At 60.3% G+C, this 48,808-nt stretch carries 43 protein-coding genes, 1 tRNA gene and 1 pseudogene; 20 read left to right on the top strand and 25 right to left on the bottom strand.

Features of this window, described 5'->3' with window-relative positions:
- The 5 genes and pseudogenes from BM131_RS16320 to BM131_RS20685 all read left to right on the top strand — a co-directional run.
- The coding region (locus BM131_RS16320) for a transposase (protein WP_139222572.1) at positions 1-289 on the top strand (289 nt) is incomplete at its 5' end.
- Positions 290-316: 27 nt separating this feature from the next.
- Positions 317-679 (top strand): annotated as a pseudogene (locus tag BM131_RS16315) (winged helix-turn-helix domain-containing protein); the annotation flags it as partial.
- A 176-nt stretch (positions 680-855) separates the two neighbouring features.
- Positions 856-3,102: an NAD-dependent DNA ligase LigA gene (gene ligA / locus BM131_RS16310; protein WP_090191182.1), complete on the top strand. Its 2,247-nt coding sequence runs from the start codon at positions 856-858 to the stop codon at positions 3,100-3,102.
- The gene (gene recG, locus BM131_RS16305; protein ID WP_090191173.1) at positions 3,099-5,189 is read left to right on the top strand and encodes an ATP-dependent DNA helicase RecG; all 2,091 of its coding nucleotides are present in this window, start codon (positions 3,099-3,101) and stop codon (positions 5,187-5,189) included. Before ligA ends, recG begins: the two co-directional genes overlap by 4 nt.
- Before the next feature lie 106 nt (positions 5,190-5,295).
- The gene (locus tag BM131_RS20685) at positions 5,296-5,418 is read left to right on the top strand and encodes a hypothetical protein (RefSeq protein WP_281245352.1); all 123 of its coding nucleotides are present in this window, start codon (positions 5,296-5,298) and stop codon (positions 5,416-5,418) included.
- A 180-nt stretch (positions 5,419-5,598) separates the two neighbouring features.
- Here the strand turns inward: BM131_RS20685 and BM131_RS16300 are convergent, their stop codons facing one another.
- A complete protein-coding gene (locus BM131_RS16300) occupies positions 5,599-6,045 on the bottom strand; it encodes an iron-sulfur cluster assembly scaffold protein (RefSeq protein ID WP_090191171.1) in 447 nt (148 codons plus the stop codon).
- A 66-nt stretch (positions 6,046-6,111) separates the two neighbouring features.
- On the opposite strand from BM131_RS16300, the gene hisI reads away from it, so the two are divergent.
- Positions 6,112-6,474 (top strand): phosphoribosyl-AMP cyclohydrolase, encoded by a 363-nt coding sequence (gene hisI / locus BM131_RS16295; protein ID WP_090191170.1) that lies wholly within the window; start codon positions 6,112-6,114, stop codon positions 6,472-6,474.
- 87 nt (positions 6,475-6,561) lie between these two features.
- Here the strand turns inward: hisI and gluQRS are convergent, their stop codons facing one another.
- From gluQRS to BM131_RS16255, 8 genes are all read right to left on the bottom strand, one after another.
- Positions 6,562-7,389 carry a tRNA glutamyl-Q(34) synthetase GluQRS gene (gluQRS, locus tag BM131_RS16290; RefSeq protein ID WP_090191168.1) on the bottom strand — a complete coding sequence of 276 codons (828 nt, stop codon included), beginning with the start codon at positions 7,387-7,389 and terminating at the stop codon, positions 6,562-6,564.
- The gene (gene trmFO / locus BM131_RS16285; RefSeq protein ID WP_090191181.1) at positions 7,386-8,747 is read right to left on the bottom strand and encodes a methylenetetrahydrofolate--tRNA-(uracil(54)-C(5))-methyltransferase (FADH(2)-oxidizing) TrmFO; all 1,362 of its coding nucleotides are present in this window, start codon (positions 8,745-8,747) and stop codon (positions 7,386-7,388) included. The genes gluQRS and trmFO overlap by 4 nt, the downstream gene beginning before the upstream one ends.
- A 39-nt stretch (positions 8,748-8,786) precedes the next feature.
- On the bottom strand, positions 8,787-9,485 hold the full coding sequence (locus BM131_RS16280) for a hypothetical protein (RefSeq protein ID WP_090191167.1): 699 nt from the start codon (positions 9,483-9,485) through the stop codon (positions 8,787-8,789).
- A gap of 129 nt (positions 9,486-9,614) precedes the next feature.
- Positions 9,615-10,391 carry a hypothetical protein gene (locus tag BM131_RS16275; RefSeq protein ID WP_139222668.1) on the bottom strand — a complete coding sequence of 259 codons (777 nt, stop codon included), beginning with the start codon at positions 10,389-10,391 and terminating at the stop codon, positions 9,615-9,617.
- Between the two features lie 125 nt (positions 10,392-10,516).
- The gene (gene gyrA, locus BM131_RS16270; RefSeq protein ID WP_090191164.1) at positions 10,517-13,270 is read right to left on the bottom strand and encodes a DNA gyrase subunit A; all 2,754 of its coding nucleotides are present in this window, start codon (positions 13,268-13,270) and stop codon (positions 10,517-10,519) included.
- A gap of 196 nt (positions 13,271-13,466) precedes the next feature.
- Positions 13,467-14,396, bottom strand: coding sequence for an arginase (gene rocF, locus BM131_RS16265; RefSeq protein ID WP_090191162.1), 930 nt, complete (start codon positions 14,394-14,396; stop codon positions 13,467-13,469).
- A gap of 27 nt (positions 14,397-14,423) precedes the next feature.
- The gene (locus BM131_RS16260; protein WP_090191161.1) at positions 14,424-14,873 is read right to left on the bottom strand and encodes a disulfide bond formation protein B; all 450 of its coding nucleotides are present in this window, start codon (positions 14,871-14,873) and stop codon (positions 14,424-14,426) included.
- Complete coding sequence (locus BM131_RS16255; protein ID WP_090191159.1) at positions 14,873-15,451, bottom strand: YqaA family protein; 579 nt, start codon at positions 15,449-15,451, stop codon at positions 14,873-14,875. Before BM131_RS16255 ends, BM131_RS16260 begins: the two co-directional genes overlap by 1 nt.
- Positions 15,452-15,609: 158 nt before the next feature.
- On the opposite strand from BM131_RS16255, the gene ypfJ reads away from it, so the two are divergent.
- The 5 genes from ypfJ (at position 15,610) to BM131_RS16230 (ending at position 24,531) form a co-directional block, all read left to right on the top strand.
- Complete coding sequence (gene ypfJ / locus BM131_RS16250) at positions 15,610-16,464, top strand: KPN_02809 family neutral zinc metallopeptidase (RefSeq protein ID WP_090191158.1); 855 nt, start codon at positions 15,610-15,612, stop codon at positions 16,462-16,464.
- A gap of 62 nt (positions 16,465-16,526) precedes the next feature.
- Positions 16,527-16,612, top strand: a tRNA-Leu gene (locus BM131_RS16245).
- A gap of 684 nt (positions 16,613-17,296) precedes the next feature.
- A complete protein-coding gene (locus tag BM131_RS16240; RefSeq protein WP_090191156.1) occupies positions 17,297-21,418 on the top strand; it encodes a Hint domain-containing protein in 4,122 nt (1,373 codons plus the stop codon).
- Between the two features lie 214 nt (positions 21,419-21,632).
- Positions 21,633-23,423 carry a Hint domain-containing protein gene (locus BM131_RS16235; protein WP_090191154.1) on the top strand — a complete coding sequence of 597 codons (1,791 nt, stop codon included), beginning with the start codon at positions 21,633-21,635 and terminating at the stop codon, positions 23,421-23,423.
- A 214-nt stretch (positions 23,424-23,637) separates the two neighbouring features.
- The gene (locus BM131_RS16230; RefSeq protein ID WP_139222667.1) at positions 23,638-24,531 is read left to right on the top strand and encodes a Hint domain-containing protein; all 894 of its coding nucleotides are present in this window, start codon (positions 23,638-23,640) and stop codon (positions 24,529-24,531) included.
- Here the strand turns inward: BM131_RS16230 and BM131_RS16225 are convergent.
- The 3 genes from BM131_RS16225 to hemB form a co-directional block, all read right to left on the bottom strand.
- Complete coding sequence (locus BM131_RS16225; RefSeq protein WP_090191180.1) at positions 24,521-25,099, bottom strand: nucleotidyltransferase family protein; 579 nt, start codon at positions 25,097-25,099, stop codon at positions 24,521-24,523. The genes BM131_RS16230 and BM131_RS16225 overlap by 11 nt on opposite strands.
- 22 nt (positions 25,100-25,121) lie before the next feature.
- Positions 25,122-25,676, bottom strand: a complete 555-nt coding sequence (locus BM131_RS16220) for a lipid-binding SYLF domain-containing protein (protein WP_090191151.1) — start codon at positions 25,674-25,676, stop codon at positions 25,122-25,124.
- Between the two features lie 106 nt (positions 25,677-25,782).
- Positions 25,783-26,784 (bottom strand): porphobilinogen synthase, encoded by a 1,002-nt coding sequence (hemB, locus tag BM131_RS16215; protein WP_090191149.1) that lies wholly within the window; start codon positions 26,782-26,784, stop codon positions 25,783-25,785.
- 138 nt (positions 26,785-26,922) lie between these two features.
- Between hemB and BM131_RS16210 the strand changes: the two genes are divergently transcribed.
- The 3 genes from BM131_RS16210 to BM131_RS20550 all read left to right on the top strand — a co-directional run bounded on the left by BM131_RS16210 (position 26,923) and on the right by BM131_RS20550 (position 31,269).
- On the top strand, positions 26,923-27,447 hold the full coding sequence (locus tag BM131_RS16210; RefSeq protein WP_090191148.1) for a component of SufBCD complex: 525 nt from the start codon (positions 26,923-26,925) through the stop codon (positions 27,445-27,447).
- A 61-nt stretch (positions 27,448-27,508) separates the two neighbouring features.
- Entirely contained in the window at positions 27,509-30,946 is a 3,438-nt protein-coding gene (gene mfd, locus BM131_RS16205) for a transcription-repair coupling factor (protein WP_090191146.1), read from the top strand.
- Between the two features lie 59 nt (positions 30,947-31,005).
- A complete protein-coding gene (locus tag BM131_RS20550) occupies positions 31,006-31,269 on the top strand; it encodes an excalibur calcium-binding domain-containing protein (RefSeq protein WP_090191144.1) in 264 nt (87 codons plus the stop codon).
- 3 nt (positions 31,270-31,272) lie between these two features.
- Here the strand turns inward: BM131_RS20550 and BM131_RS16195 are convergent, their stop codons facing one another.
- The 6 genes from BM131_RS16195 to BM131_RS16175 all read right to left on the bottom strand — a co-directional run bounded on the left by BM131_RS16195 (position 31,273) and on the right by BM131_RS16175 (position 36,534).
- Entirely contained in the window at positions 31,273-31,668 is a 396-nt protein-coding gene (locus BM131_RS16195; RefSeq protein ID WP_090191142.1) for a cupredoxin domain-containing protein, read from the bottom strand.
- A gap of 61 nt (positions 31,669-31,729) precedes the next feature.
- On the bottom strand, positions 31,730-32,374 hold the full coding sequence (locus BM131_RS16190) for a DsbA family oxidoreductase (protein WP_090191141.1): 645 nt from the start codon (positions 32,372-32,374) through the stop codon (positions 31,730-31,732).
- Positions 32,361-33,839 carry a class I adenylate-forming enzyme family protein gene (locus BM131_RS16185; RefSeq protein ID WP_090191139.1) on the bottom strand — a complete coding sequence of 493 codons (1,479 nt, stop codon included), beginning with the start codon at positions 33,837-33,839 and terminating at the stop codon, positions 32,361-32,363. Before BM131_RS16185 ends, BM131_RS16190 begins: the two co-directional genes overlap by 14 nt.
- A gap of 123 nt (positions 33,840-33,962) precedes the next feature.
- A complete protein-coding gene (locus BM131_RS16180) occupies positions 33,963-34,307 on the bottom strand; it encodes a hypothetical protein (RefSeq protein ID WP_090191137.1) in 345 nt (114 codons plus the stop codon).
- 284 nt (positions 34,308-34,591) lie between these two features.
- Complete coding sequence (locus BM131_RS20680; protein WP_281245351.1) at positions 34,592-34,720, bottom strand: hypothetical protein; 129 nt, start codon at positions 34,718-34,720, stop codon at positions 34,592-34,594.
- The gene (locus tag BM131_RS16175) at positions 34,717-36,534 is read right to left on the bottom strand and encodes an extracellular solute-binding protein (protein ID WP_425434311.1); all 1,818 of its coding nucleotides are present in this window, start codon (positions 36,532-36,534) and stop codon (positions 34,717-34,719) included. Before BM131_RS16175 ends, BM131_RS20680 begins: the two co-directional genes overlap by 4 nt.
- 565 nt (positions 36,535-37,099) lie before the next feature.
- Here BM131_RS16175 and BM131_RS16170 point away from each other — a divergent pair.
- Complete coding sequence (locus tag BM131_RS16170) at positions 37,100-38,131, top strand: patatin-like phospholipase family protein (protein ID WP_090191135.1); 1,032 nt, start codon at positions 37,100-37,102, stop codon at positions 38,129-38,131.
- Here BM131_RS16170 and BM131_RS16165 read toward each other — a convergent pair.
- From BM131_RS16165 to BM131_RS16145, 5 genes are all read right to left on the bottom strand, one after another.
- Entirely contained in the window at positions 38,124-38,726 is a 603-nt protein-coding gene (locus BM131_RS16165) for a LysE/ArgO family amino acid transporter (RefSeq protein ID WP_175499396.1), read from the bottom strand. The genes BM131_RS16170 and BM131_RS16165 overlap by 8 nt on opposite strands.
- A complete protein-coding gene (locus BM131_RS16160) occupies positions 38,723-39,451 on the bottom strand; it encodes a DUF502 domain-containing protein (RefSeq protein ID WP_090191132.1) in 729 nt (242 codons plus the stop codon). The genes BM131_RS16165 and BM131_RS16160 overlap by 4 nt, the downstream gene beginning before the upstream one ends.
- 78 nt (positions 39,452-39,529) lie before the next feature.
- A complete protein-coding gene (locus BM131_RS16155) occupies positions 39,530-40,444 on the bottom strand; it encodes a pseudouridine-5'-phosphate glycosidase (RefSeq protein WP_090191130.1) in 915 nt (304 codons plus the stop codon).
- Complete coding sequence (locus BM131_RS16150) at positions 40,441-41,334, bottom strand: PfkB family carbohydrate kinase (RefSeq protein WP_090191129.1); 894 nt, start codon at positions 41,332-41,334, stop codon at positions 40,441-40,443. The genes BM131_RS16155 and BM131_RS16150 overlap by 4 nt, the downstream gene beginning before the upstream one ends.
- Before the next feature lie 63 nt (positions 41,335-41,397).
- On the bottom strand, positions 41,398-42,198 hold the full coding sequence (locus BM131_RS16145; RefSeq protein WP_090191127.1) for a DUF4198 domain-containing protein: 801 nt from the start codon (positions 42,196-42,198) through the stop codon (positions 41,398-41,400).
- A 46-nt stretch (positions 42,199-42,244) separates the two neighbouring features.
- Between BM131_RS16145 and BM131_RS16140 the strand changes: the two genes are divergently transcribed.
- The 4 genes from BM131_RS16140 (at position 42,245) to tsf (ending at position 46,090) form a co-directional block, all read left to right on the top strand.
- Positions 42,245-43,531, top strand: coding sequence for a HupE/UreJ family protein (locus BM131_RS16140; RefSeq protein ID WP_245754276.1), 1,287 nt, complete (start codon positions 42,245-42,247; stop codon positions 43,529-43,531).
- Between the two features lie 81 nt (positions 43,532-43,612).
- Positions 43,613-44,170 carry a hypothetical protein gene (locus BM131_RS16135; RefSeq protein WP_139222666.1) on the top strand — a complete coding sequence of 186 codons (558 nt, stop codon included), beginning with the start codon at positions 43,613-43,615 and terminating at the stop codon, positions 44,168-44,170.
- A 188-nt stretch (positions 44,171-44,358) separates the two neighbouring features.
- Positions 44,359-45,126, top strand: a complete 768-nt coding sequence (rpsB, locus tag BM131_RS16130; protein ID WP_090191122.1) for a 30S ribosomal protein S2 — start codon at positions 44,359-44,361, stop codon at positions 45,124-45,126.
- Positions 45,127-45,217: 91 nt separating this feature from the next.
- Positions 45,218-46,090 (top strand): translation elongation factor Ts, encoded by an 873-nt coding sequence (tsf, locus tag BM131_RS16125; RefSeq protein WP_090191121.1) that lies wholly within the window; start codon positions 45,218-45,220, stop codon positions 46,088-46,090.
- Positions 46,091-46,319: 229 nt separating this feature from the next.
- Here the strand turns inward: tsf and BM131_RS16120 are convergent, their stop codons facing one another.
- Both BM131_RS16120 and BM131_RS16115 read right to left on the bottom strand, forming a co-directional pair.
- Complete coding sequence (locus tag BM131_RS16120) at positions 46,320-47,669, bottom strand: TrkH family potassium uptake protein (protein ID WP_245754275.1); 1,350 nt, start codon at positions 47,667-47,669, stop codon at positions 46,320-46,322.
- A 2-nt stretch (positions 47,670-47,671) separates the two neighbouring features.
- A complete protein-coding gene (locus BM131_RS16115; RefSeq protein ID WP_090191119.1) occupies positions 47,672-48,334 on the bottom strand; it encodes a potassium channel family protein in 663 nt (220 codons plus the stop codon).
- Positions 48,335-48,561: 227 nt separating this feature from the next.
- Between BM131_RS16115 and BM131_RS16110 the strand changes: the two genes are divergently transcribed.
- On the top strand, positions 48,562-48,808 hold a 247-nt coding region (locus BM131_RS16110), incomplete at its 3' end, for a helix-turn-helix domain-containing protein (RefSeq protein WP_139222610.1).

Genomic DNA, 48,808 nt, shown 5'->3' with positions numbered 1-48,808 from the left:
GCGCTATCCATCATTGCGACATGTATTTGCGGATGGCGGGTATGCAGGGCCCAAACTGCGGGACGCGCTAAAGGCCCTCGGCCGATGGACCGTCCAGATCGTCAAACGCTCTGACACCGCGGAGGGCTTTGAAGTGCTGCCGCGACGGTGGGTCGTCGAGCGCACCTTCGCCTGGCTGAACCGATGTCGCCGCCTATCGAAAGATTGGGAAAAATCCATCGCAAGCGCAGAGGCTTGGATCCTCATCGCACACATCAGACGCGTCACACGGCATCTCGCAAGGGATTGAGAAGGTGCAGTTAGTTTTGAATCAGACTCTAAGGGGCATGCGCAGTCGATCATTAAGACTGGCAGTATCTGTGTGAACCTTGACGCGAAAACGGTCGAAGTCGAAGGCACTGCCGTGCATTTGACCGGCAAGGAATATCAGATGCTGGAACTGCTTAGCCTGCGCAAAGGCACGACGCTGACGAAAGAAATGTTCCTGAACCATCTTTATGGCGGCATGGACGAGCCTGAATTGAAGATCATCGATGTATTCATCTGCAAGCTGCGCAAAAAACTATCCGAAGCCACTGGGGGCGAGAATTTTATCGAAACTGTCTGGGGCCGTGGATATGTGTTGCGCGATCCAGACGCGCAATCGGGCAGGGCACCGCCTCTTGCCGTCGGGGCCTAAGGGTTAGCAATTCGCAGGTTTGGCAGCCCAGGCGGGCGTGGCGTCTGGACGTCTGAACGGTGCCGCTTTAGATTTCGGTCGAACCGCACTCGCGGACGAACCCGACCGGAGGCTGCGACATGGCAAGTTCGAAAAGCGCAGGCAAAGCTGCGGCGCATATGGGCGGCGCCGAAGATATGCGCAGCGCGGATCCTGCGACGCTAACCCCGTCGCAGGCGTCCGAGGAACTGTCACGACTGGCAGCTTTGCTAGAGCAGGCGAATGTGGCCTATCATACCGACGACGCGCCGGTCATCAGCGACGCTGACTACGACGCGCTGCGCCGGCGGAATGCGGCAATCGAAGAGGCATTTCCTGCGTTGAAACGCGCAGATTCGCCAAGCGAGCAGGTCGGTGCACCGCTTGCCGACGGCTTTGGCAAAATTGCGCATGCGCAGCGCATGATGTCTTTGGCGAATGCGTTTACGGACGCGGATGTCGACGACTTTGATGCGGGGATTCGGCGGTATCTGGGTCTGCCGAGCGATGCGCCGTTGGCCTATACGGCAGAACCCAAAATCGATGGGCTGTCGCTGTCGCTGCGGTATGAGGGTGGCATCCTGCAACAGGCCGCCACCCGCGGCGATGGCGCAGTCGGCGAAAATGTGACGGCGAACGCAAAAACGATCGCCTCCATTCCGCACCGGCTCACCGGCGCGCCTGACCTCCTCGAGGTGCGCGGCGAGGTTTACATGCGCCACGATGATTTCGCGGCTTTGAATGCGCGGCAGGAACAGGCTGGGGCAAAGGCCTTTGCCAATCCGCGCAACGCCGCTGCGGGATCGCTGCGGCAACTCGACCCCGGCATCACCGCCGCCCGCACATTGCATTTCTTCGCCTATGCTTGGGGCGAACTTTCCGCCCCTTTGGCTGAAACGCAAAGCGGCGCAATTGAACGGCTCGGCGCTTTGGGCTTTGACGTGAACCCGCTCACGCAGCTGTGCGAGAACCCGGCGCAGATGATGGCGCATTACAACCAGATCGCGGCTGATCGCGCATCGCTGGGCTATGACATCGACGGCGTTGTTTATAAATTGGACGATTTGGCGCTGCAGCGGCGGCTTGGTTTCCGCTCTACCACGCCGCGGTGGGCCATCGCGCATAAATTTCCGGCGGAACTGGCTTGGACGCAGCTTGATGGGATCGACATTCAGGTTGGCCGCACGGGGGCATTATCGCCTGTCGCGCGGCTTGTCCCGGTGACGGTTGGCGGTGTGGTCGTGTCCAACGCGACCCTGCATAACGAAGACTACATCGCAGGCCGCGCTGGTGACGGCACGGCGATCCGGGGTGGGCGCGATATCCGCGTGGGCGACTGGGTCGAAGTCTACCGCGCGGGCGACGTCATCCCCAAGATCCGCGATATTGACCTTGCGCGCCGGCCTACGGACGCCGTGCCGTTTGCCTTTCCGACGGTTTGTCCGGAGTGTGGATCGGACGCCGTGCGCGAAGATGGCGATTCCGTGCGCCGCTGCACCGGCGGCTTGATTTGTCCCGCGCAAGCCGTTGAAAAATTGCGCCATTTTGTGGGTCGGGCTGCTTTCGATATTGAAGGTCTTGGCGCGAAACAGGTCGAGTATTTCTTTGCCGATCCTAGCCTGCCGATCCGCGAGCCTGCGGATATCTTTACGCTGCAGGCGCGGGATAAGGCGCAGCTTACCAAACTCTCCAACCGCGATGGCTTTGGCGACACCAGCGCCCGTAATCTGTTCCAAGCGATCGACGACAAACGCGATATCCCCTTGAATCGCCTCATCTTTGCGCTTGGCATTCGCCACGTCGGCGAAGTCGCCGCTGCCGACCTCGCCCAGCATTTCAGCACGTGGGAGGCATTGGTGGCGAGCATTGATGCCGCCCGTCCAGCGGCGCGCGCGCATCTGGACGCCGACGCGGCCGAGGTCGCAGAGCGGGCCGCCGCTGCGGATGCGGGCCGCCGCGCGCGGATTAAGCCAGTGCGCGATTTGGCATGGCAAGGCATTGATCCGGAAGCAAAATCCGCTTGGGATGCGCTGATCGGGATCGAAGGAATAGGTGCCTCTGTCGCGGTGTCGCTTGTGACGACGTTTCAGCAAGAGGCCGAGCGCGCATCGATCGACCGCCTTGTCGCCGAGTTGCGCGTGCAGCCAGTCGCCCCGCGTGCGGTGTCGGACAGCCCTGTCGCGGGCAAAACTGTCGTCTTTACCGGCACGCTCGAGAAAATGACCCGCGCCGAGGCCAAAGCCCGCGCCGAGGCGCTGGGTGCCAAGGTTGCAGGCTCTGTCAGCGCCAAAACGGACCTGCTGATCGCGGGGCCGGGGGCGGGGTCAAAGGCGACGAAGGCGGCGGATCTGGGGGTCGAGGTGATCAATGAGGACGAGTGGCTCGCCCTGATCGGTGACGCATGACCGGCCGGCCAGAGGTTCTGTTTCCCCTGTTCGGCGCGCTGACCGCGCTAAAAGGGCTGGGCGATAAAACCGCGCAATTACTGGAACATATGGCCATCACCCGGCCCCGCGACATGTTGTTTACCTTGCCGCAGGGCGGCATTGACCGGCAGGTTCGCGCCAGCATCCGCGACGTCGTGCCGCCCTGCACGGTGACCGTCGCCGTGACCATCGGTGCGCATCATGTCCCGGCCAGCAAGAACCGGCCATACCGCGTGACCGTGACCGATAGTGAAACGAGTTTTCAGCTCGTGTTTTTTCACGCCCGCGGTGATTTCCTGCAAAGGCTGCTGCCAGAGGGCGAGCGGCGCATCATCTCTGGCCGGATCGAATTGTTTGACGGTATCGGCCAGATGGCGCACCCCGACCATGTCGTGACCGAGGATGCGGCGGCGGATATTCCCGCGTTCGAGCCGGTTTATCCGCTGACCGCTGGGGTGACGCAAAAGTTAATGTACCGGGCTACGCGCGGCGCGCTGGACATGGCACCGCCGCTGGCGGAGTGGATCGACGGCCCTTTGCTGACGCGCGAAGGGTGGCCTGATTGGAAGGCTGCCTTGCAAGCCGCCCATGCGCCGCAAAGCACAAGCGATCTGTCAGCGCTTGCCGTGGCGCGGGTGCGTCTGGCCTATGACGAGCTTTTCGCGCATCAACTGACCCTTGCACTGGCGCGCCAGCAGATGCGGCGCAAACCGGGACGGGCAACGGTCGGGACCGGCGTGTTGCAGGACCGTGTCCTGGGGGCGCTGCCCTATAAACCGACTGCGGCGCAGAGCCGGTCTGTTGCCGAAATCTCTGCCGATTTGGCGGCCCCGCACCGGATGAACCGTTTGCTGCAAGGCGATGTCGGGTCCGGTAAAACGCTTGTTGCCTTGATGGCGCTGCTGATCGCGGTTGAGGGCGGCGGGCAGGGCGTGATGATGGCCCCGACCGAGATTTTGGCGCGGCAACACCTCGAAGGCTTGCAGCCTTTGGCCGCCTTGGCTGGCGTCCGGCTTGAGATTTTGACAGGCCGCGACAAGGGCAAAGAGCGCGCGGCAAAGCTGGCGGCGCTGGCCTCTGGCGAGATACAAATCCTTGTTGGCACCCATGCGGTGTTTCAAAAAGACGTGCATTTCCATGATCTTCGCTTGGCTGTTGTGGACGAACAGCACCGCTTTGGCGTGGCGCAGCGGATGGAGCTTGGGGCCAAGGGGCAGGCCGTCGATGTGCTGGTGATGACCGCGACGCCGATCCCGCGCTCGCTCAGCCTTGCGCAGTTCGGAGAGATGGACCTGTCGGTCTTGGACGAAAAGCCGCCCGGCCGCACCCCCGTCACCACAGCGCTGGTCAGCACTGACCGCGTGGACGAGGTGATTGCAAAACTGCGCGGTGCGATTGCCGAAGGGCGGCAGGCCTATTGGGTTTGCCCCCTGGTCGAGGAATCCGAAACCATCGACATGACCGCTGCCGATCAGCGGTTCAAATCCCTGCGTGCCGCCTTTGGTGAAGGCGTCGTCGGGCTGGTGCACGGCCAGATGCCGCCTGCGGAAAAAGACAGCGCTATGGCGCTTTTCGCAGCGGGTGAAACCAAGGTTCTGGTCGCCACCACGGTGATCGAAGTCGGGGTGAACGTGCCCAATGCCTCGATCATGGTGATCGAGCGGGCCGAGAGTTTTGGCCTTGCGCAATTGCACCAGCTGCGCGGACGGGTCGGGCGCGGATCGGCGGCCTCTACCTGTTTGCTTCTGTATCAAGCGCCCATGAGCGAGACAGCGCAGCGGCGGCTTGCGATCCTGCGCGAGACTGAGGACGGATTTCGCATCGCAGAAGAGGATCTGGCAATTCGCGGGGCCGGCGACATGATTGGCACAGCGCAATCAGGCCTGCCGCGGTTTCGAATCGCCGATCTGGAACGGCAGGCCGCACTGATGGAAGTCGCGCAATCCGACGCCCGCGCCTTGCTTGCGATGGATCCTGCACTGGAAAGCCCGCGCGGCAAGGCGGCGCGCGTTCTGCTTTGGCTGATGGAACAGGATCGTGCGATCCGTTTGATTTCAGTCGGTTAGAACAGGTCGGAACATTTTGTTCACAAATGTTCTCAAAAAGTTCTTTACAGGCGGTTAATGAAATGGAACAAAGAGGCAACACCACAGCAACCAAAGGAGAGACCCCATGGCCAAGGACATCAAGACCGCGATCCACCGCAGCCGCGATACCATCCTGGCCGACGCAATCGGGGTCGCCGCACTGGTTGTTATGCTGTTTGCCGGATTGTCACTGCCTGCGATGATCTGATCTGTTTGCGCCCCGGCGGCGTTGCGTTTTGCCTGTCCCACACGTCAGACGCTGACTGCCTGTCCTAAGAATGATCAAGGGTTGCCTGCCCCGATCATCGCCGCTGGGATGCATCACTTACCGCCGCCACCTTCCCGGGTGAGCGGCGGTTTTTTTATGCAGGATCGATTTGAGGCCGGATCAGGCGGTTGCGGTCGCATCGTCCAGTGCGGCAAGGGTGGCGTCAAAGGCCAGCATGATCGACGCATGGCGGTTCTTATAATCGCGCGCAGGCTCTAACACAGCAAGCCCGTCAAAGGGGGCAGTCGGGGCAGGGCCATGGGCGGTCAGCATCGCATGCAACTGATCGCGGCCTGTTTGCACAGCGGTGCGGTCAAGGCCCACAATCGCATCGCCCACGACAGAGGCCGCAGCCTGACCCAGCGCGCAGGCCTTCACGTCTTGGCCGAACGCAGCGATGCGGCCATCCGCAAGCGTCACATCGACGGTCACCGTTGACCCGCACAGCGGCGAGCGTTTGCGCGCGGTGCCATCCGGCGCATCAAGGCGGGCGGTGTGGGGGATCTGCGAGGCCAGCGCCAAAATGCGCGTGGAATACAGTTTAATCATGTCGGTCTCGGCGCTCACCGGTTTGCCCTTTCACTGGTTGGTCCATAGATAGGGCGCAACAGATGTTTTGGAAAGGTGACACCCATGTCCTTCGACCCCGCCAGCCTGCGGTTTAACGACGCCGGCTTGATTCCCGTGATCGCGCAGGACGCGCAGTCGGGCGAAGTCTTGATGCTGGCCTGGATGAACGCCGAGGCGATCACGCGCACGCTGGAGACAGGCGATGTGACCTATTGGTCCCGTTCCCGGGCTGAATTCTGGGTCAAGGGCGCGACATCCGGCAATGTGCAAAAGCTGGTGGAGTTCCGTTTGGACTGCGACCGCGACTGTTTGTTGGTCGAAGTCGATCAAACTGGGCCTGCCTGTCACACCGGGCGGCGGTCTTGTTTCTATACCAAGGTCGAGGGCGGCGAAGAGGTTGTGACCGACGCACCGATGGAGAGCTAAGATCGCCTAAAGCGGGCGCGTCTTTAGCAAAAACCGAGGATCAGGCGGATCGTGGGCGGTTTGCCATGCGACGGGCGGGGTATGAGTTTATTTCGCCAGATGAAGGGGGAGCCCGACCAACTGGCGAATGTCAGCGGGCGTCGCGCCGCCCTCCCGATAAGTGGCGATGGCGCGGGCGTCGTCGCGTTTGGCAAGGCGTTTGCCGGCATCGTCGCGGATCAGGCGGTGGTGGTGGTAGGTGGGCGTTGGCAGCTGCAGCAGATGTTGCAGCAGAACGTGGATTGGTGTCGCCTCGCGCAGGTCAGCGCCGCGCACGACGTCGGTTATCTGCTGGGCCGCGTCGTCGATCACGACAGACAGATGATAGGATGTGCCCATATCGCGGCGAGACAGGACGACGTCGCCGATGTTGTCCGTCATGTGCTGGTTGCCTGCGCCATAGAATGTTTCAGTATCAACGGCTTGCAGGGCTTTGTTCATGTCGAGGCGGAGTGCGGTATCCAGTGGGCGCGGGCCGGTGCGGGACTGAACGCGGCAGGTGCCGGGATAGATGATGCCGTCGGGGCCCATGGCCGCGCCTTCCTGCGGGGCGCTGGCGGCGGCGAGGATATCGCGGCGGTTGCAGGTGCAGGGATAGAGCAAGCCGCGGGCCCAAAGCGTATCGAGGGCGGCGGCGTAGGCGGGCAATCGGTCCGACTGGCGCATCACCGGCGTGGGCCATGTAAGGCCAAGCCAAGCGAGGTCATCGTATATCTGCGATTCCCATTCCGGGCGGGCGCGGGACTGGTCAATGTCTTCGATCCGCAGCAGGAACGTGCCGCCCGCCGCCCGTGCCATGTCATGCGCAAAAAGCGCGGAATAGGCGTGGCCCAAGTGCAGCGGGCCAGTAGGCGACGGGGCGAAGCGCGTGATCAAGCGGGAACGGTTTCCGTTTGGGCCAGCCAGGCGGTCCAGTCTTCTTTCGCGCGGTCGGTATAGGCTTTGTAGCGTTCTTTGCGGCCGCGGCGCCCGCCTTTGATGCCGGTGCCTTCGAGCGGGGGAAACAGACCGAAGTTCACGTTCATCGGTTGGAAGGTTTTCGCATCCGCGCCGCCGGTGATATGCGTGACAAGCGCGCCCATTGCCGTGGTGTTCGGCACGGGCGGCAGATCGATGCCATGCGCCTGCGCAATCGCAAGCCGGGCGGCGAGCAGCCCCATGGCGGCGCTTTCGACGTAGCCTTCAACGCCAGTGATCTGGCCGGCAAAGCGGATGTTGGGTTGGGATTTCAGCCGCATCTGCCCGTCCAGAAGCGTCGGAGAGTTGATAAATGTGTTCCGGTGAATACCACCAAGGCGTGCAAATTCCGCGTCCTGCAGGGCAGGAATCGTTTTGAAAACAGCCTTTTGCGCGCCGTACTTCATCTTGGTCTGGAAACCGACGATGTTGTAGAGCGTCCCAAGCGCGTTGTCGCGGCGCAGCTGCACCACGGCATAGGCCTTGGTTTCCGGATCGTGCGCGTTTGTCAGGCCAACGGGCTTCATTGGGCCAAAGCGCAGCGTCTCGCGGCCGCGTTCCGCCATGACTTCGATCGGCAGACAGCCGTCAAAATAACCTGCGGTCTCGCCCTCTTTGAACTCTGTCTTTTCGGCAGCCAGCAGCGCGTCGATAAAGGCCTCGTACTGGTCCTTAGTCATCGGGCAGTTCAGGTAAGCGGTGCGCTCGTCTTCGGTCTCTCCCTTATCATAACGGGACTGCATCCAAGCGACGTCCATGTCGACGGTCTCGGCGTAGACGATGGGCGCGATGGCGTCGAAAAACGCAAGCTGGTCGGCGCCGGTTTTGGCGCGGATCGCCTCTGCCAAGGTGCCAGAGGTTAGAGGGCCGGTCGCGATGATCCACTGGCCCTCATCGGGCAGCTCTGTGATTTCTTCGTAGGATACTGTGATGTTCGGATGCGCCTTGAGCGCGGCGGTGACGCTGACGGCAAAGGGATCACGGTCCACGGCCAATGCGCCGCCTGCGGGCAGGCGGTGCTGCGCTGCGGTCTGCATGATCAGACCGTTCGCCTGACGCATTTCCCAATGCAGCAGGCCAACCGCATTTTGTTCGTGATCGTCAGAGCGGAAGGAATTGGAGCAAACCATTTCCCCCAAATCGCCCGTGCGATGGGCAAAGGTCGCAACCTTGGGCCGCATTTCGTGAATGGTAACCGTAAGGCCCGCGTTCGCGGCCTGCCAGGCTGCCTCTGATCCGGCCATGCCGCCGCCGACGATGTGCAAATGATGTGTCATGCCCGCGATGTAGGACACCGCGGGCTGATTTGCAAAGGGTCAGAAGCCGGGGATGACTTCGAAAATGCTGCGGTTGTCGAAGGTGGTGCCGCGTGCCGCGCCAAATGCGACCTTGGCGCCGATGGTAAAGAAGCCAACGGAGTCTGAATCGTCACCCACATCGCCAGTAATACGGCCGATTTGCGTGTAGAACTGCGGGCCGGCTGCCATCTGGTATTCCGCGCCGATCGACGCTTGGGTCAGACGCACATCATCGACGTCGATCAAGTCGACGTTACCGATGACGGAAAAGCCCGAGCGTAGGTCATAGCTGCCGTCGATGCCGAAAATCGTGCCGTCATCCTCGGCGCGGCCGATGTAAGCGCCCACATCGCCGCCCATGAATTCGGTGCCGCCTTCGATACCGAACAGGTTCAGGCCTTCGCCATCATTGGAGTCGTACCCATAGAAGCCGCCGACAGATGCGGCAGAGGACAGCTGGTATGTGCCGTGCAGGGTGACGTTCGTGGCGGTGGTGCTGATGTTGTCAGGTTTGTAGGCGGCGGCGTTCACCGACATGCTGAACGTGCGCATAAAGCCATATTCGACGCCACCCGAGTAGGTCGTGCCGCCAAAGTCGCTGCCATCAAGTGGCGCGTTGTATTCGATGCCAAGATCACCGCCGGTGATGCCTTGGGCGAATGCGGAAAGGGGAAGAGTCGCCAAAAGAATGGCGACGGGAACTGCGCGGTTAATCATGTCTCTGCCTCGTTGTTTTTTGGATGAGGCTTTTTGCCTCTTAGGCGCAAAAATACGAGGAATGTCTGATTTGTGCAAGTTCGGTCATGCCGGGCGGATGTGCCCGGCATGATCTGTGGCGCAAAGGCGTCAGAAGCCAGTGAGCGTGTGGGCGGAATCCCGCGCGCCGAAGGTCGCGCCGCGTTCTGCACCAAAGGTGTAGGTCGCGCCGATATTGGCATAGGTCACGTCGTCGGACAGGCCGGCGATATCGGTGCTGAGGCGGCCAAGTTCTGCGGACAGGCCGATGTTATTGCCCAGATCGGCGGAAACACCTGCACCGATACGGTCAAAGGACAAAGCGTCGGTGAAGTGAATTTGGTCATAACGACCCATCACGGTGAACATCTCGTTCACGTCATAGCCAACCTGAACGCCAGCTTGGTTCAGCTCGAAATCACCAATGATTGCGCCGTCTGCGGCAAAGTCGGTCCCAGCAAAGGCGTCGCCCAGATCGATTGCGGAAATACCGAAGTAACCTTCGACTTTCAGCTGTGCAGCCTCGTATCCGCCTTCAACACCGTAGTATTTCAGATCGTCCCCGTCAGAGGATTCCTGACCGTAGTACATGCCAAAAGAGGCAAATTCATTCGCGTGATAAATGGCGTGGCCAGTGAACGCGATGGTGTCGCTGCTGAGCAGGCCCAGATCGGTGTCGGTGTAGCTTAGGTCGCCCTGAAGCGCGAAAACCCGGTCAAAACCGATTTCACCGCTGGCGGACAGATTGTAGCCCGAGGCATCGTAATCGCTGTCGGTCAATCCGCCGTAGGTGGCTGTCACGTCGCCGCCAGTCAGGGATTGGGAGGCCGCCGCAGTCGCCGCAACACAAAAGCCAGCAGATAGCATAGCCTTGAAAATATTAGTCATTCTAACCCTCAATAAAAGGGCGACTCGTGGTTGGTCGCCCTCTACCTTGGGTAGAGCGGGCCATCCGGAAGGTGAATTGTGTGCGTTAACTTTTTGTTAACAATTCACCTTCCGTGGCACCTAGGTCACGCTTCGGGCTCACCTGCTTCTGGATCGGTCTCTGGCTGTTCGGCGATCCAAGCGACGCTGACGACTTCTTCGCCCTTGGCGGTGTCAAACACCTTCACGCCGCCCGCCCCGCGAGAGCGGAAGCTGATGCCGTCGATGGGCACGCGGATCGATTGACCGGTCGAGGTGACCAGCATGATCTGGTCGGACAGATCGACAGGGAAGGACGACACCAGTGGGCCGCCGCGCATCGCCTTGTCCATCGCCGTGACGCCCATGCCGCCGCGTCCGCGCACAGGATAATCGTGGCTAGAGCTGAGCTTACCAGAGCCTTTTGATGTGATCGTCAGGATCAGGTTTTCAGCCGCAGACATTTCCGCGTAGCGTTCCTGGCTGATCGCGCCGGGTGTCACGTCGTCCTCGTCGTCGGACACTTCAGCGTCGTCGGCAAGGCCCGCCATTGCGCGGCGCATTTTCAAATATGCAGCGCGTTCAGAGGCTTCCGCCTCGAAGTGGCGGATAATCGACATGGAGACGACCTTGTCGTCGCCGTTCAAACGAATGCCGCGCACACCGACAGAGCCGCGCGAGTTGAATACCCGCACGTCGGTCGCAGGGAAGCGGATGGCACGGCCAGAGTTCGTGACCAGCATGACGTCGTCATCGTTGGACGCGATGCGGGCATTGATCAGCGTGTTGTCGGCCTGATCGTCCTCGAACTTCATTGCGATCTTGCCGGCGCGGTTCACATTGGTGAAGTCGGACAGCTTGTTGCGGCGCACAGTGCCCTTGGACGTGGCAAAGACCACCTGCAGATCGTCCCACTCTGCCTCGTCCCGGTCGACAGGCATGATCGCCGCGATAGAGATGCCGGGCACGATGGGCAGAATGTTTACGATAGCCTTGCCTTTGGCGGTGCGGCTGCCGAGCGGCAACTGCCAGCACTTTAGCTTGTAAGCCATGCCGTCTGTTGTAAAAAACAGCAGCTGGGTATGGGTGTTGGCGACGAAAAGGGTTGTGACGACGTCCTCTTCCTTCGTGGCCATCGATGACAGACCTTTGCCGCCGCGGCGCTGCTGGCGGAAGTCGGTCAGCGCGGTGCGCTTGATGTAGCCGCCAGAGGTGACGGTGACGACCATCTCTTCACGCTCGATCAAGTCCTCGTCGTCCATGTCGGCGGCCCAGTCGACGATTTCGGACCGGCGCGGCACGGCGAACTGGGTTTTCACCTCGTTCAGCTCGTCGCGGATGATCTGCATGATGCGGTCGCGAGAGCCGAGGATTTCAAGATAGTCGCGGATTTTCGTGGCCAGCTCTTTCAGCTCGTCGGTGACTTCTTTCACACCGATCTGCGTCAGGCGCTGCAGACGCAGTTCAAGGATCGCGCGGGCTTGCGCCTCTGACAGGTTGTAGGTGCCATCGTCGTTCGCCGTATGGGTCGGATCGTCGATCAGGGCGATGTATTCCAGAATGTCCTGCGCCGGCCATTTACGCGTCATCAAAGCCTCGCGCGCTTCGCTCGCGTCAGAGGATTTCCGAATAGTGGCAACGATTTCGTCGATGTTCGTCACAGCCACGGCCAGACCGCACAAGATGTGGGACCGTTCCCGCGCCTTGCGCAATTCGAACGCGGTGCGACGGGCGACAACGTCTTCGCGGAAGTCGATAAAGCAGGACAGGAACCGCACCAGCGTCAGCGTTTCTGGGCGACCGCCGTTCAGCGCCAGCATGTTGCAGGCAAAGTTTGTCTGCATTGGGGTAAAGCGGAACAACTGGTTCAGCACGACCTCTGCGGTGGCGTCGCGCTTTAGCTCGACCACGACGCGCACGCCGTTCCGGTCGGATTCGTCCTGCACGTGGGCGATGCCTTCGATCCGCTTTTCACGGGCGGCCTCGGCAATGCGGTCGATCATTGACGATTTATTAACTTGATAGGGGACATCGTCGATGACGATGGCCCAGCGGTCCTTGCGGATTTCCTCGGTATGGGTGCGGGCGCGCATGATGACGCTGCCACGACCCTCTAGGTACGCTTTGCGCGCGCCAGACCGGCCAAGGATGACGCCGCCGGTCGGAAAGTCCGGGGCGGGGATGTATTCGATCAGCTCTTCGCTGGTCATGTCGGGGTTGTCGATCAGCGCGAGGGTCGCATCGATGACTTCGCCAAGGTTATGCGGCGGGATGTTGGTCGCCATGCCGACAGCGATACCGCCAGCGCCGTTGACCAGCATGTTGGGATATTTCGCAGGCAGAACCGTTGGTTCGCGGTCTTTGCCATCATAGTTGAACTGGAAATCGACCGTATCTTTGTCGATATCGTCCAGCAGATAGTTCGCAACCTTCTGCATCCGCACTTCGGTATAACGATAGGCCGCGGCCTTGTCGCCATCCATGGAGCCAAAGTTGCCCTGACCGTCGAGCAGTACCAGCGACATCGAGAAATTCTGCGCCATCCGCACCAGTGCGTCATAGATCGCGCTGTCGCCGTGTGGGTGGTATTTACCCATCGTCTCGGCCACGGGGCGCGAGGATTTGCGGTAGGGTTTGTCGTAGGTGTTATTGGTGTCGTGCATTGCGTAAAGAATGCGGCGGTGCACCGGTTTCAGACCGTCACGCAGGTCTGGAATGGCGCGGCTGACGATGACCGACATGGCATAGTCAAGATATGCTGTCTTCAGCTCATGCTCGATCGTGACCTGCGGCCCGTCATACGTCCACTTTGGAGTGGCGTTTTCATCATCGTTTTCAGGAGTTTCCGGGGTATCGTTCACGTGAATGCCTTATCCGATGGGACGTCTATATTTTGATCAGTTGATCTTAGCAGATACCTGATCTGGTGCGCAACGCCTAGCAGGGCGAAACGCAGGATCTGAGCGCTGCTGGGGGCGATTTTTTGCGTGAAAACCAGATTTGGGGGGCCAGCCCCCCAAGCCCCCCGCGGTATTTTTGACCAGAAGAAAAGGACCGTCAGGCGTGGCTGCGCGTTGGCCGATCAAAGACGCGGCGGCCAAGCAGGGAAGCGGTCAGATCCACCATCAGCGAGGCGGTTTTGCCCCGATCATCGAGGAAGGGGTTGAGTTCGACCAGATCGAGCGAGGTCACAAGGCCGCTGTCGCAGAGCATTTCCATGACCAGATGGCCTTCGCGCACGGTGGCACCGCCGGGGACAGTGGTGCCGACGGCGGGCGCGACAGAAGGGTCGAGGAAGTCCACATCAAGGCTGACGTGCAGCATCCCGTCCACGGCGGCCACGCGGTCAAGGAAGGCGGCCAGCGGTGTGCGGATACCGCTTTCGTCGATCACGCGCATATCGACGACGTCGACGTTGATATCCAGCAGGGCGGCGTGTTCGGCGCTGTCGACAGAGCGCAGGCCGATCATGCAGATGTTGGCCGGATCGACACGGGCGGGCAGGGCGGGGAAGGCCTCGAACCCGTCGCGGCCGATGACGTAGCCCACGGGTGTGCCGTGCAGGTTGCCGCTGTCGGTGGTGTTGGGTGTGTGGATGTCGCTATGCGCGTCAAGCCAGAGGGCAAAGAACGGGCGGCCTGTTGTTTGGGCGTGGGCGGCCATGCCGGCTACAGTGCCTAAGGCCAGCGCGTGATCGCCGCCAAGAAAGATCGGCAAGCCGCGCGGTGCGGCCTGCTGTGCGGCGGCCATCAGGGTTTGCGTCCAGCCGACGTTTTCGGCCAGTGCATAGACCTTGTCATTTGCGTGGGGCGCGACCTCAACGGCGGCGGGGGCGAGGTTGCCGAGGTCTTCGACCGTGTGGCCAAGGGCGGTGATCGCCTCTGCCAAGCCAGCGGTGCGGTAGGCGTCCGGGCCCATCAGGCAGCCGCGGCGACGTTTGCCGCAATCGACGGGGGCCCCAATCAGGATGCAATGAGTCTGTGTCATGGTGATACCTTTCAGGTGCGGGCCGGTTTAGGTGCGGGCGCGTGCGGCGGCGATCCAGATCAGGACCAGCGCGGCAGACAGCAGGGCGTTCCAGCCCGCCATGGAAATTGTCAGCAGCTCCCAGCTGACCTGATCGCACATGATCAGGCGCGGGCCTTCGGTGGACAGCAAATCGCCAGCCAAGCCGCCGCCACCGCCGCCGGTGCAGGACGTGGGTCCGGGCCACCAGCCTTTTTCGACGCCTGCGTGAAAGAAGCCAATGCCGCTGGTGATGGCTGCGGCCACTGCGCCAAGCCATGGCCAGATGCGGTGCGGCACGGTGAGTGCGAGAACGCCGACTAGGGCCGCGGCGGCATGGGGCCAACGCTGCCAGAGGCACATCTCGCACGGCAGGTAGCCGAAGAATTGAAAGACGAAAGCGCCGGCCAACAATAAGACAGAGCCGCCAGCGGCGATCAGGATCAGCGTGTTACGCATTAAAGCACCTTTAAGACAGCGAAGCCGCCAACGAGCAGCACCATGAACACGGTAAAGACGAGGCCCAAGCGGCGCTCGATGAAGTCTTGGATCGGCTGGCCGAATTTCCACAGCAAGGCGGCAACAAGAAAGAACCGAAAGGCGCGGGCGATGATAGACGCCACGATGAACACCGGCAGCGACAGGCCTGTGACGCCAGAGGCGATGGTGATGACCTTGAACGGGAAGGGCGTGATGCCTGCGATCAGCACGGCCCATGCGCCCCAGTCATTATACTTGACCGCGAAAGCGTCGAAATATTCGCCCTTGCCGTAGAAATCGAGCACGGGCTGGCCAATCGTGTCGAACAGCGCCGCGCCAATATAATAGCCCAGCAATGCGCCCAGCACCGAAGCGACCGTCGCGATCCCCGCGATCAGGAATGCGCGGGACGGGCGGGCGATGATCATCGGGATCATCAGCACGTCCGGCGGGATCGGAAAGACGCTGCTTTCAATAAAGCTGACGATAGCCAATGCCCGCAGGGCGTGGCGCGAGCGAGACAGGGACATCGTCCAGTCGTAAAGGCGGCGGATCATGATGGCATCCTGTTGGTTTCAGGCGCGGTTAGGCCATGGAACCGGCGCGAAGGTCAAGTCATCGGCGCGCAAAGCAGGCCTTGCGCATTGCAGCGACGCGATGTCGCACTATTGTTACCGCCAAGTGGCGAAAGGCCAAGGTTTAGAAGGGGTTTGTGATGAAGTGGCAAGGACGGCGGGTCAGCCGCAATATTGAACGGCGCAGCGGCGGTGGCGGCGGGCGCGCGATTGGTGGCATCGGCGGGATCGGCGGCGTGTTGATCTTGTTGCTGGGGTGGTATTTCGGCGTCGACGTGTCGGGCATCGTCGGCAGCACGGGGGGCAGTAGCACGCAGCAGGTCGATACCGGCCAGATCACCGAAGCCGATCCCGAGGTCGAGCAGTTCGTCGGTGTTGTGCTGGCGGATACCGAAGACGTCTGGGCCGCCATTTTTAACGCGCAGGTTGATGGCGCCTATGTGCCGCCAAAGCTGGTGCTGTTCGACGGGATCACCCGTTCTGCCTGCGGCAATGCCAGCGCGCAGACCGGTCCGTTCTATTGCCCGTCCGATCAGGACGTTTATCTGGACACCGCGTTTTTCCGCACGATGCAGCAGCAACTGGGCGCGGGCGGTGACTTTGCCGCGGCCTATGTGATTGCCCACGAGGTCGGCCACCACGTGCAGGACGAGCTGGGCATCTTGGGCCAGACCAACAGCATGCGCGCCCGCATGAGCGAGGCGGATTCAAACGCATTGTCGGTGCGGATTGAATTGCAGGCGGATTGCTATGCCGGGATTTGGGCGCAGGGCACGCAGGCGATGAACGGCACGCTGGAACCTGGCGATATTGACGAGGCGATGAATGCGGCTGCCCGGATTGGCGACGATGCCTTGCAGCGCAACGCCGGCCAGGCTGTCAGCCCCGACAACTTTACCCACGGCACCAGCGCGCAGCGCCAGCGGTGGTTTATGCGCGGATATCAGAGCGGTAACATGACCGACTGTGATACGTTTTCAGCGACGCAACTTTAATCAAAAATTACGCGCGGGCCCGATTGACGCGGGCCCGCGCCTTGGATACGTCAGCGTCACTGGCCGGTGTGGCGGAATGGTAGACGCAGGGGATTCAAAATCCCCCGATTGCAAGATCTTGTCGGTTCGAGTCCGACCACCGGTACCAAAAATCTCTGACATATTCGCCCCTTGGGGGCCAAGCGTGCCCTTTACGGGGCACTGTTCGATTCTGGGTGCGGGATGGCTATTGTGTTTTGTTGTAAGACAATCAGGTGAATGGCGCGCGCTTGTTGCTGGGATCGCAACAAAGGTGGCGGTAACCATCTTAGATCTGCCACAATTTCCAGCATCAACCTTAAGTGGTTATTGCGTTTCCAAAAATTTCGCCTCGCATGCAGCAATGCAGGGCCCGGAAACCGAACTATACGAAAGAATAGTCAAGTTTTATTAAGAATTAAGCGTATCGCACAGATCGCCACTTGGCCGCACTGTTTTCGTAGGTGAAACAATGTCGCGCCTTTCGAGGTATAATTCGTTTCGTATACGACCGTTTGAGGTGCATTTACGCGCGTTTTGTTGCTGGATGACACATTTTCTCCTTTTTTGGCGTTGTAAGGCAGAGTAATGCTTTAGGTGCCCAACTGGGGGGCAAAACCGGTCGATTGGGGCGGCCGGGCCGACATTTATAAGTGTCAGCGAATTTTGGTGTCTGCGGCAAAGGGTTCTTCCCATGCTAAAGATTTTAGTTGCCGCGCATAAGTGCGGTGAGGATTTTGGCACGTGATCCGTCCGGGGTTGCGGCCGTCGAGCATGTGAAGACGCGCTGAGCGTCGTTAAGTGGAGATTTAAGATGACGAGTGTCACAACCGTAAATCTGATTTATTTAGGCAATTACGCCGACGTCGATCTGAACGAATGCGACTACAATGCCGAGATGGCGAGCAAGCTTATTGGCGTGTCCAAAGGTGCGGATGATTTGTCGCTGGTGAAGGCCACGCTGACGGACCCGCAGCATGACGGCGTCATTTCTGACAACGAATGCGGTTACGACACGGTTGCGTACAACACGGGCAGCGGCTCTGTCACGAACAAGACCGACAGCACGATGACGGCCAAGCTGAATGTCACGCTGACTGATGGATCTGTGGTTCAGATCGAAGCTGTGATGATCCAGCAGACCAACGGCGACCTTTTTGTCACCGACCTGCTGAACCAAGGCACGCTGGATAACCTGTCGATCGCCAACATCGAAGTTGCCCAGATCACTGGTGCGAATTATTCCGGTTGGTATTCCAACCAGTCCGTCGACAACACGACCTTTGCAAACGTTGTGTCGCTTGATGGCACCGTCGAAGGTACCGCTGGCAATGACGTGATCGGTTCCAACTACACGGGCGACCCCGAGGGCGACCGCATCGACAACAACGATGCCATCGCGTCCGGCGCGCAGCCCAATGACGATCTGGTCTACGGCTACGGCGGCAACGACACCATCTATTCTGGCGCGGGCAATGATGTTGCCTTTGGCGGCACCGGTAACGACCGGATTGATGGCGGTACTGGCGATGACACGCTGCACGGCGATGCTGGCTGCGACGTGATCACAGGCGCAGACGGCAACGACACCATTTATGGCGGCGCTGATGCGGATGCTGTTTACGGCAACGCAGGTAACGACGCGGTTTATGGCGGCTCTGGCGATGACTATGTCTACGGCGGCTCCGGCGATGACAAGGTTTATGGCGGTACCGGCGACGATAAGGTCTATGGCGGCTCCGGCGACGATAAAATCTATGGCGACGACGGCAACGACAAGATCGAAGGCGGCGTCGGCAACGACTACATCGAAGGCGGCGCAGGCAACGATTCCATCGACGGCGGCGCTGGCAACGATGTGATCTATGGCGACAGCGCTGACGGCTCTAACGGGCCGACCTATGTGCGTGAAAGCTTTGAGTGGTCCAAGGCGGCCGATCCAAGCGGCGACGGCACGGCCATCGACGACGGCGACAACCTGAAGGGCGGCTTTAGCCAAGACACAGGCAACGTCACCGTGACGTTCAGCCAGTCCGCTGCGAACGAATACCCCGCGACGACGTTTGAGACCGAGGCAGAAAACGTCTCCGGCATCAACTCCGGCACCGAGACTGTGAACACCCACAGCTCGCTCGACTCTGTCTTGGACAAAGACGGCGAGAAGGTGACGTACAACCTCGGCTTCTCTGATGACGTTCAGAACATCAGCTTCCGTATCAACGACATCGACTACGCCTCCAAAGTGCAGGTCTATGCCTATGACATGGACGGCAACCGCGTTGCGGTCGATATCTCGGCTGGCAGCAACGTCACCGTGCAGGATCTGGACGGCGTCGGCGGCACGGAAACGCTGCTGGCCAGCGGCGGCGGCGGCAGCACTGAGACGGACGGCAACTATTCCGCGCTGGTCAACATCGCTGGCCCGATTTCCCGGATCGAGATCGTGCACACCAAGGTGCAATCGCTGAGCCCGGGCAACAACGCTGGTATCAACGTCACGGACGTCTTCTTTGACGCACCGGTTGAAGGCTCTGGCGTGACGGGTGGCAACGACATCCTGAACGGCGGCCTTGGCGACGACATCATCTATGGCGAAGGCGGCACCGACTCTCTGTATGGCGGCGCGGGCAACGACGCGCTGTATGGCGGCGCGGGCGCTGACAAAGTCTATGGCGGCGATGATCGCGACACCATCTATGGCGGCGCAGGCGACAGCGTCGACGGCGGCGCAGGCGGCGATGATTACGACGTCCTCGTGCTGAACGATGGCGAGATCTACATCACCACTGGCCCAGATGGCACCGGCTCTCCTGTGCTGGACGCGGATGGCAACAGCTTCTCTGGTCGCGTGGTGTTCACCGACGCGAATGGCGTGCCGACTGGCGAATACATCGACTACACCGAGATCGAAGAAATCCGTGGCGGCACCCCGCTGCGTGACGGCACCGTGTTCGGCACCGAAGGCAACGACACCATGGGCGTCGGCTATGCCGATCCGTCCGATGGCGACTTGATCGACGGCAATGACGCGATCCTGGCTGGCGATACCGGCAATGACGACCTGATCTACGGTCTGGGCGGCAACGACACCATCAATGCCGGCGAAGGCAACGATGAAGTCTATGGCGGCATCGGCAACGACTCCATCACTGGCGGCAACGGCGCTGACACGGTTTACGGCGATGCTGGCAACGACATCGTCCGCGGCGGTAACGGCAACGACACCGTTTACGGCGGCGATGGCGACGATACCGGCTTTGGCGGTGACGGCGATGATCTGGTCTATGGCGGCGCTGGCAACGATCAGCTGAACGGCAACGCTGGCAACGACACCATTTATGGTGGCGAAGGCAACGATACCGTGTCCGGTCAAACTGGCGACGACGTGCTGTATGGCGATGCCGGAAACGACATCATCAACGGCGACGCCGGCAATGATGTAGCCTACGGCGGCGACGGTGATGACTATATCGACACTGCAAACCACGTTGATCCGGGCTTTGACAATCCGTATCCCGGCCTGCCCGGCGATGCGAACACCCAGAACGATCTGGACACCGTCTTTGGCGGCGCTGGCAACGACACGATCATCACCGGCGACGATGCTGATGTGATCTATGGCGGCACCGGAAATGACCGGATCGATGCGGGCATCGACAACGACTACGTCGAAGGCGGCGAGGGCGATGATACGATCATCGGCGGCGAAGGCGTGGACACCATCTATGGCGACGCGGGCGACGACCTGATCTATGGCGGTCTGGCCAACGACACGCTGGACATCGTTGACCACGATGCAAACGGCAACCCGGTTGATCTGCTGCCAGACAACAACAAAGACACCATCTATGGTGGCGACGGCAACGACACGATCTTTGGCCGTGACGATGACGACACCATCTATGGCGACGCTGGCAACGACACGATCTTTGGCGGCATCGACGACGACGTCATCTTTGGCGGCGACGGCAATGATGTCCTTAGCGGCGATCAGGGCAACGACGTGATCAGCGGCGACGCTGGCAACGACGTGATCTCTGGCGGCATCGGTCTGGACACCATTTACGGCGGCGACGGCGACGACACGATTGCGTCGGGTGCGGATGCTGACGCTGTGTTCGGCGGCCTTGGCAGCGACCGGTTCACCGATGTGTCCTCTGGCGATGTGATCACCGGCGGTGAAGACCCCGATGGCACTGACGTCGATACGTTTAACTTTGACCAGGAAACTCTGGACAAGATCGACCGTATCGAGCGCAACGGCGGCGCTGGCGACAGCGAAGAGCTGCGGGAATCCGGCACCATCTACTTTAAAGATGGCACCACGGCGTCCTTTAGCCAGATCGAGGCACCGTGCTTTACGCCCGGCACCACGATCGCCACGCCAAAAGGCGAGCGTCTGGTCGAAGACCTGCGCGCTGGTGACAAGATCATCACCCGCGACAACGGCATTCAGGAAATTGCTTGGGTCGGCTCAAAAGAGATGACCGGCAAGGAACTGGCCGCCAAGCCGCACATGAAGCCGATCTTGGTGAAAGCCGGATCGCTGGGTCATGGTCTGCCAGAGCGTGACATGCTGCTGTCGCCCAACCACCGCGTTCTGGTGGCAAGCGAGAAGACGCAGCTGTACTTTGAAGAGCGTGAAGTGCTGGCAGCCGCCAAGCACATGACCGGCGCACAGGGCATCCATACCCTGGACGTGATGCGGACGACCTACATCCACTTCATGTTCGAGCGCCACGAAGTCGTGTTGTCGAACGGCGCTTGGACCGAAAGCTTCCACCCCGGCGATTATTCGCTGAACGGTCTGGGCAATAGCCAGCGGAACGAGATTTTCGAACTGTTCCCGGATCTGGCGACAACAGCAGGCGTAGAAGGCTATCAGGCGGCGCGTAAGTCCCTGAAGAAGCACGAAGCGCGTCTGTTGATGAAGTAACTTCGCAGCCGCCCGTCGGCGGTGTGCTTGAAAGCGAAATGAATGCAGGCTGCCTCTGGTAGCCTGCATTTTTTACAATTTGTTCACGCTTTTATGTTCCTAGAGTACGCATACTATCTACTTGGTTAGCTTTAGGTCGTATAAGAATAGGTGATATATTTTACGTGCGTAAATAGTTCAAATCAGACTAGGCGCTTGACCAAGGACCACATGAATGGCGAATATTTCTGGTACGTCTAATCGCGATACGATTAACGGGACCTCTGGCGATGACACCATTGATGGCGGTGCGGGGTCCGACCTGATTTATGCCGGCGGCGGCAATGACACTATCTATGATAACGACAATTCCCCCGATACCGTCTATGGCGGCGCGGGCAACGATGTCTGGATCCCCTCGACCAACTCTCAGAATGGTGGCAGCGATCAGGTCTTCCTAGAGGATGGCGACGATACCGCCTACCTTGGCTACCTGACCGTCGGCCAGAACGAGACGATTGACGGCGGCGCTGGCAATGACACGTTCAACTTTTCCAATTTCCAAAACGCAGCGCTGAACGTCACGATTGAAAATAGCGGTACGTTGAATTTCAACGGGCAGCTGGCGTCGGAAAACGTTTATCTGAACTTTGAAAATATTACGGGTAACGCGTCCCAGAATACCCTGACGGGTAATGATAAAACCAATATTCTGGATGGCGGCGGCAATGACGACAAGCTGTATGGGATGGGCGGCGATGACACGCTGATTGGCGGCGCTGGTAAGGATTCGCTTTACGGCGGCACCGGAACCGACACCCTTTATGGCGGCGACGCCGAAGACCTGCTTTTCGGTGGCGACGGCAATGATGCGCTGTTTGGGGGCACCAGCCAAGATACGCTTTATGGCGGCGCTGGCGACGATACTATTAATGGCGGCGACGGTGACGACAAGCTATATGGCGACGCGGGCAACGACACGCTGCTGGGCGGTCAGGGGCAGGATTCGCTGTATGGCGGTGATGGCGACGATGTGCTGGACGGGGCCGATGGCACCGGTCAGGACAACGATGACCGGCTATATGGCGGCGCTGGCAACGACACGCTGATCGCGCGCGACGTACAGGACAGCCTGTATGGCGGAACGGGCGACGATTATCTGACGATCCTGAAGGACGGCAATATAGGCACGATCACCGCTGACGGTGGCACCGATCCGGACAATGGCGACTTTGACCAACTGGATTTGAAGTCAGGGTTGGATAACGGCGACTGGACCAGCGTTCGCATTTACAACACAAATGGGACGCTGATTTACGACAGCCTGAACCCCGTTCAGGGGCAGAACTACGATACGCTACCAGAAAATGGCCGGGCAGAGCTGTTGAATGGCAACAACATCATTGGCCGCGTCAACTTTACCGAAATCGAAAAGCTGGTGATTTGCTTCACCCCCGGCGCGCGCATCATGACGCCAAAAGGGCAGATTGCTGTGCAGGACCTGCGCGTGGGTGATCTGGTGATGACCCGCGACCACGGCATGCAGCCGATTGCGTGGATCGGCGAGCGCAGCCTGTCCGCCGCTGATCTGCGCCGCGCACCCAAGCTGCAACCCGTCCGCATCGCAGCCGGATCGCTGGGCGATGGCCTGCCGGAACGCGATCTGGTGCTGTCGCCGAACCACCGCATGCTGATCCAATCCCATCGTGCGGCCTTGCTGTTTGCCGAAAACGAAGTGCTCGCGCCGGCCAAACACATGGTTGGCACCGCTGGAATCACCCAGGCTGACGTGTCCGGCGTCACCTATGTGCACATCATGTTCGAGCGGCACGAGGTCGTGCTGTCCGACGGCGTATGGTCAGAAAGCTTTCAGCCCGGCGATCACAGCCTTGGCGGTTTGGCGCAGAACCAACGGGACGAGATCTTTATGCTGTTCCCGGAATTGAAAACCACCGCTGGCGTCGAAGGCTACCAAGCTGCGCGTAAGTCATTGAAAAAGCATGAAACACGCCTGTTACTGCGGTAAGTTCGCGGCCTCCTAAACGGGGTTTGCCACCAAAATAGAAATGCGGGCCGCAGATACCTCGGCCCGTATTTTACGTCTGAATGCTGTGAATTTCTGTCGCTTCACAGCCTCCTATCCCCTTGGATAGCTAAGTGTAGCAACCGACTAGGCCCGGTTGTTTGAGTTTTCAACTGTGCAATATCTCGCTGTGACACCTATTTGGGGGAATAGCGGTATGGTAAATTTTAACACTTCGAACACTTCGAACACTTCACTTAACGAAACGGTGGACGGCGATTTTGCCGATGATCATGCCGATGATCACATTGACGGGCGCGGCGGATCGGACCCGAACTGTGGCGCTGCTCGCAACGACAATCTGACCCATCGTAGCGACGTGTCCCTGGACGCAGTCACTGCAGACGGCGGCTGTAAAATCAGCGACATTGACGTGCTGGCCCTGCAGGCCGGGATCGACCGGGGTGATTGGACGGACGTGCGTTTCTACTGCAGCGACGGTGAACTTATCTATGACAGCACGAACCCGGTCGCGGGTCAGGACGATAGCACCTTGCCGGAAAATGGCCGGGTCACGTTGATGGATGGCAATAACGTCGCATGCCACGTCAGCCTGTCCGAGATTGAAAAGCTGGTTAGCGGTTTTGACTTGGGCGACCGCATCGCCGCGTCGGACCAAGAGGTGACAGACCTGTCCGTCGACGACATATTCCTGACGCAAGATACGGACACGGGCCCGATCATGCAGAACGGTCAGCGCAAGTTGTCCCCAAGCGACCTGCACCGCGCGACCCGATCACAGACCGATCACGCGGCCGCCGGATCGCTGGGTGATAGCGTGCCAATGCATGATCGGGTGCTGTCACCGAAGCACCAGCTGCTGATAGAGGCTCAGCGCGGCGCGTTGCTTTTCGCAGAGCTGGACCGAAAGCTTTCCGTCCAGAAAGAACATGGGTGGCGGCGTGGCACCGGCGCCGGGGGCCGGAAATTTTGGACGGTTCGCAAAGTCGGGTACAAGATTTTGGGGCGGTGGATCTCAACCAGTTCGCACGTCGTTGAAAAATCGCGAAGCGTGCAAGGTGCGCGCGTTATTAAACATTTCAGCCGTTGAACGCGGCCCATGCTTCTGGCGTATCAAGGTCAAAGACCGCGCGGTCATCCGTAAACGGCACCAAGATTGTACGGGCGCGCAAGGGCCTCACCACACTTGCCCCGCCGTCGTCGCCGCTCAGATCCGCGAATGCAGGCCGCAGGCTGGCGTCGAACAAGACCGGGTGACCCGGCGTGCCATCTGGTGCCGCGCCGCGCCAGATCAAAGCGTCCGGGTTCGCATCGCGGGCTGCGAGCACCGCGGCCAGATCATCCGATGTGATCAGCGGCAGATCCGCCAAAACCATCATGAAAGCCGGGCAGGGCGGCAATTGCGCAACGGCCCCGCGCAGGGTGCCTGATTGGCCTTCTGCGGCCTCGGGCACCAAAAGCGGCGTGATGGGCAGACCGTCCAGCAAGGCCAGACGCTCTGCCGCGCGGTGCTTTAGCGCGACAAAGGTGTCGCCGACCGCCGCCGCCTGCATCGCAATGCGCCGCAGCAGCGGCTGGCCGCCCACCATCATCGACAGCTTATCCGCGCCGCGCATGCGCGACGATGTCCCCGCGGCAAGGATCAGGATTGGGATCATGTCACCTGACCCAGCGTGCATCTTAAGGAATGATACGCGTGTATTTCGTGCCTTCCAGCGTCGCGCCGATGCGCAGACCGGTTTGCGCAAAGACCACGGCGATCACGGGGGACAGGGACGTAATCGTCTCGGCCCGCAGCACGTCGCCTTGGTCGGCGGCAACATATTCAAGGTCAGCGCCCGCAGCCCAACCCATCGAGGCCCGGAAATCCGCCAGCGCGTTTTGCGTCATGAAAAACAGCACATGGCTGTATTGCTGCGCGCCAATCTGCAGACCCGCAGAGCCGGAAGCGGCAGAGTAATAGTCAACAGTGGACCCGTTAATCTGCAACGCACCGCGCCCATATGACCCGCCAAGGCCAAGGCCCAGTTCGGTCACCAGCGGCATCACCAATACGCCAGCGGCCTTTTGCCCCAGATCGCGCGTACCGGGATAGGTGTCGTACATGAACGACAAGGTGCTTGCGACCCGCGCGTCGATGGTCGATCCGCCGTTCTGGTTCACGCCATTGCCGCAAGCCGCCAGCATCGTCGCCGCGCCAGCCGCCACAAAGTGCCGCCGTGTTAAGTTTGTCATAATTGTCTGCCTCTATACTGCCACCAGCGCGTTTTCCGCACCTGTTGTGGCGCAAACTATAGGTGGATCAATCTTTGCTGTCACACGCTAATTACAGCGCAGGCGGTTACATGCGGTTTAGCAGCTTTGCGGCTTCTGGGGCAAAGTAGGTTAGAATGCCGTCGCAGCCCGCGCGTTTGAACGCCAAAAGGCTTTCCATCATCACTTTGGGACCGTCCAGCCAGCCGTTCTGGATCGCGGCCTGCATCATCGCGTATTCACCGCTGACTTGGTAAGCATAGGTCGGCACGCCGTACATGTCTTTGACCCGGCGGCAGATGTCCAAGTACGGCATGCCCGGTTTTACCATGACCATATCCGCGCCTTCCATCAGGTCGCGTTCCACCAGCCGCAGCGCCTCGTCGGCGTTGCCGGGGTCCATCTGATAGGTGTTCTTGTCGCCTGTCAGCGCAGCCGATGCACCGACCGCATCGCGGAACGGGCCATAAAACGCGCTGGCGTATTTGGCGGTATAGCTCAGGATCGCGACGTCGATATGACCCTCGGCCTCTAACGCTTTGCGCATCGCGCCGATGCGGCCATCCATCATGTCCGACGGGCCAAGGATATCGGCACCCGCCTCGGCCTGCGCCAGCGCCATCTTGACCAGCGCATCGACAGTGCGATCATTCACAATGCGGCCATTTTCGACAAAGCCGTCGTGGCCGTTGATGTTGTAAGGATCGAGCGCGATATCCGTCATGATCGCAATCTCTGGCACCGCGTCTTTGATCGCGCGGATCGCCTGATTGCTGATATTGTCCGGCGACCACGCCAGCGCGCAATCCTCTGTCCGCTCTTCCATGCCGGTGTAGGGGAAGATGCACAGCGCCGGGATGCCCAGCTTATGCGCCTCTTGCGCGGCCTTCACGGCGCGGTCGACGGTTTTGCGCGTCACGCCGGGCATAGACGAAATAGCATGTTCGTCGTCTTTGCCGGCCATCACAAAGATCGGCCAGATCAGGTCATCGACGCTTAGCCGGTGTTGGCGCGACAAGCGGCGGATCGCGGGCTTCGCCCGCAGGCGGCGCAGACGTGTGGCGGGAAAGGGGGCAAGGGTCGGTTTCATGGCATCACTCTCATCTGGCTGGGCCTTTCTGTCACACATCTTGACCTTGCACGGAAAATTCCGCGCGGCAAGTCTGGGCATCCCCGCGCGGCGACACTAGGGTCTGAAAAACGTGTAGCAAGCCAGAGAGTCCGCGTAGTGAACTGGAGCAATATCCTCTTTCAGGTAATCGACCTGCGCTCGTTTTCGTCGGTGTGGTATTGGATCATGCTGGCGGTCCTGTGGTCGTCGGTCAGTTATTACGTGCTGGGTGTTCCGTTTGACCTGATTACCAAGGCGCGGCGTCATGGCGGCCAGCAGCAGGACGATATGATCGATTTGGTGCGCATCAACGTGAACCGCCTGCTGGGCATCGCCCATACCGCGGGCTTGATCATGACAGGTTTCGCATTCTTCGCCCTGACAACGCTGGCGCTGCTGGGCTTTTACTATGACGTCGAAATGGCGCAGGCGCTGTTTCTTGTCGCGCTGCCGCTGTCCATTGTCGGTGCCGTCAGCCTGTCCAGCGCGCGGAAAATCCGCACCGCTGATCCAGAGCCAGACCAGCTTTACGCCATGCTGATGCGCCACCGGTTGTGGACGCAGATCATTGGCATGTGCGCGATCTTTGTGACCGCTATGTTTGGCATGATCCAAATGATGGCGGTTGTGCGGGGACTTTAGGCCGCAGCCAGACCCCGTGCCGCGCCTTGACACCGGGGCGGATGCGGATACTTCACCTGTCATGGTCAAACACATCACGCTCGCCGGTGCGCCCGAAGGGTTCGACGCCAAACTGATCCTCAAGGAAATGGAGAGTTCCGGCCAGCCGGTCCTTCATGTCGCCCGCGACGACAAACGTCTTGCCGCGATGCAGGCGGCGCTGGGGTTCTTTGCGCCGGGAATGCCGGTGTTTACCTTTCCCGCGTGGGATTGTTTGCCTTACGATCGGGTGTCGCCCAACGCCGATGTGTCTGCCGCACGGATGGCGACGCTGGCGGCGCTGGTCCACGGGATGCCGCCAAAGTTTGTGCTGCTGACATCGCTGAACGCCGCGACCCAGCGCGTGCCTGCACGCGCCACGCTGCGCGAGGCGGCCTTTACCGCCCGCGTCGGGTCCCGCGTGGATGAAGCTGCACTGCGCAACTTCCTGACGCGCATGGGTTTTTCCCAAACCGCCAACGTGATGGAGCCGGGCGATTACGCCGTGCGCGGCGGCATTATCGATATCTTTCCGCCGGGCCAAAGCGGGCCGATCCGCCTTGATCTGTTCGGCGACACGCTGGACGGCGCGCGCCGCTTTGATCCCGCCACCCAGCGTACGACCGAAAAACTGACCGAGATCGAGTTGGCCCCCGTCAGCGAAGTCATTCTGGACGAGGCCGCGATCACGCGCTTTCGCCAAAGCTATCGCATCGAATTTGGTGCCGCTGGCACCGACGATCCGCTGTACGAGGCCGTCAGCGCAGGCCGCAAACATGCGGGCGTTGAACATTGGCTGGGCTTTTTTCAGGACGATCTGGAAACGCTGTTCGACTATCTGCCGCGCGGCACGATCACCCTGGACGACCAGACCAGCCCGCAGCGCCTTGCGCGTTGGGAATCGATTGCGGACCAATATTCCACCCGGATGCACGCCCTGACGCAAAAGGGGCGGATGGATTCCGTCTATAAACCTGCGCCGCCGCAGCAACTGTATCTGGACGATGCAGCCTGGGACAAGGCCGTCGCAGACCGCCGCGTGGTGCAATTCGCGCCGCTGCCGCAGGCGACGGGCCACGGCGTGCTGGATGCGGGCGGGCGGCCCGGGCGCAATTTCGCGCCGGAACGCCAGCAGGAAAACCTAAGCCTTTTCGGGGCTTTGGCAGGTCATGTTAAGGCGAAAGTCGCCAAGGGTCCGGTGATCATCGCGTCCTATTCCGAAGGTGCGCGCGAACGTCTGACCGGCCTGATTGAAGACGAGGGCATCGGAGAGGTCATTCCGGTCAGCGACTGGTCCCGCGTTGGCAAATCCGGCGTGCATCTGGCGGTCTGGGCGCTGGAAGCAGGATTCGAGGCACCGGGCGTCACCGTTATTTCCGAGCAAGACGTGCTCGGCGACCGTCTGATCCGTCAGAACAAGCGCAAGCGCCGGGCCGATAATTTCCTGACAGAGGCAAACGCGCTGTCCCCCGGTGATCTGGTCGTGCACGTCGATCACGGCGTCGGCCGCTTTATCGGACTAGAGGTCGTCACCGCCCTTGGCGCGGCGCATGAATGTCTGACGCTGGAATATGCCGAAAGCAGTAAACTTTACCTACCTGTTGAGAACATTGAGCTTCTCAGCAAGTTTGGCCACGAGGAAGGCTTGCTCGACAAGCTGGGCGGCGGTGCATGGCAGGCGAAAAAGGCCCGCCTGAAAGAGCGCATCCGCCAGATTGCCGAACGGCTGATCCGCGTCGCTGCCGAACGCGCCCTGCGCAAGGCGCCTGTGCTAGAGCCGATGGACGGCATCTGGGATCAATTCCTAGCGCGCTTTCCTTATGCGGAAACCGACGACCAGCTGGCGGCGATTGACGATGTGCTGACCGATCTGGAAAGCGGCCAGCCGATGGATCGCCTGATCTGCGGCGACGTCGGGTTTGGTAAGACAGAGGTCGCGATCCGCGCCGCCTTTGTTGCCGCGCTGGCCGGCGTGCAGGTGGCCATCGTGGCCCCGACAACCTTGCTGGCCCGCCAGCATTATCAAAGCTTTGCAGAGCGTTTCCGCGGCTTTCCCGTCGTCGTGCGGCCCCTGTCGCGCTTTGTGTCGGCCAAAGACGCCGCCGCCACCCGCGAGGGGCTGACGAATGGCACCGTCGATATCGTGATCGGCACCCACGCGCTGCTGGCAAAGTCGGTCAAATTCCGCAACCTTGGCCTGCTTGTCATTGATGAGGAACAGAAATTCGGCGTCCAGCACAAGGAGCGCCTGAAATCGCTGCGCACGGATGTGCATGTGCTGACCCTGACCGCCACGCCAATCCCGCGCACGCTGCAACTGTCGCTATCGGGCGTGCGCGATCTGTCGATCATCGGCACGCCGCCCATCGACCGCCTTGCGATCCGCACCTACGTCAGTGAATTCGACACGATCACGATCCGCGAAGCCTTGCTGCGCGAGCATTATCGCGGTGGTCAGTCGTTCTTTGTCGTGCCGCGCATTTCAGACATGGACGAGATGGTCGAATGGCTGAAAACCGAGGTGCCAGAGGTCAGCTTTATCACCGCCACCGGCCAGATGGCGGCAGGCGAGCTGGATGACCGCATGAACGCGTTTTACGATGGGAAATACGACGTGCTGATGGCCACGACGATCGTGGAATCCGGCCTTGATATCCCGACGGCCAACACGATGATCGTCTGGCGCGCCGACATGTTCGGCCTGTCCCAGCTGTACCAAATTCGTGGCCGCGTGGGCCGGTCCAAGACGCGGGCCTATGCGTACCTGACGACCATGCCGCGGCAGAAACTGACTGATACCGCGCAGAAACGTCTGCGGGTGCTGGCCAGCCTGGATAGCCTTGGCGCGGGCTTTACGCTGGCGTCCCAGGACCTTGATATTCGCGGCGCGGGCAATCTGCTGGGTGAAGAACAGTCAGGCCAGATGCGCGAAGTTGGCTATGAGCTGTATCAGCAGATGCTAGAGGACCAGATCAACGCGATCCGGTCCGGCGCGGCTGAAGGATTGCAGGACGATGGCGAATGGTCACCGCAGATTAACCTTGGTGTGCCGGTCCTGATCCCAGAGGATTACGTCCCCGATCTGGACGTCCGCCTTGGCCTATATCGCCGTCTGTCCGATTTGACGACCAAGGTCGAACTGGAAGGTTTCGCCGCGGAAATGATCGACCGTTTTGGCAAATTGCCGAAAGAGGTCAACACGTTGATGCTGGTCGTGCGGATCAAAGCCATGTGCAAAAAGGCGGGCATTGGCCAGCTGGACGCCGGGCCAAAGGGCGCGACGATCCGGTTCCACAAGGACAAATTCGCCAATCCGACCGGGCTGGTGGACTTTATCGGTGATTACAAAGGACAGGCTAAGGTGCGCGACAACAAGATTGTCGTCATGCAGGACTGGACGCGAGAGCGCGACAAGATCCAAGGCGCGTTCAATATCGCCCGTGATCTGGCTGCTAAACGCGCCGAGGCGTTGAAGAAATAGATTGGCAATACAACCAAAGGGGTTAAGGGTTTATTAACCTTCCCCTCTTTGGTGTGTTCATGTTGCGATTTGTTTTGGCTATGGCCGTGATGCTGCCCGGTGCAATCAGCGCGCAGGAAATGGTGCCGCTGTCGCCGCCGTCCGTGCAAATTTTTCTGGATATGGTGCGTCCGGTGCAATCATTCGATTGCAGTGATCGCAGCTGTAAGGCGCTGTCCAGCTGCGAAGAGGCCTGCCACAAACTGCTGGTTTGCGGTCAGGCCAAGCGCGACGGCGACAATGACGGTATCCCTTGCGAGAACCTGTGCCGCCGCCGCTGCTAAGGCTTAGGGGTTTACGATAACCGTGCCGATCATGCCTTGGCCGACGTGCGGCTCGCAGAAGTACTGATAGGTGCCGGGTGTGGTAAAGGTGTGCGTAAAGGTCGCGCCGGGTGCGATTTCGCCGGAATCAAAAGGGTCTGCGCCGTTTGGCAGTTTGACGGCCTGCGCTTCGATTTGCGTGTCCGCAACAGTCGACACCGTATGTGTAAAGGTCGAGATGTTGCGGAATTCCACCGTGTCGCCCGAATTGATCGTGACCGCATTGGGCGCGAAGTTCAGCGTTGCGGTCATGTCGACGATTTTGTCGACGCCAGCAAGCGTGATGCCATCAACGGCAGGGCCGCTACCGGCGCAGGCTGCGGCAAATGCTAGCGGGGCGAGGGCGAAAAGGACGCGCATAGGGGAACTCCAATAATATGATATCACCGGGTGAACGCCTGCTGCGCGGCCTTTGTTCCCCTTAGGCGTCCTTTGCGATTTGGCTTTGGATATCGGTGATGATCTGCACCCACATTTCTGTCGGCTGCGCGCCGGGCACGGCGTGCTGGTTCGCGATGATAAAGGTCGGCACAGCGGAAATTCCCATTTCGCGGCTATGCGCATCGCGGGCGCGGATGTCGTCAAGATCGGAATCGCTGGTCAGCAGGCGGGCGACGATGGCCGCATCTAGGCCTGCTTCGTCCGCCAGATCGGTCAGCACTTCGTTGTCGCCAATATCGCGGCCTTCGACGAAATAGGCTTTGAACAGCAGGTCCACCATCGGCGTTTGCTGCTTTTCGATGCCCGCCCAATGGATCAATCGGTGCGCGTTCATCGTGTTCGGCGTGGTCTTGATCAAATCAAGGTTGATCGTCAGGCCCGCTTCTTCGGCCTTGCCGACGACGGGGGCATAGGCCTTGACCGCTTCCATCTTGCCGCCGAACTTGCCTTCTAGATAGGCGCGGCGGTCCATGCCTGCGGCTGGCATATCGGGGTTCAGCTGGAACGGGTGCCATTCGATCACAAAGGGATGGTCCGGCTTTTGTTCTAATGCTTTGAACAGGTTGGCCTTGCCAATATAGCACCACGGACAGATTGGATCGGACAGAATATCAAGCTTGACCATGTGCGGCCTCCCATTCGGTGCGCAGCGCGCGGCGCAGTAGTTTATTGTTTGCGCCGCGTGGCAGCGCGGAGCGGTGGACATAAATGCGGGGCACTTTGTAAGCGGCAAGGTGCGCGCCAGCAAATTTCCCTAATGCGCCGTCGTCTATCACGTCTGGCCCGGTATAAAAGGCTGCAATCAGCGTCAGTGTGCTGGACACGCGCACTTCGGCGCAGGCGACTTCGGTGATGCCGGGGTGGCGGGCCAAGACGGCCTCTACCTCTCCCGGGCTGACGCGGGTGCCGCCAGCGTTCATCATATCGTCGGCGCGGCCCGCATAGGTGATGGCGCCGCTGGCGTCGCGGGTGGCTTCGTCCCCGGTTAGGAACCAGTCGCCAGCATAGCGGGCGGCGGTGTCCTGCGGCTGGCCAAAGTAGCCCAGCAACAGGCCGGGATCGCTGCGGTGGATCGCGATTTGGCCTGTATCGCTTGGTCCATCCGCGCCAATCAGCGCAATTTGCCGTCCCGGTTGCGGATAGCCCAGCGCGCCGGGCGGCGCCGGCCGCTGCGGGCTGCCAGAGATGAAGGTCGAGCATTCGGACATGCCAAACGCCTCGTAGATCGCGGTGCCGGTCTGGTCCTGCCACGCAGCGCGCAGCGGCTCTGGCAGTTTTTCACCGGCAGACAACCCGTGGCGCAGGCTCGGGATCGCGGGCATTGGCTGCCTAAGCATCCGCCTGTAAACCCCCGGCGCGGCTGCGAAAATCGTTGCATGGTGTGCGGCCATCAAGGCGGGCAGGGCGCTGGCATCGGTGCCATCGCGCGGAATGATCGCGGTGGCGCCGATGCTCCATGGATCCATCAGGCCGGTGCCAAGGGTATAGGTCCAGTTGAACGCACCCGCGTGCAGCAGGCGGTCGTCCGGGGTCAGCCCGTACCAGCCGTCCCACATCATCCGCCGCGCCCAGATTGCGCGATGCGCATGGACCACGGCGCGGGCATGGCCGGACGTGCCAGAGGTATAGACGATATAGGCCGGCCGGTTCGGATCGCCCATGGCGTAATCCGCCGGCGGCAGCGTTTGCAGGGCGGCCAGATCCAGTTGTGCCAGCACGGGCCAACTGCCACTTGGCGCGGCTACGCCGCCCGCTTGCACAACCAGCGCAGGGCGCAGCTCTGCCGCCATCTTGTCGACCTCGGGCACCGTCAACTGGGACGATGTCGGCACCGGGATCAGGCCCGCTGCGATGCAGGCAAGGTAGGTGATGGGAAAGTCAGGCGTATTGCCCAGCCGCAGCAGCACATGATCGCCGGGGCTTGCGCGCCCCAGCAAACCCGTCGCCAGCCCGCGCACGGCGCGTTCCAGCGCGGCATAGGTCCACACGTGCAGGCCCGGCACGATCAGCGCAGGATGATCCGCGCGCAGCTGCGCCTGCGACAGGACATAGGCTGCCATGTTGAACGATAAGGGGGGCGGGTTTTGCATGATCCTTGGCTAGCATGGCTGGGATCGGTTGCAAGTGCGCGATTGCGGCGCGCGTCATGGGCGTTGGTCTAATGGGGGTATCTCAGCAGGTTTATGCAACCCGCTGAGACGGTATTTCGGATCTTACGCGCGGCCCACGGGGGCGGCAGCGGCAGTGTCGTCGCCGAACTTGGCGTCGTCATCGCTGACGTCTTCGCCAGCAGGCACATTCGCGGCAGAGCCGAGGATGTTGGCGTTGTCGTTCTGCTCTGCCATCGTGACGTCGATCGGCTCGCCGCCCATCAACCAGTCAGCAAGCTCCATCTGGGCTGCGACGCGGTCTTCGCCTTTGGATTTGGACAGGTAGTCCAGAAAACCGTCCTGGTCGCCGTCAATCGACAGCACTTCGGATTCGTTCAGGTTTGGCCACTGCGTCAGAATGCGCGGGGTGTAAGCGGCCCAGTTCTGTGAAACGTCTCTCCATTGCATGGGTATATTCCTTCTTGTTGTTCGTTGCGGGACCAACGAGCCGGGTGTCACTTCTGTTCCGATCAAACAGGCGCAAAAGGCCAGCAGCACCCGGTGTAACCCCGGCACCGCATGATTGCGCAAGAATGAACGTCGGTCGTAGGACCTGATTTAACCCCGCAAAGGTGCCATGGGCGGCGCGGGGGACAGCGTGACTGCCGGATTGGCAAGGCTGGTCGATGAAGGCCACCAATAGGCCCCCCCATAACAAAGTGCAACCTGTGTCAGGGGGGGCTTGGCGCGGCTTAGATCACAACATCGGCAGCACCAAGGGCAAGCTGCCCCGCGCCAATCGCGGTATTGCCCACAACGCGCACCGGCGTGCAGGCGCTGATGGCCGCAAGCGCCAACAGCAAGGCGGCGGCGCGGATCATTCCTGCCACCACCAGACGTCAGGCTGCCATCCGTTCCAGTCACCCCAGCTGGGGATGACATCGGGGTATGTCAGCTGCTTGGCATGGGCGAGGCGGCTGATATTCCACTGATAAATCGGGATGTAATAGCGGCCAGCCGTCAACACCCGGTCCAGCGCCTTGACCGAGGCCACAAAGTCCTCTTGGTCGGTCGAGGTCAGCAATTGCCCGATCAGCGTGTCGATCGCCGGTGATTTAACGCCCATCAGATTGCGCGATCCCGGCACGTCGGCGGTCTCGGACCCCCAGTACAGGTACTGCTCGTTGCCCGGCGACAAGGACACGGCGACGCGGCCATAGGTCATGTCGAAATCCAGCGCGTCGGTGCGTTCCTTGTACTGCGCGGAATCGATGGCCGTCACGGTTGGCGAAATGCCGATCCGCTTGAGGCTTTGCACATACATGTCGATGATCGACTGGTTTTCCGACGCGCCGCTTTCCAGCAAGATGTCAAAGGTGAACGCCTTGCCTTCCGCGTTTTTCATCACGCCGTCCTGCACGGTCCACCCCGCCTGAGACATCATATCCAGCGCCTTGGCTGTGCCCGCGCGGTTCCGCTCTGATCCGTCAGAGACAGGCAGCGCGTAGCCTTCTAGCGTGCCGGGGATAAGCTCGTCTTTGAACCGCTCTAGCATCTCGGCCACGCGGCCTGTGGCGGGGCCTGCGTCCATACCCAGATCAGAGTTCGACCAATAGGAGGTGATGCGCGGCTGCGCGCCGCCGGTCATCGCCTCGTTAATGAACTCAAAGTTAAAGGCCTGCAGCATCGCGTCGCGGACCTGCCAGTCAGCGAACTGATCGTGGCGCGTGTTCATCACGAAACCGGTCATGCCGGATGGGCGCTCGTGGCCCAGTACCGATTTGACCACGTCGCCGCTTTGCACGGCCGGAAAGTCATACTGGCTTTCCCAGCGGGCGACGTTGAATTCACGGGTTGATGTGACTTCGCCTGTTTTGAACGCCTCGAACGCGGCGGTTTCATCGGCGAAGAATTCGATCCGCACCTCGTCCAGATTGTGCAGGCCCTTTTCCACCGGGATCGCATCCCGGCCCCAGTAATCCGGGTTCCGTTTCAGCGAGATAAAGCGCCCCGCCTCGAAATCGTCGATGACATAGGGGCCGGATGTGATGGGGACCAGATCAAGCCCGCCTTCAGCGAAATCGACGCCGTCCCACTGGGCCTTTTTCAGGATCGGGCGCAGACCGGCCAGCATGACCAATTCGCGGTCTTCCACGTTAAAGGTCAGACGCACAGTACCGGGGGCGACCTCTTCGATCTTTTCGACCTTTTCCCAAAAGCCGCGATAGCGGCCATGGCCTTGGGTGCCCAGCGTTTCAAACGACCAGATCACGTCTTCGGTCGTCACAGGGCTGCCGTCGGAAAATTTGGCCGCCGGGTTCAGCACATATTGCACCCATTCGCGGTTTGGTCCGGTTTCCACCGACTGCGCCAACTGGCCATATTCAGTAAATGGTTCGTCCAAGGACCGCACCATCAGGCTTTCGCCGACCAAAAACCGCAACTGCCACGGCACGTTACCCTTCAGCACATAGGGGTTCAGGCTGTCGAAGCCGCCGACCTCTGCCGTGACGATCCGCCCGCCGGTGGGGGCGTCCGGATTGGCATAGGGCATGGCGGTGAAATCCGCGGGCAGGGCGGGTTCGCCATACATCGCGATGCCGTGGGCGGGCTCTGCGCCAGTCATGCCAGCTGTAGCAATTATCAAAGCCGCCAGCCCGGCGCTGCGCGCTAGGTGCCTTAGTGTCGTCGTCATAGTGCCATGTCCCCGTTCGTGATCATTGTTTCGCCCCACGCTAAAGAGGGTTTCGAGTCTTATCAAACTTTTAGCTTGGATACCGGTGCAGAGAAGATTATACAGAACTCACTGCTCGATAGGTTTCTTGCCTGTATGAAACCTGCCTCAATAACTACACCCCGGCTTCGCGCCGGGGTTTTTTTTGTCCAAAATTACGCGAAAACCCTTATTTTGTGGGTTATCAGGGCTTTACGAGGTGTTCCTCAGATCTGCAAGTCCTGACGATTCTTGCGAATCCAAAAGGCGGGAATCGGCCAAGAATCGGTCTTTGGGCGCGATGTTATTTGCGGGGTAGAGTGAATCAATTCGCTAATTCGGGGGGCATGTCGTTCCGCGTCGGTCAAAATTGGCCGACGGCTGAAACACACCTGAAACAGCCCGTGTTGTTGTACCTGCCGCGATGATGTTTGGACTTTTGCAATCAGATCGGGCATCATTGTGCAGGTGCAGCATTTTGCGAGGGCAAGGCGATGCGGGCAGATCAGGCAAAGCGGCGCGGGTTCAGTGGGCAAAGGTGCAGCCGATGATCCGCATTAACCTCGGCCTGCAAGGCGGCGGCGCACATGGCGCGTTTACCTGGGGCGTGCTCGACCGCCTGATCGAAGAAACCGACATCGAAATCGCAGCAATTTCAGGCACATCCGCTGGCGCGATGAACGCTGCCGCCTATAAGGCGGGGCTGATCGAGGGCGGGCGCGACGGGGCCAAGGCGCGGCTGGATTGGTTCTGGGAAAAGGTCGGTGCGGTCAACACGCCCTTTTTGCAGGACTGGCTATCCGCCCTGTCGCCGACGGTGCGCGGCATCGCGACTCTGCTGGAATTATCCCCCGGCTATCAGGCGTTCGACGCCGCCTCTCGCGTCGTGTCGCCCTATATCTACGGCCCGCTTTTGCGCAATCCACTGGCCGCGATTCTGGCCGAGATGAGCTTTGATCACGTGTGCAGCACCAAAGGCCCGCAGCTGTTCGTCGGTGCCACCAACGTGCGCACCGGACGTATCCGCGTGTTTTCCGGGACCGAAATCAGCGACGCCGCCCTCATGGCCTCGGCCTGTTTGCCGACGCTGTTTCAGGCGGTGGAAATCGACGATCCGTTGACCGGCGAAAAAGAGGCGTTCTGGGACGGCGGCTATACCGGCAACCCGGCGCTGTTTCCCTTGTATGACAAGGACTTGCCGAACGATCTTGTCATCGTTGGCATCAACCCCATCATCCGCCGCACCTTGCCGCGCAGCACAGAGGCGATTGCCAACCGGATCAATGAAATCGGCTTTAACGCGTCCCTTTTGGCAGAGCTGCGGGCCATCGCCTTCGTGCGCGATTTGCTGGACACAGGGGTGATGCAGGCGGGCACGATGAAGCGGGTCATGCTGTATATGATTGAAGACGACGCGCTGATGAACGATCTTAATGTGGCGACCAAAACGATCCCCGTGCCAGTGGTCCTGAAACAGTTGAAATCAGCGGGACGGGCGGCGATGGATACGTTCTTGATCAATAACAAGGACGATCTGGGAAAGCGTGAAACCCTTGATCTGAATGGGATGTTTAACTGATCAGCTTGATCGCCAGCGCCCACATGACAAGGCCGATGCCGGTATCCAAAACGCGCCACGCGCGGGCGGATTGCATCACCGGACCCAGCAGCCGTGCGCCATAGCCGAGCGAGAAGAAGAACACGAAAGACGCCGCCACCGCGCCGCTGCCAAAGGCCCATTTGAGCGCCGCGCCGTGGAAATCCGTCGATACCGCGCCGACCAGCCCCAGCGTGTCCAGATAGACGTGGGGGTTCAGCCAGGTAAAGGCGGCGGCCGTAGCAAGAGTGGGCCATAACGCCTTGGTTTTGCCTGTTAATTGCAGCGCATAGTCACCGCGCCACGCAGCAATCAGGCGCTGTAGGCCGTAAACCGCTAGGAACGCCGCGCCAGCGTAGGCCATGATTTGCGGTAGCGACGGAAACAGTGCGACCATCGCGCCAAATCCAAGCACACCCGCCGCAATCAGCAGCGCGTCAGAGGCGGCGCAGAACAGGCACAGCCAGAACACATGCGCCCGCGCCAGCCCTTGGCGCAGGACAAAAGCATTCTGCGCGCCAATCGCTAAAATTAATGAAAACCCGGTAATGAAACCTGTAAATGCGGCCGATATCATGCGGTGATAGGGGGCAACTTAGGATCCTTGGGGTTCGGATACACAAGCCCCGCCGAGATGACGAGCTTGGCCGCATCCTCGACGTTCATATCCAGAATGATGACTTCGGATCGGGGCAAAAATAGCAGGAAGCCAGAGGTCGGGTTGGGCGTCGTGGGCAGGAAAACCGTCGCGATTTCGGCCTCTCCCGGCAGTTTCGCCGCGATTTCACCCTTAGCCGCGGTGGAGATGAAGGCGATGGCCCAGATCCCCTTGCGCGGATATTCCACCAGACAGGCGTGATCAAAGGACGTATCGCGCTGGCTGAACACAGTTTCAGCGATCTGCTTTACGCCGCTATAGATGCTGCGCACGACGGGCGTCCGATCAACCAGACGTTCACCAAAGCGGATTACGGCGCGGCCGATAAAGCCTTTGCCCAGCCAACCTGTGATCACGGTGAAAATCAGGAAAACAAAGACACCAACGCCGCGAACATTCACCGCAATGGGCGGCGCGCCGTCGGTGCCAAACCAGCGATTGATCAGCTCGTCAGGATGCCAGCGGTTCGGCACAAACGGCCAAACCCAGCCGTCCACCCAACCGACAACGGTGTAAATCAGCCAAAACGTCAGGCCAATCGGGGCGACAATGATCAAGCCGGCCAGAAAATTGCCGCGCAGACGGGCAATCACGCCGGGGCGGCGCGGGCGCTTGTTATCGTCGGGGTGGGGATCATGGGTCATGTCAACATCCGTCAGGTCCAAGCGCAGAAATAGGCTGTGCTGCCCGCACTCACAAGCGCGGGCAGCATGGCGGGCAGCTTATTCGGCGGCGTTGACCATCTCATTGGCAATCGCGGCGGCCAGACGGGCGTTATTGCGCACAAGTGCGATATTCGACGTCAGCGAACGGCCTTCGGTCAGGGTAAAGATCCGGTCCAGCAAGAAGGGCGTCACCGCCTTGGCGCTGATGTTTTGCGCGGCGGCATCGGCCAGCGCCTGATCAATGATCGGGGCCAATTCGTCAGCGGGGATCTGGTCGGCTTCCGGGATCGGATTGCAAACCAACTGGCCGCCGGGCAGGCCCATGATATTGCGCACGATCAGCGCGGCGGCGATGTCGCGGGCCGTGTCCATGCGCAGCGGGGCGTTCATGTGGGACGTGCGCGACCAGAACGCGGGCAGGGTGTCTTGACCATATGCGATCACGGGAACGCCAAGCGTTTCAAGCACTTCGTAGGTTTTGTTCAGATCAAGGATCGCCTTGGCACCTGCGGCGACGACGGTCACTGGCGTCTGGGCCAGTTCCTGCAAGTCTGCGCTGATGTCAAAGGACAGTTCTGCGCCGCGGTGTACGCCGCCGATGCCGCCCGTTGCGAAAACGCTGATGCCGGCCAGATGCGCGGCGATCATCGTGGCTGCCACAGTTGTCGCGCCCGTGCCGCCGATGGCGATGCAGGCGGCGATATCGGCGCGGGACAGTTTCGCGACATGCTCGGCTTGGCCAAGCGCGGTCAGGGTGTCGTCCTCTAGTCCGATGTGCAGCGTGCCATCGATGACGGCGATCGTGGCCGGGGTCGCACCTGCATCGCGCACGTCTTGTTCCACCAGACGCGCGGTTTCCACGTTCTGCGGGTACGGCATGCCGTGGGTGATGATCGTGCTTTCAAGGGCGACGATGGCGGTGCCGGCGTCCAGCGCTTTTTGCACTTCTGCGCTGTAAGTCATTGGGATCATAGGGGAGTCTCTCCGGATACGTAGGTTGCCGCCGCATCTAGCGCGCGGGCAAGGGCGGCGGGGCGATCTAGGCCCTGCCGTTCGGACGCGATATGCGCGGCCATGAAGGTGTCGCCAGCGCCAGTGACGCGGGTGACAAGGACGGCGGGTGGGTGGGCTGTGATCACATCGCCAGCGGTGCCCTCGGACGCGGCGCGGCCGCCGTCGGTGACCAGCACTCGGTGCGCGCCGCGTTCCAGCAAGGCGGTGCAGGCGCTGGCACTGTCGTCGAAATGGGTCTGGCACAGCAGACCCGCTTCTTCGAGGTTCACGTAAAGCGTTGCAGACGGATGGCCCAGCAGGGCAAGCAGGCGTTCCGCTTTGCCCGGTGAGGCAGGCGCCACGCGCAGATCGGCGGCGGCGAACAAAGGCGAGGCGGCGATGATACGCAGCAAATCGTCGGTCAGGTTGCCGTCCAGCGCGATCAGGCCCGCATAGGGTGCCTCTGCCGTGCCAAGGCGGCCATCAGACATGGCGCGCAGAATTTTGTCGCCAGCCGCCTCGAGCGAGTGGGCGTCGGCGATGGCGGCGATCAAGCCGTTGGCCGCCTCGATCGCCATATAGACGTCTGTGGGCAGGTCATCGGACCGATACAGGAAATCGCAGTTCAGGCCCATGTTCTGGGATTCGGCGATCAACTCGTCACCTTCGGTGTCGCGGCCGATGACGGTCAGCAGCGCGGGCTGCAGGCCAAAGCGTTTCAGCGTCATGGCAATATTCATCGCCACACCGCCGGGCAGGCGGGTGATACGGCCGGGCACGTCGGACCCGGTCCGCATGTGGCTGGCGGTGCGTCCGATCACGTCCCACAGGACGGAGCCGATGCACAAAATGTCGGGTGTCTGATTCATGCCGCCCTTGTCGCCCGACCTATCGCCGGGCGCAAGACGCGCGGATCATTCAGGCAAAGACCGTTATTCCGAAATTGCCCAAGTCATGTTCGCCCAGAGCGTTTCCCACAGCGCGCCAGTTTGGTCGGCCATCGCCTTGGCAGGTTCGCGGATCACCACGGCGTCGGCCATATAGGTATAGCCGGGTTTCACAGGGACGGTGACCATGCCCTGCGCGTCCGTCTTCAGAAAGGTCTGCGTCACGGTGCCATTTGGCGCGCGGTCGTACACTTCGAACCGGACGTTGGCGCGGGGGGCGTCGCGATACCACAGCTGGAACCGCATCCCGTTCGACACGTCATCCGTATAGGGATTTGTCAGCGCGACGATTTCAGTCTCTAACCCCGTGCGGCTGTCTTGCCCTGCGCCATTGCCGACAGCGACAAGCGACTTGGAATAGCGCGAATAGATTTCTTTGAACGCCTCCTCTTTCAGGCCGCGGGCGCGGTGTGTGTCGATGATGCCCGTGAAGTCTTTATGTTCGGTAAACCGCACAAAGGTGTCCCAGTCTTTGTAATCGACGGTGGCGTTGCGGGCTTGGTACACCAGCACGTTCAGACCCTCTGCCGGGTTCGCCATTTGCACGGCGGGCACATCGCCCACGCGCCCCGGCACAGGCGTGACCTGTCCGCCGACGACGTCGTCAAATCGCACAAAACGCTGGGGCAAAAACGGAAGGTTCGTGCCCGTATAGTCCGATCCATTGACAATCTGGGCGGTCAGGGTAGCGTCCGGGGCAACGGTGAAATCCGTCGGCTCAATCCAGTATTCATGGGCGCTGACAGGGGACGCCAGAATGGCAAGTAACAGGGTAAGACGACGCATGATGAGTTCCTTTTGGTTGAAAAGCAGGGTGAGGCTTGCGCAGATATTGTCAAGCTTTGCCCTTGTCCTGCTCACGCTGGTGTCACCGGCACGCGCGCACGAGGTGCTGCCGTCGATCACTGATATGACGCAGGATGGATCGACGCTGGTCTTTGATATGCGTTTGAATATCGAAAGCTTTCTGGCGGGCATTAACCAAGCGGATGTGGCCGACACGAACGAATCCGCGCAAGCGGCGAGTTATGACGAATTGCATGCGCTACCCCCTGATGCGCTGGACGCGCGGTTCCGCGATTTCTGGCCGGATATGGCGCAGAACATCACCGTGCAGGTCGGCGATCAGGCGCTGCCTGTGACGCTGACCAATGTGCATGTCGCAGATGTCGTGGACGAAGACGTCGCGCGCCTGTCCGACATCCAATTCACCGCACCACTGCCAGAGGGTGCAGAGGCCGTGCAGATCGGCTGGATCCGCCCCTATGGCAGCCTTGTGGTGCGCCAGATGGGCGTCGAAGACCCCTATGACGGTTTCCTAGAGGCGGGAGAGATGTCGGCCCCTATCGCCTTGACCGGTGGCAACGCCATGGGCGCGTTGGCGACGTTCATCAACTATGTGCCCACGGGCTTTGACCACATTGTGCCCTTGGGCGTGGATCATATCCTGTTCGTGCTGGGTCTGTTTTTCCTGTCTTCCGCGCTAAAGCCGCTGCTGTGGCAGGTGTCAGCCTTTACGCTGGCGCATACGATCACATTGGCGCTGGCCGCGCTTGGCTATGTCACCGTGCCCGCCAGCATCGTAGAGCCGCTGATCGCCCTGTCGATCGCCTATGTCGCGGTGGAAAACATCTTTTTGCGCCGCCTGTCGCCGTGGCGCCCGTTCATCATCTTTGGCTTTGGTCTGCTGCACGGCCTTGGTTTCGCATCCGTGCTGGCCCAGTTCGGCCTGCCAGAGGCGAACTTTGTCCCCGCGCTGATCGGCTTTAATATCGGCGTCGAAATCGGCCAAGTCTGCGTGATCGGTGTGGCCTATCTGTGCGTCTACATGGCCCGCGAATACAGCGGGAAGGGCACGCGCAGCGGTGTGGCGGCGGCGCTTTATCTGGCCGCAGCAGCGGCAGTGCTGGCGATTGCGGTGCCGCTGTCGATCTTTGCCCCAGACCTGCTGGGCGATCTGTTCCCGCTGCTGGCGATCATCGCCGTCATGCTGGGCCTGTCCGGCGCGGCTGTGAACGTGGGACAATACGACACCTATACCAACATGGTCGCGATGCCCGCGTCCGTTCTGATCGCGCTGGTTGCGGTCTATTGGGTGATCGAGCGGGTGTTCCTGTAACGCCCCAGCGCTTTGCGGCTTGACCGCAGGGCGCCCATTTGTGACTTTCCGCCCCAAGTTATGCGGGGCGGAGGCACATTCATGCGCAAGACATTCATCGGGGCCGCGAGCCTTGCCGCGCTGCTGGGCTGCGCATCGCCTGTGCTGCAAAAGGCGCCGCCGCCGATGGACCGGGCGGCGCAGGCAGCGGCCTTTGCCGCCTCAACCCAGACCTATCTGGTTGGCACACTTGATCCCGCGCTGGACTATTGCATTGCCCATCAAAGCGGCGGAATCGCTGATCGCGCTGGGTTGATCGCGGCAGGTTTCGCCGCGACCAACAGCGCCACGATGACCAAGCCCATCGCTGGCAATATTGGTAATCCGCCCACGGGCGGCTCTGCCTTTGTGGTCCAGACCAGCGGCTGCACGATCCGCACCAACGGCTTTTCCATCGGCGCGCGCGATCTGAATGACGCTGTCGATGCACGGTTCATCGCGATGGGCTACACCGCTGTTACCGCTAAGGAAAAGGGCCGCATGGGCATACCTGAGCCGTACCGCGGTTTCCGCCGGGGCGAACGGGTGCTGGGCGTCACGAACAGCACCTCTGGCGCGTCTGGTGTGCCTTTCGTGTCCATCAATATGCAAAAGCTTTGACGCGGCGCGGCGCTGTGCCTATCCGCGCACATGTCGCGCCTTGCAATCGGCGCACGCGCCTTTTATAGAACGCGCACGTATCCCGCAGGCGGGGGCGGGTGAGGCGGGGAGAAATCCCGCACCATCCACCGGTTGGACCACAACGGTCTGATACCCCCGCTGAGGCTAAACCGGAAAAGGATAAGACCATGGCTCTTCCCGAGTTCTCCATGCGTCAGCTGCTTGAAGCTGGCGTTCACTTCGGCCACCAGACCGCACGCTGGAACCCTAAGATGGGCGAATACATCTACGGTTCGCGTAACGGCATCCACATCATGGACCTGACGCAGACCGTTCCTATGCTGGAACAAGCGCTGCAACTGATCCGTGACACAGTCGCCAAGGGCGGCCGTATCCTGTTCGTCGGCACCAAGCGTCAGGCCCAAGGCCCGATCAAGGACGCCGCTGAAAAGTCCGCTCAGTTCTACATGAACCACCGCTGGCTCGGTGGCACGCTGACCAACTGGCAGACCGTGTCCCAGTCCATCAACCGTCTGAAGCAGATCGACGAAGCTTCTGAAAACGGTTTCACCGGCCTGACCAAGAAAGAGCGTCTTGGCATGGAGCGTGAGCAGGGCAAATTGACTGCGTCCCTCGGCGGTATCCGCGAAATGGGCGGCGTGCCTGACCTGATCTTCGTCATCGACGTCAACAAAGAAGACCTGGCCATTCTGGAAGCACAGAAGCTGGGCATTCCTGTTGTCGCCGTCGTCGACACCAACTGCTCGCCCAAGGGCGTTGACTATGTCATCCCCGGCAACGACGACGCAGCCCGCGCGATCCAGCTGTATTGCGATCTGGCTGCTCGCGCTGCGCTGGACGGTATGTCCGCTCAGCTGGGTGCTGCTGGCGTTGACATGGGTGCCATGGAAGAGCTGATGGCTGAAGAAGAGGCTGCTTCTGCTGTTGACGCATAAGCGTCACGCGTAGCTGTCTATATCCATCGGGGCAGGGGCCTAAGGCCTCTGCCCTGTTTTCAAAGAATTTCCCCTATTCAGGAGAGTGAACATGGCAATCACCGCTTCAATGGTCAAAGAACTGCGCGAATCCACCGGCGCAGGCATGATGGACGCGAAAAAAGCGTTGACCGAAACCGATGGCGACATGGAAGCAGCAGTCGATTGGCTGCGCACCAAAGGTCTGGCCAAAGCTGCTAAGAAGTCCGGCCGCACCGCTGCCGAGGGCCTTGTTGCCGTCGCAACCGAAGGCGGCAAGGGCGTCGCTGTAGAAGTGAACTCGGAAACCGACTTCGTCGGCAAGAACTCCGACTTCCAATCGATGGTCAGCAAGATTGCAACTGCAGCAATCGCAGTGAACACCGTCGAAGAGCTGAAAGCCACGTCCGTTGATGGCAAGACCATCGAGCAGACCGTGACCGACGCCATCGCCATCATCGGCGAGAACATGTCCGTGCGCCGCATGGCGACGCTGAACGCATCGAACGTCGTGTCCTACGTGCACAACTCTGTTGCACCCGGCATGGGCAGCATCGGTGTTCTGGTCGGCTTTGACGGCGACAACGAAACGTTCGCGCGTCAAGTTGCCATGCACATTGCCGCAGCAAACCCTGCCGCACTGGGCGAAGCTGATCTGGACCCGGCCATGGTCGAAAAAGAGAAGTCTGTGCAGATGGACATCGCGCGCGAGTCCGGCAAGCCAGAAGCTGTGATCGAAAAGATGATCGTGGGCCGTATGGCAAAGTTCTTGGCCGAATCCACCCTGCTGGGCCAAGCATTCGTCGTGAACCCCGACCTGACCGTCGAGAAAGCTGCTGAAGAAGCTGGCATCAAGATCACCGGTTTCGTGCGTCTGGAAGTCGGCGAAGGCATCGAAGTCGAGAAAGAAGACTTCGCAGCCGAGGTTGCCAAGCTGAAGGGCTAATCCCTTTTAGCGATACGATATTTAAGGCGCGCTGGGTTTAGGCCCGGCGCGTTTTTTTGTGTTTGGGGGGCATTGAGATCCGCCCAATTGCGGACGACGCAGGGCCATATATGGGGCTTTGCCCGCTGCCGGTTGGTTCTTGAACCAGTGGCGCACCAACCGACGGCCCCCCAGGATATTTTTGCCAAGAAGACGTGGGCAAGCGGATGCAGTCGGGGCAGGGCGCTGTTTAACCTAGGTAAATTTGTCCGGCGGGGTATTTCACACGCGGGGCGCTGCGGGTGGCGAGGAAAAATCCGATGGTCAGCGGGCCGACGCGGCCGAAGAACATCATCACCATGATCATCGACAGACCGAATGTATCCAACTCTCCGGTTGTGCCGCGTGACAGGCCGACCGTGCCGAAGGCAGAGGTGACCTCGAACATCAGGTCGATGAATTCGCCGTCATGATTGATCGTCATGGCAAAGATGCCGCCGGCGACCATGATCATGCTGACCGTGGTCAAGGCCATGACCTTCATGATTTCTTCAAGCTTGAGGCTGCGGCCGAAGACGTGCAACGACGATTGGCGGCGAAAGAACGCGACCGTGGCGAGGATGAGCACGATAAGCGTCGTGACCTTGATGCCGCCAGCCGTCGATGTGCTGCCGCCGCCGACGAGCATTAACATCATGGTCATAAGTGTGGTGCTATCGTGCATTGCGCCTGTGTCGATGGTGTTGAAACCGGCGGTGCGCGGCGTGACGGCTTGGAACCAGCTGGCCCATAGCTTTGCGCCGGGTCCCTTTAATCCGCCAAGGGTGCCGGGGTTGGACCATTCCAGAAAGGCGAACATCACAAAGGCAAACGCAATCAGGCTGCCTGTACCGACGAGCATCAGCTTGGAATGGAGCGTCAACGCGCCCCAACGCCGTTTTTGGTAGATGTCGCCGACGACGATAAAGCCAAGGCCGCCGAGGATAAACAGGGCAGGGATGGTTATATTGACAATAGGGTCGTCCACAAAGGCACTCAGGTTGCCGGGGAAAAGCGCAAAGCCTGCGTTGTTAAATGCCGATACGCTGTGAAAAGCCGCATACCACAGGCCTTGCGCCCAGCCGAATTGCGGCACCCAAACGATGGAAAGGGCCAGCAGGCCAACAACCTCGCACAGGATCGCGACTGAAAAGATAACGCGCACGAGCACTGTCAGATTGTTCAGGGCCGTTTGGTTTAAGTCTTCGCGCAGGATCAGGCGCTGCGGCATGCCGACCGGAATGCCCAAGGCTGACAGGACAAGCACGGCAAAGGTCATCAGGCCAAGGCCGCCAAGTTGGATCAGGATCATGATCACAGCTTCGCCGAACACGGTAAACGTCGTGCCGACATCGACCGTCGACAGGCCCGTCACCGTCACCGCAGAGGTTGAGATAAAGAGCGCTGTGAACAGCGATACAGGCTGCTGGACCGAGATCGGCAACCACAAGACGCCGCCGCCGATGAGGATCGAAAACAGGTACAGCAATGCCAGTGTCGCGGGCGGCGGCAGGCGAAACGTTTGCAATCCCAGACGGCCACGGGCGCTTTTGCGTGCCACGGTCACAGGCTCTCGGCGAAGTCGTGCAGATCTTTGCGTTGCCCAAGCAGCAGCAGCAAATCGTCACCTTGCAACGTGCAATCCGTGCTATCTTGGCCCGCGAATTCCGTGCCGCGCATGACGCCGACACATCGCAAATTGTAATCCTTGGTATGGGGCAAATCGGACAGCTTGCGACCTTCAAGGCTTTTGGGAATGCGAAAGTTTACAACGTGATAGCCATTGCCAAGGCTGACATAGTCACGCACCAGCGGATTGTTCAGCACCTGCGCGATATGTTGGCCGACCTCCAGCTCGGGATGGATAACGCGGTCAACGCCAAGCTTGAGTAGGATACGGTGATGGGTCTTGGTCCGCGCTTTTGCCCAGACGATGGGCACGCCGATCAGTTTCAGGTTCATGACCGCAAGGATCGACGCTTCTAGATCGTCGCCCATGGCGACCAAGCCAACGTCGCAATCGCCGATCCCAGCCTCGCGCAGCGCCGCGTCATCACGGGCGTCGACAATCATGGCCTGCGATATCTTGTCCGCCATATTGGTCACGGCTTGTTCGTTCACGTCGATGCCGATGATATGGTTTCCAAAGCGCGCTAGCTCGTTCGCGACGGTGCTGCCAAAGATGCCAAGGCCGATGATGCCGAAGGTGCGTTTGCCGTATGCCATGACGATCTGTCCTGTTTCGTGCAGTTCAAGGCAGTCATAATACTTTGGGGGCGCAGTGAAAGTAAGAAGTTCAAAGCAACTGTGGCAAGAGTATATATTACATAATACATATTATACGTCCAACGGATGTACGCGCAAAGTTAGAATGTCTCACATCTGCAAAGTAGAAGTGTCACACTTCCCTCTTGATCAAGCAGGATTGGAGTGTGGCCGTGGGATTGATGATCATGAGCGAGCGCGAACTGAACCGCATTGAAGTACTGAGCCAAGTGACACGCGGCGTGATGACGGCCGTGACAGCAGCCAACGTGCTGGGATTGAGCCGGCGACAGGTCCATAGGTTGCTGAAGGATTTTCAGACTGGAGGTCCTGGTGCCATCCGGCACAAGGCGCGTGGTCGTCAATCCAACAATTGGATTGACCCAGCGGTGCGTGAGTTCGCCGTGACGTTGGTCAGGGAGAAGTATAGCGATT

This window comes from Loktanella salsilacus (genome assembly GCF_900114485.1).
Lineage (GTDB): Bacteria > Pseudomonadota > Alphaproteobacteria > Rhodobacterales > Rhodobacteraceae > Loktanella > Loktanella salsilacus.
This window is presented reverse-complemented; position numbering and strand designations above follow the sequence as displayed.

What these genes read in the sequence shown, in the direction of transcription:
- rpsB (WP_090191122.1), top strand. Translation starts at nt 44,359, where the DNA reads ATGGCTCTTCCCGAGTTCTCCATGCGTCAGCTGCTTGAAGCTGGCGTT.
- ligA (WP_090191182.1), top strand. Translation starts at nt 856, where the DNA reads ATGCGCAGCGCGGATCCTGCGACGCTAACCCCGTCGCAGGCGTCCGAG.
- BM131_RS16240 (WP_090191156.1), top strand. Translation starts at nt 17,297, where the DNA reads ATGACGAGTGTCACAACCGTAAATCTGATTTATTTAGGCAATTACGCC.
- BM131_RS16185 (WP_090191139.1), bottom strand. Translation starts at nt 33,839, where the DNA reads ATGCAAAACCCGCCCCCCTTATCGTTCAACATGGCAGCCTATGTCCTG.
- hemB (WP_090191149.1), bottom strand. Translation starts at nt 26,784, where the DNA reads ATGAAACCGACCCTTGCCCCCTTTCCCGCCACACGTCTGCGCCGCCTG.
- BM131_RS16165 (WP_175499396.1), bottom strand. Translation starts at nt 38,726, where the DNA reads ATGATATCGGCCGCATTTACAGGTTTCATTACCGGGTTTTCATTAATT.
- BM131_RS16190 (WP_090191141.1), bottom strand. Translation starts at nt 32,374, where the DNA reads ATGGTCAAGCTTGATATTCTGTCCGATCCAATCTGTCCGTGGTGCTAT.
- hisI (WP_090191170.1), top strand. Translation starts at nt 6,112, where the DNA reads ATGTCCTTCGACCCCGCCAGCCTGCGGTTTAACGACGCCGGCTTGATT.
- BM131_RS16175 (WP_425434311.1), bottom strand. Translation starts at nt 36,534, where the DNA reads ATGACGACGACACTAAGGCACCTAGCGCGCAGCGCCGGGCTGGCGGCT.
- BM131_RS20685 (WP_281245352.1), top strand. Translation starts at nt 5,296, where the DNA reads ATGGCCAAGGACATCAAGACCGCGATCCACCGCAGCCGCGATACCATC.
- BM131_RS16115 (WP_090191119.1), bottom strand. Translation starts at nt 48,334, where the DNA reads ATGGCATACGGCAAACGCACCTTCGGCATCATCGGCCTTGGCATCTTT.
- BM131_RS16150 (WP_090191129.1), bottom strand. Translation starts at nt 41,334, where the DNA reads ATGAATCAGACACCCGACATTTTGTGCATCGGCTCCGTCCTGTGGGAC.
- ypfJ (WP_090191158.1), top strand. Translation starts at nt 15,610, where the DNA reads ATGAAGTGGCAAGGACGGCGGGTCAGCCGCAATATTGAACGGCGCAGC.
- BM131_RS16260 (WP_090191161.1), bottom strand. Translation starts at nt 14,873, where the DNA reads ATGCGTAACACGCTGATCCTGATCGCCGCTGGCGGCTCTGTCTTATTG.
- rocF (WP_090191162.1), bottom strand. Translation starts at nt 14,396, where the DNA reads ATGACACAGACTCATTGCATCCTGATTGGGGCCCCCGTCGATTGCGGC.
- BM131_RS16160 (WP_090191132.1), bottom strand. Translation starts at nt 39,451, where the DNA reads ATGACCCATGATCCCCACCCCGACGATAACAAGCGCCCGCGCCGCCCC.
- BM131_RS16235 (WP_090191154.1), top strand. Translation starts at nt 21,633, where the DNA reads ATGGCGAATATTTCTGGTACGTCTAATCGCGATACGATTAACGGGACC.
- BM131_RS16280 (WP_090191167.1), bottom strand. Translation starts at nt 9,485, where the DNA reads ATGATTAACCGCGCAGTTCCCGTCGCCATTCTTTTGGCGACTCTTCCC.
- tsf (WP_090191121.1), top strand. Translation starts at nt 45,218, where the DNA reads ATGGCAATCACCGCTTCAATGGTCAAAGAACTGCGCGAATCCACCGGC.
- BM131_RS16230 (WP_139222667.1), top strand. Translation starts at nt 23,638, where the DNA reads ATGGTAAATTTTAACACTTCGAACACTTCGAACACTTCACTTAACGAA.
- BM131_RS16195 (WP_090191142.1), bottom strand. Translation starts at nt 31,668, where the DNA reads ATGCGCGTCCTTTTCGCCCTCGCCCCGCTAGCATTTGCCGCAGCCTGC.
- trmFO (WP_090191181.1), bottom strand. Translation starts at nt 8,747, where the DNA reads ATGACACATCATTTGCACATCGTCGGCGGCGGCATGGCCGGATCAGAG.
- mfd (WP_090191146.1), top strand. Translation starts at nt 27,509, where the DNA reads ATGGTCAAACACATCACGCTCGCCGGTGCGCCCGAAGGGTTCGACGCC.
- BM131_RS16180 (WP_090191137.1), bottom strand. Translation starts at nt 34,307, where the DNA reads ATGCAATGGAGAGACGTTTCACAGAACTGGGCCGCTTACACCCCGCGC.
- BM131_RS20550 (WP_090191144.1), top strand. Translation starts at nt 31,006, where the DNA reads ATGTTGCGATTTGTTTTGGCTATGGCCGTGATGCTGCCCGGTGCAATC.
- recG (WP_090191173.1), top strand. Translation starts at nt 3,099, where the DNA reads ATGACCGGCCGGCCAGAGGTTCTGTTTCCCCTGTTCGGCGCGCTGACC.
- BM131_RS20680 (WP_281245351.1), bottom strand. Translation starts at nt 34,720, where the DNA reads ATGATCCGCGCCGCCGCCTTGCTGTTGGCGCTTGCGGCCATCAGCGCC.
- BM131_RS16225 (WP_090191180.1), bottom strand. Translation starts at nt 25,099, where the DNA reads ATGATCCCAATCCTGATCCTTGCCGCGGGGACATCGTCGCGCATGCGC.
- BM131_RS16255 (WP_090191159.1), bottom strand. Translation starts at nt 15,451, where the DNA reads ATGATCCGCCGCCTTTACGACTGGACGATGTCCCTGTCTCGCTCGCGC.
- BM131_RS16220 (WP_090191151.1), bottom strand. Translation starts at nt 25,676, where the DNA reads ATGACAAACTTAACACGGCGGCACTTTGTGGCGGCTGGCGCGGCGACG.
- BM131_RS16155 (WP_090191130.1), bottom strand. Translation starts at nt 40,444, where the DNA reads ATGATCCCAATGACTTACAGCGCAGAAGTGCAAAAAGCGCTGGACGCC.
- BM131_RS16135 (WP_139222666.1), top strand. Translation starts at nt 43,613, where the DNA reads ATGCGCAAGACATTCATCGGGGCCGCGAGCCTTGCCGCGCTGCTGGGC.
- BM131_RS16275 (WP_139222668.1), bottom strand. Translation starts at nt 10,391, where the DNA reads ATGACTAATATTTTCAAGGCTATGCTATCTGCTGGCTTTTGTGTTGCG.
- BM131_RS16145 (WP_090191127.1), bottom strand. Translation starts at nt 42,198, where the DNA reads ATGCGTCGTCTTACCCTGTTACTTGCCATTCTGGCGTCCCCTGTCAGC.
- BM131_RS16170 (WP_090191135.1), top strand. Translation starts at nt 37,100, where the DNA reads ATGATCCGCATTAACCTCGGCCTGCAAGGCGGCGGCGCACATGGCGCG.